This window comes from Ectopseudomonas oleovorans (genome assembly GCF_029845265.1).
Lineage (GTDB): Bacteria > Pseudomonadota > Gammaproteobacteria > Pseudomonadales > Pseudomonadaceae > Aquipseudomonas > Aquipseudomonas oleovorans.
Genome location: NZ_JAOCLK010000034.1, coordinates 1 through 54,437, shown reverse-complemented (window position 1 = coordinate 54,437; position 54,437 = coordinate 1). Strand labels below are relative to the sequence as shown.

The 54,437-nt window shown below is 63.3% G+C and carries 44 protein-coding genes and 1 CRISPR repeat array; of the genes, 23 read left to right on the top strand and 21 right to left on the bottom strand.

Going from position 1 to position 54,437, the window contains the following annotated elements:
- The first annotated feature begins 255 nt into the window (after positions 1–255).
- Positions 256–597, top strand: a complete 342-nt coding sequence (locus N5J71_RS16490; protein ID WP_004425370.1) for a helix-turn-helix transcriptional regulator — start codon at positions 256–258, stop codon at positions 595–597.
- Positions 597–1,862 (top strand): type II toxin-antitoxin system HipA family toxin, encoded by a 1,266-nt coding sequence (locus N5J71_RS16485; protein WP_279917243.1) that lies wholly within the window; start codon positions 597–599, stop codon positions 1,860–1,862. The genes N5J71_RS16490 and N5J71_RS16485 overlap by 1 nt, the downstream gene beginning before the upstream one ends.
- A 131-nt stretch (positions 1,863–1,993) precedes the next feature.
- Here the strand turns inward: N5J71_RS16485 and cas3f are convergent, their stop codons facing one another.
- The gene (gene cas3f / locus N5J71_RS16480) at positions 1,994–5,344 is read right to left on the bottom strand and encodes a type I-F CRISPR-associated helicase Cas3f (RefSeq protein WP_279917242.1); all 3,351 of its coding nucleotides are present in this window, start codon (positions 5,342–5,344) and stop codon (positions 1,994–1,996) included.
- Positions 5,341–6,309, bottom strand: coding sequence for a type I-F CRISPR-associated endonuclease Cas1f (gene cas1f, locus N5J71_RS16475; protein WP_004425364.1), 969 nt, complete (start codon positions 6,307–6,309; stop codon positions 5,341–5,343). Before cas1f ends, cas3f begins: the two co-directional genes overlap by 4 nt.
- A gap of 114 nt (positions 6,310–6,423) precedes the next feature.
- A CRISPR array of direct repeats spans positions 6,424–6,873; the repeat unit is 28 nt; unit sequence TTTCTGAGCTGCCTATTCGGCAGTGAGG.
- Between the two features lie 263 nt (positions 6,874–7,136).
- Here cas1f and N5J71_RS16470 point away from each other — a divergent pair.
- Positions 7,137–8,099 carry a hypothetical protein gene (locus N5J71_RS16470; RefSeq protein ID WP_074855824.1) on the top strand — a complete coding sequence of 321 codons (963 nt, stop codon included), beginning with the start codon at positions 7,137–7,139 and terminating at the stop codon, positions 8,097–8,099.
- A 65-nt stretch (positions 8,100–8,164) separates the two neighbouring features.
- Complete coding sequence (locus N5J71_RS16465; RefSeq protein ID WP_004425362.1) at positions 8,165–8,812, top strand: HAD family hydrolase; 648 nt, start codon at positions 8,165–8,167, stop codon at positions 8,810–8,812.
- A gap of 74 nt (positions 8,813–8,886) precedes the next feature.
- Here the strand turns inward: N5J71_RS16465 and N5J71_RS16460 are convergent, their stop codons facing one another.
- Together N5J71_RS16460 and N5J71_RS16455 are read right to left on the bottom strand one after the other, a co-directional pair.
- Positions 8,887–9,117, bottom strand: a complete 231-nt coding sequence (locus N5J71_RS16460; protein WP_013717841.1) for a DUF1161 domain-containing protein — start codon at positions 9,115–9,117, stop codon at positions 8,887–8,889.
- 63 nt (positions 9,118–9,180) lie between these two features.
- Entirely contained in the window at positions 9,181–10,242 is a 1,062-nt protein-coding gene (locus tag N5J71_RS16455) for an aminopeptidase (RefSeq protein WP_279917241.1), read from the bottom strand.
- A 124-nt stretch (positions 10,243–10,366) separates the two neighbouring features.
- Between N5J71_RS16455 and N5J71_RS16450 the strand changes: the two genes are divergently transcribed.
- Positions 10,367–10,789 carry a PA0061/PA0062 family lipoprotein gene (locus tag N5J71_RS16450; RefSeq protein WP_004425353.1) on the top strand — a complete coding sequence of 141 codons (423 nt, stop codon included), beginning with the start codon at positions 10,367–10,369 and terminating at the stop codon, positions 10,787–10,789.
- A 262-nt stretch (positions 10,790–11,051) separates the two neighbouring features.
- On the opposite strand, the gene N5J71_RS16445 is transcribed toward N5J71_RS16450, so the two are convergent.
- The 6 genes from N5J71_RS16445 to N5J71_RS16420 form a co-directional block, all read right to left on the bottom strand.
- A complete protein-coding gene (locus tag N5J71_RS16445; RefSeq protein ID WP_074855831.1) occupies positions 11,052–12,053 on the bottom strand; it encodes an LLM class flavin-dependent oxidoreductase in 1,002 nt (333 codons plus the stop codon).
- 135 nt (positions 12,054–12,188) lie between these two features.
- Positions 12,189–13,784, bottom strand: coding sequence for a methyl-accepting chemotaxis protein (locus N5J71_RS16440; protein ID WP_279917240.1), 1,596 nt, complete (start codon positions 13,782–13,784; stop codon positions 12,189–12,191).
- Complete coding sequence (locus N5J71_RS16435) at positions 13,781–16,033, bottom strand: putative bifunctional diguanylate cyclase/phosphodiesterase (RefSeq protein ID WP_279917239.1); 2,253 nt, start codon at positions 16,031–16,033, stop codon at positions 13,781–13,783. Before N5J71_RS16435 ends, N5J71_RS16440 begins: the two co-directional genes overlap by 4 nt.
- 158 nt (positions 16,034–16,191) lie before the next feature.
- Positions 16,192–16,497 (bottom strand): hypothetical protein, encoded by a 306-nt coding sequence (locus N5J71_RS16430; RefSeq protein ID WP_039965426.1) that lies wholly within the window; start codon positions 16,495–16,497, stop codon positions 16,192–16,194.
- 70 nt (positions 16,498–16,567) lie between these two features.
- Positions 16,568–16,846: an antibiotic biosynthesis monooxygenase family protein gene (locus tag N5J71_RS16425; RefSeq protein ID WP_242408798.1), complete on the bottom strand. Its 279-nt coding sequence runs from the start codon at positions 16,844–16,846 to the stop codon at positions 16,568–16,570.
- Between the two features lie 293 nt (positions 16,847–17,139).
- Complete coding sequence (locus N5J71_RS16420; RefSeq protein ID WP_255312126.1) at positions 17,140–17,265, bottom strand: hypothetical protein; 126 nt, start codon at positions 17,263–17,265, stop codon at positions 17,140–17,142.
- Between the two features lie 395 nt (positions 17,266–17,660).
- On the opposite strand from N5J71_RS16420, the gene N5J71_RS16415 reads away from it, so the two are divergent.
- From N5J71_RS16415 to N5J71_RS16405, 3 genes are all read left to right on the top strand, one after another.
- Positions 17,661–18,632 (top strand): TAXI family TRAP transporter solute-binding subunit, encoded by a 972-nt coding sequence (locus N5J71_RS16415; protein ID WP_279917238.1) that lies wholly within the window; start codon positions 17,661–17,663, stop codon positions 18,630–18,632.
- 147 nt (positions 18,633–18,779) lie between these two features.
- Complete coding sequence (locus N5J71_RS16410) at positions 18,780–21,338, top strand: TRAP transporter permease (protein WP_125874191.1); 2,559 nt, start codon at positions 18,780–18,782, stop codon at positions 21,336–21,338.
- A gap of 266 nt (positions 21,339–21,604) precedes the next feature.
- Positions 21,605–23,113 (top strand): NCS2 family permease, encoded by a 1,509-nt coding sequence (locus N5J71_RS16405; protein WP_279917237.1) that lies wholly within the window; start codon positions 21,605–21,607, stop codon positions 23,111–23,113.
- A gap of 22 nt (positions 23,114–23,135) precedes the next feature.
- On the opposite strand, the gene N5J71_RS16400 is transcribed toward N5J71_RS16405, so the two are convergent.
- Positions 23,136–24,266 carry a PilT/PilU family type 4a pilus ATPase gene (locus N5J71_RS16400; RefSeq protein WP_074855839.1) on the bottom strand — a complete coding sequence of 377 codons (1,131 nt, stop codon included), beginning with the start codon at positions 24,264–24,266 and terminating at the stop codon, positions 23,136–23,138.
- A gap of 279 nt (positions 24,267–24,545) precedes the next feature.
- On the opposite strand from N5J71_RS16400, the gene N5J71_RS16395 reads away from it, so the two are divergent.
- Positions 24,546–25,196 (top strand): substrate-binding periplasmic protein, encoded by a 651-nt coding sequence (locus N5J71_RS16395; protein ID WP_279917236.1) that lies wholly within the window; start codon positions 24,546–24,548, stop codon positions 25,194–25,196.
- Positions 25,197–25,212: 16 nt separating this feature from the next.
- On the opposite strand, the gene N5J71_RS16390 is transcribed toward N5J71_RS16395, so the two are convergent.
- Complete coding sequence (locus N5J71_RS16390) at positions 25,213–26,118, bottom strand: AEC family transporter (RefSeq protein ID WP_004425318.1); 906 nt, start codon at positions 26,116–26,118, stop codon at positions 25,213–25,215.
- Positions 26,119–26,186: 68 nt separating this feature from the next.
- Here N5J71_RS16390 and N5J71_RS16385 point away from each other — a divergent pair, with 68 nt between their 5' ends.
- The 12 genes from N5J71_RS16385 (at position 26,187) to N5J71_RS16330 (ending at position 43,512) form a co-directional block, all read left to right on the top strand.
- Positions 26,187–26,591, top strand: a complete 405-nt coding sequence (locus tag N5J71_RS16385; protein WP_004425315.1) for a GFA family protein — start codon at positions 26,187–26,189, stop codon at positions 26,589–26,591.
- Between the two features lie 236 nt (positions 26,592–26,827).
- Entirely contained in the window at positions 26,828–28,168 is a 1,341-nt protein-coding gene (locus tag N5J71_RS16380; protein WP_075750787.1) for an SrfA family protein, read from the top strand.
- A 69-nt stretch (positions 28,169–28,237) separates the two neighbouring features.
- Positions 28,238–31,219: a virulence factor SrfB gene (locus N5J71_RS16375; RefSeq protein WP_075750786.1), complete on the top strand. Its 2,982-nt coding sequence runs from the start codon at positions 28,238–28,240 to the stop codon at positions 31,217–31,219.
- Positions 31,216–33,930 (top strand): putative virulence factor, encoded by a 2,715-nt coding sequence (locus tag N5J71_RS16370; RefSeq protein ID WP_279917235.1) that lies wholly within the window; start codon positions 31,216–31,218, stop codon positions 33,928–33,930. The genes N5J71_RS16375 and N5J71_RS16370 overlap by 4 nt, the downstream gene beginning before the upstream one ends.
- A 3-nt stretch (positions 33,931–33,933) precedes the next feature.
- Positions 33,934–34,953: a hypothetical protein gene (locus tag N5J71_RS16365; protein WP_004425302.1), complete on the top strand. Its 1,020-nt coding sequence runs from the start codon at positions 33,934–33,936 to the stop codon at positions 34,951–34,953.
- Complete coding sequence (locus N5J71_RS16360; RefSeq protein WP_112211100.1) at positions 34,950–36,938, top strand: vWA domain-containing protein; 1,989 nt, start codon at positions 34,950–34,952, stop codon at positions 36,936–36,938. Before N5J71_RS16365 ends, N5J71_RS16360 begins: the two co-directional genes overlap by 4 nt.
- 10 nt (positions 36,939–36,948) lie before the next feature.
- Positions 36,949–37,662, top strand: a complete 714-nt coding sequence (locus tag N5J71_RS16355) for an ABC transporter ATP-binding protein (protein ID WP_075750776.1) — start codon at positions 36,949–36,951, stop codon at positions 37,660–37,662.
- The gene (locus tag N5J71_RS16350; protein WP_039965414.1) at positions 37,649–38,875 is read left to right on the top strand and encodes an ABC transporter permease; all 1,227 of its coding nucleotides are present in this window, start codon (positions 37,649–37,651) and stop codon (positions 38,873–38,875) included. The genes N5J71_RS16355 and N5J71_RS16350 overlap by 14 nt, the downstream gene beginning before the upstream one ends.
- Entirely contained in the window at positions 38,865–40,421 is a 1,557-nt protein-coding gene (locus tag N5J71_RS16345) for a formylglycine-generating enzyme family protein (RefSeq protein WP_017676116.1), read from the top strand. The genes N5J71_RS16350 and N5J71_RS16345 overlap by 11 nt, the downstream gene beginning before the upstream one ends.
- A gap of 45 nt (positions 40,422–40,466) precedes the next feature.
- Entirely contained in the window at positions 40,467–41,159 is a 693-nt protein-coding gene (locus N5J71_RS16340) for an OmpA family protein (RefSeq protein WP_017676115.1), read from the top strand.
- Positions 41,160–41,304: 145 nt separating this feature from the next.
- On the top strand, positions 41,305–41,796 hold the full coding sequence (locus N5J71_RS16335) for a hypothetical protein (protein ID WP_004425286.1): 492 nt from the start codon (positions 41,305–41,307) through the stop codon (positions 41,794–41,796).
- Between the two features lie 78 nt (positions 41,797–41,874).
- Positions 41,875–43,512 (top strand): VWA domain-containing protein, encoded by a 1,638-nt coding sequence (locus N5J71_RS16330; RefSeq protein ID WP_279917234.1) that lies wholly within the window; start codon positions 41,875–41,877, stop codon positions 43,510–43,512.
- Positions 43,513–43,614: 102 nt separating this feature from the next.
- On the opposite strand, the gene N5J71_RS16325 is transcribed toward N5J71_RS16330, so the two are convergent.
- The 9 genes from N5J71_RS16325 to N5J71_RS16285 form a co-directional block, all read right to left on the bottom strand.
- Positions 43,615–45,570: a DUF7844 domain-containing protein gene (locus N5J71_RS16325; RefSeq protein ID WP_279917233.1), complete on the bottom strand. Its 1,956-nt coding sequence runs from the start codon at positions 45,568–45,570 to the stop codon at positions 43,615–43,617.
- The gene (locus N5J71_RS16320; RefSeq protein ID WP_143509523.1) at positions 45,567–45,887 is read right to left on the bottom strand and encodes a DUF2388 domain-containing protein; all 321 of its coding nucleotides are present in this window, start codon (positions 45,885–45,887) and stop codon (positions 45,567–45,569) included. Before N5J71_RS16320 ends, N5J71_RS16325 begins: the two co-directional genes overlap by 4 nt.
- A gap of 142 nt (positions 45,888–46,029) precedes the next feature.
- Positions 46,030–46,353, bottom strand: coding sequence for a DUF2388 domain-containing protein (locus N5J71_RS16315; RefSeq protein WP_003464664.1), 324 nt, complete (start codon positions 46,351–46,353; stop codon positions 46,030–46,032).
- An 83-nt stretch (positions 46,354–46,436) separates the two neighbouring features.
- Positions 46,437–46,640: a DUF1127 domain-containing protein gene (locus N5J71_RS16310; RefSeq protein ID WP_143509522.1), complete on the bottom strand. Its 204-nt coding sequence runs from the start codon at positions 46,638–46,640 to the stop codon at positions 46,437–46,439.
- Between the two features lie 224 nt (positions 46,641–46,864).
- Complete coding sequence (locus N5J71_RS16305; protein WP_003464662.1) at positions 46,865–47,080, bottom strand: DUF1127 domain-containing protein; 216 nt, start codon at positions 47,078–47,080, stop codon at positions 46,865–46,867.
- 355 nt (positions 47,081–47,435) lie between these two features.
- Positions 47,436–48,872, bottom strand: a complete 1,437-nt coding sequence (locus tag N5J71_RS16300) for an NAD(P)(+) transhydrogenase (Re/Si-specific) subunit beta (RefSeq protein ID WP_003464661.1) — start codon at positions 48,870–48,872, stop codon at positions 47,436–47,438.
- Between the two features lie 2 nt (positions 48,873–48,874).
- Positions 48,875–49,189, bottom strand: a complete 315-nt coding sequence (locus N5J71_RS16295; RefSeq protein ID WP_084341631.1) for an NAD(P) transhydrogenase subunit alpha part 2 — start codon at positions 49,187–49,189, stop codon at positions 48,875–48,877.
- Positions 49,190–49,200: 11 nt separating this feature from the next.
- Positions 49,201–50,322 carry a Re/Si-specific NAD(P)(+) transhydrogenase subunit alpha gene (locus N5J71_RS16290; RefSeq protein WP_279917232.1) on the bottom strand — a complete coding sequence of 374 codons (1,122 nt, stop codon included), beginning with the start codon at positions 50,320–50,322 and terminating at the stop codon, positions 49,201–49,203.
- Between the two features lie 467 nt (positions 50,323–50,789).
- Complete coding sequence (locus N5J71_RS16285) at positions 50,790–51,686, bottom strand: LysR family transcriptional regulator (protein ID WP_003464658.1); 897 nt, start codon at positions 51,684–51,686, stop codon at positions 50,790–50,792.
- Between the two features lie 179 nt (positions 51,687–51,865).
- Between N5J71_RS16285 and N5J71_RS16280 the strand changes: the two genes are divergently transcribed.
- On the top strand, positions 51,866–53,044 hold the full coding sequence (locus N5J71_RS16280) for an acyl-CoA dehydrogenase (protein WP_003464657.1): 1,179 nt from the start codon (positions 51,866–51,868) through the stop codon (positions 53,042–53,044).
- Between the two features lie 56 nt (positions 53,045–53,100).
- Positions 53,101–54,324, top strand: a complete 1,224-nt coding sequence (locus N5J71_RS16275) for a CaiB/BaiF CoA transferase family protein (protein WP_279917231.1) — start codon at positions 53,101–53,103, stop codon at positions 54,322–54,324.
- Positions 54,325–54,437 lie beyond the last annotated feature (113 nt).

Below are 54,437 nucleotides of genomic sequence, written 5' to 3'. Positions count from 1 at the left end.
AAACGGAAATCACTATTTTGCCATCACTCCCGTTTCTCTCAGCTCAAGCCTAGCCATTTGCGCAAAGAAGCTTTTATGCTTCAATCATTCGCATCTGAAGTATTAATGCTGCAAATTAAATTTTATGAGTCTTATAAGCTTCATTTTTAAGTGAAGCATATAAGATTCTTCTGGTTGATTTTGAAGCTTTTAAGGCTCTTCATATCCAATAGAGCCTTATCTGCTGCACTCTGGATAGAGCGAGTGAGGTAGCCCATGCGCAGTACAGTGCTGACCCAGATCAAACGTCGACGCCTGCAGCTTGGCCTGAAAGGTACGGATATGCCGTTGCGGGTGGGGTTGAATCGCCAGCAGTACGGCAAGATCGAGAAAGACGGTAACCCCAGCCTGGCTACCCTGGACAAGATCGCCGAAGGCCTGGACGCCACGCTGATGCTGATCCCCAAGGAGCTGGCACGTCAGGTCGAGCAACTGCTGGAGGCCGGCCCCGCCAGGGCGCAACAGAACTACGCCGTGGATCGCTCGCCATCGTCTGCGCCTGGTGCGGGCGTCAAGGAAACTATCGAAGACCCCTGGCAAGACCTGGGTGACGACTGATGGCCGGCGAGCAGGTTTCGGCACTCAGGTTGACGCTGCATGGGCAGTTGGTGGGTTACGTGGCCGGCTATGCACATAACCGCACGGTGTTGTCGCTGGCGCCGTCGTTTGTTGAGGATGCCAACCGCCCCGCGCTGACCCTGTCACTGGCCAACCCGGCCACTTTCGCGACCCGTGCTGGCAAGAGTTTCCCGGTGGTGACCAATATGCAGTTGCACCCGCTGCTGAGCAACCTGCTGCCCGAAGGCGCGCTGCGCCAACTGCTGGCCCAGCGCTTGAAGGTCCATGAGCACAACGAGTTCCCGCTGTTGGTACACCTGGGCGGCGACCTGCCCGGTGCGCTAATCGCCGAGCCGGTTGCTGCCGAGGCTATCCCGGATGCGGCCTTCGGTGACCGTGGGCGGCTCGACCGAGTGGCGGTGGCTACCGTGGACCGGGTGGCGCATTTTTCCCTGGCCGGGGTGCAGATGAAGTTTTCCATGCACCAGCGCGATGGCCGTTACCAATTGGGGGATACGGCGGCGCCCGGTGACTGGATCATCAAGACGCCCTCCACGGTGCATGATCATGTACCGCTCAACGAATATACCTGCATGCACCTTGCGGCACTGGCCGGCGTGGATATACCGGAAATCCGTCTGGTAGAACTCGACAAGCTCGAGCGTCTGCCGCAGATCAAGCTGCCGGATGAAGGCTATGCCTATGGCATCCGCCGCTTCGACCGGGCCGAGGGCAAGCGCGTGCATGCCGAGGACTTCGCCCAGGTGCTGTTCGCCTATGCGGCGGACAAGTACCAGAGGGCCAGTTACGAACAGATCGCCCGGCTGATCTATCAGAACACCTACAGCGGCCAGCGTGACGTGGTGCAGATGGCTGTGCGCTTGCAGGTCAACATCCTGTTGGGCAACGGCGATGCGCATCTGAAGAACTGGAGCATTCTCTATCCCGATGGCGTGAACCCGGTGCTGTCGCCGGCCTACGACATCCTCTTCACCAAGGCCTATATCCCTGCCGAGCAGCACTACGCGCTGAACATGGCGCAGACCAAGCAGTGGTATGAGGTATCGCTCGAGCACTTCCGGCGCTGGGCCAGGCGCGCGGATCTGCCGGAGTCGCCGATTCTCTACAACCTCAAGGCCGCCATCGATAAGGCTCGCGCGCTATGGCCGGCAGCCCTGCGCGATAGCCCCATGCATGAGGCGCACAAGGCCGTATTGCGTGAGCACTGGCGGGCGCTGCATGGGGATTTTCGGATTGATAGTTAGCTGCTGACATCACGGTTCCTACCCAACGGAGTCGCGGCTAAAGCCCCTCCCACAGGTCTTCAATGCTGTGGGAGGGGCTTTAGCCGCGATGCTGTAGCCCTGCTACACGCCGCGCAGGGTGTAGGGGAATCTCACCTGCGTTTGGCAAAGCCCAGCGCGGGGTGAAAGCGCCAGCCGCGCTCGCTCTCGGGCAGACTGACGGTGCCGAGGCGCTTGGCGCAGCCCTCCAGACTCATGTCCAGCTCCTGTGCCAGTTCAGACAAGGCCTGGAGGTAGTCGGTAGCACCCCAGGGGCTGATGCGCGGTCCGGCCAGTTCGCTGTCGGCGATGCGCTGGTGCAGGCTGTTTTCCACCGGCACGTAGATTTGCTCGTAGCGGCGCTGGCCGGGGTCGATGCGGTGTAGCTGGTAATCCTCATCGTCTTCGTCCGGCAGCAAGATCAGCTCGACCTTTGGCTGGGTGTCGAGGCGAAAGGGTTGCTGCTGTTGAGCAATGGCAGTGAGGTGTAGCAGCGGCTGGCTCCAGCCGTCATGGGCATTCATTTCACCCGATGCGCTGCTTTGTCGCCGCAGGGCGCGGGGTGACAGCGTGGCCGCTTGTGGTTCGGCCTTGTGCAGCATCCAGTCCTGCAGGCGGGCGTGTTCCAGGTCGACCAGATTGTTCTTAGCATCGAGGGGCGCGGGGCGTTCGAGAATGCGCGGGCGGGCGTCGATCCGTTGGTATTGCTCGGCTTCCAGCAGCCTGTCCAGACGATGGCTGTTCAGCCGCCAGGGGTGTTCCGTCTCGAAACCGGGTTTGCAGAAAGCTGGCTGGTCGCGCCGTTCGGCATGGCGCAGGTTGCTGTCGAATATCTGCACATTGGTTGTGCTCCAGGGCTCGGGGCGATGGCGCCGCACGCGCCCGGCCAACTGGATCAGCGAGCGCATGGAGGAGGGTTCGACCAGTGCCCAGTCGTAATCATGGTCGCGGCCCACTTCGGTGACCGGCGAGCCGAGCACGATAAACAGCTGCTCCGGCTCGTCGAAGCGCTCCAGGCGTTGGCGAATCTCCGGCAGTGCGAATACCGCATCGGGCTGCTCACGTTTGAGGGTGGCATCCAGCCGACTCTCGATGGCCGAGCGCAGCAGCAAAGGAAATTGCGAGTGGTAGACGCACAGGTGAATCCGCGTGCCGGCGGCCGCACCCAGACGGAACAACGCCAGGGCCACATCGAACAGGGGCTCGATATTGGCCATGCGTACCATGCCGAAGCTTACGCGCTTGCCGCTGTGCGGGTCGGTTGTGGCGTTGGTGTCGTGCAGGCTGCGGGCGGCGGTCAGTATCTGCTCGGCGAAAGCCTGGCGAATCTCCTCCGGGCGCTGGCTGGCAAAGCGCAGCGGCAGCAGTTGCGCCTGGCGGCGCGTGGGCTGCGTCGCGAGCCAGGCGTGGCGGCGTTGGGCGAAGTCCAGGTGGGCGGCGCTGAAACTGGCGCTGTCGCTACAGTCCAGGCGGCTTTGTCGCTGTTCATCGACCCAGGCACAGGCGATGGCCGACAGCTCGCCAGGGCGTTCGCCACGATGATGCTGATACTCGACACGCCCGGCGCGATAGGCCTCGAACAAACCCTGGATCAGGGCAGGCGGCAGGGTGGCCGAGGACAGTAGCACGCGGCTGCCCAGCAGCCCGGCCCAATGCACCAGGCGCGCCAGGGCCGGCAGGTCGGCGATATCGAAATCGTCCGGCTCGTCGAGCACCAGGTCGCCGCTCATCAGGCGCAACATGGGCGCTATCTGTCGCCCGCCGCGCTGACTCTCGGTGGCAGGGGTCAGGTGGTCGATGGTGCAGACCAGTACCGGCGCGATCAGCAGGGCGCGCACCTGGGGTTCGTGGATCACCTTGTTGAGCAGCGGATGGGCGTCCACATTGCCGTCGAAGCGTACATGACCATCGTCTTCGAACAGTGCCTGGCTGGAGGCCGAGCCGCTGCGTTCGGCGAGCGCCTGCTGGTGCTCGAACAAGGTACTGTTGGCCGCGCCACCGACGCGAATGGCCAGGTCATCCTCGTCCAGTCGAAGGCGTTGGCGGAAGGCGCGCCCGGTTTGCAGGGTCAGGCTGCGCAGGCCAAGGGCGAAGGCACAGCGCATGCCGCGCTCGGGGTCGCTCAGGGCATACATGATGCGTGCATTGCCCAGGGTCTTGCCGCAACCGGTGGAGGCCATATTGACGATGAACGCACCGTGCCGAGCAGCCTGTTCGCGCATGCCGGCGGCCAGGTCGAAGGCCTTGTCCTGCCAACGAAAGCGTTCGTTGCCGCTGCGCTTCTTCAAGCCCTTGTGCCGGCTCAGGCGTGGCAGGCTGCGCTCGAAGTCGGTCAGGCGATGGCCGATCAGCCCGGCATTGGCCTCGACCCCCAGCAGATGTTCGTCGAGGCCCTGGTTGAACTTGCCGCTTTTGCGCTCGGTATTGGCCCACAGCGGATAGTTCGCCTCGCCCTGCACCCGGCCTGGGCCGGTGAGACTGGAATAGTGGTGGTCGGCGAGCATCAGGTTCAGGCGTGCCAGGTGCATCAGGTAGGGGCTGCCTAGCCAGTCGCGCTGTGGGCGGCGTGGCAGTAGGGCGAGCAGACGTTGGGCCTGCTTGCTGGCCCGTTTGCGCCAGCGCTCGGTGGTCACGGGCAGGCCGTGGGGGAAGTGCCAGTAAGGTTCGATCTGCGCCCTGTCCTGGGTGGTGCAGTGCTCGTTCCAGCTGGCGTCGATATCTCCTGGCAGGTTCTTCAGCATGCCCAGCTGGAAGTGGCGGATCTTGCTGCCCAGGCGCGTGTCCTCGCTGGGCATCAGGGGCAGGCGGTGATGGGTCAGTACCAGCCAGGCCAGGGCGGCGGCCAGGGGCGGTAGGTGGCGAAAGGGCTTGTCGCAGTCGGGGTCGAGGCCGTCGCGTTGCAGGCGGCTCAACCAGCTGGCGTCATCCTGCTCGCTGGGGTTGGCCAGGCGCGCCAGCCAGGTCGGGTCGTCGTCGTTGCCGACGAAGGCCTGGAACAGACGCAGCGATGTCCATTCGTGGCGATACAGGTTGCGCTCCATGGGCGCGCCAGGTTTGAGGCGATTCTGGAAGGCCAGGCTGGCTTTGCCCAGATCATGCAGTAGCGCGGCCAGGGTGCTGAGCAGGTGAAGATCCTCGGCGCTGTGCCAGTCGTTCTCGTCATCCTTGCGCAATACGTCGCGGCGGGTGCTGTTGGTCGGCACCGCGCCCTGAGCGTTGAAGCGGCTGGCATCGCCGACTATCCACAGCAGTTCGCTGTGATCCTTGCCGCGGATCCAGTGGCAGGCCACGGCGGTATTGCGCCTGGCGCTCTTCTTCAACAGCTTGCGCAGGGTATCCAGCCCGGCCTGGGTGATCGGCGTTTGCCAGGTGCGCTCGCCGCGGCGCTCGGCGAACTGGTCGAGGATGCGCCGGCTCTCCACCAGGGCGCGTTTGTCGCACTGGGCGATCAGCAGCACATTCATGCGCCAACCTGCTCGGCCACGGCCTTGAGGGTGTCGATCATGAAGTCCAGTGACTCGCCACGGGTGAGGTTTTCGATGCAGGCCTGGCGAAACTCCTGTTCCTCGTCGCCGCGCACGGCGCTGACGAAAGCTTGCGGCAGGATGGTCGCGTCCTTGACCAGGTCGGCCACGTCGAACACCAGGCCGCCGCGCCGCGTCTTGCCGTGCAGCACGGCCAGGCCATGAGGGATGCCGAGCACCCAGGTGGCGCTGGCGGCCAGGCCGTAGGCCAGGTAATTACCGTGGTCGAGAAAACGGTTGGCCGGGTCGCCGCCGGAGCCGTGCTTGGCGCGGGTGAAGTCGCCATAGCTGACGGCACGGGCGGCGAGGGCGAACAGTTGCTTGCTCAGGCGGGCCTCTTCAGTAAGCAGGAAGGTGTTATCCGGTGCCGCCATGATGGCGCGCTGCGAGGCATCGAGGGCATTTTCCAGGGCAGTGGCGTCGACCTGGAAGCCGGCATCCTTCAAGGGCCGGCTATGCAGCCAGCCCTGGCGGATACGTTGCAGGCGCGCCAGTTGAAAGGCTTTGGCCGCCTCCAGGCGCTTGCCGTCATCGAACCAGAACCCTACCCACTTCTGCAGGTACTCGGTGGGGCGGTACTCGCTCTGCGGCGAGAACCAGGCGACCTCCACGTCCATCTCGTTGGCCGAGAACAGCGGTGTGCCGCCACCGCCACAGAAACCCACCAGCACGCCGGCCTTGGCCAGCTCACGCATCGCCGCCTGGGTGATCGAGGTGCCGGTGCCGAGGAGGATAGTGGTGGTGTTGGCGATGGGGATATTCCAGTACAGCGACTGCTTGCCTGCGTCGGTCACGTACTCCACCCGCCCACCGTTGACCAGCACCCGGCAGTGCTGCAGGTAGTAGAGGTTGGCGCGTTTGGAATGGAGGATGGTCTTGAGGTCGGAGGGGCTGATGTCGTCCATGAGGGGCTCCTGAAACAATGCTGGCAGTTAAGCCCTTTTGCTTGTGGCTGCCAAGTGGCGGGCTGCCTATACGGCAGTGAAGCTCAGTCCGCAGCGACTCGGCCTCTGCGTGCATTTCTGAGCTGCCTACACGGCAGTGAAGTTGATGGTGGCCGACGGGCGTTTGGCCGTGATCTTTCTGAGCTGCCTACTCGGCAGTGAAGGAGAAGATCAAGCCACGCGCCGCGCACATGAATTTCTGAGCTGCCTACTCGGCAGTGAAGGGGCGGGGCGTAGAGCTGGGCGGATTCGACCATTTCTGAGCTGCCTACTCGGCAGTGAAGGAAAACCCAGCTGGTGATGAAAGCGTGGGACGTTTTCTGAGCTGCCTATTCGGCAGTGAGGATGCTGTTCGCCTTTGATGACGGAGTTGGTCATTTCTGAGCTGCCTATTCGGCAGTGAGGTGTCGTAGGCTCGTCGAAGCCTGGTTGGAACTTTTCTGAGCTGCCTATTCGGCAGTGAGGCTTGGCGATAACCTGCATCGCCGTCTGGCTCTTTTCTGAGCTGCCTATTCGGCAGTGAGGTAGGCGCGATAGCCGGCAAACTTGCATCGCTCAAGGTATGGCGGGATTCGGTGGTGGTTGACCATTTTTTCTCGTCATCCGGCAACTCATTGATTTTTAAAAGACGATTTGTCCGTCGTAGAAAAATGGGTATGGGCATGCCTTGTAGGTGCTGACCGTTGTCTGGCCATACCGCACAGTTCTGCCATCTCGAGCTATTGCCCTGCTGGGAGGGGCGGTACTCTCGCGTTTCGATGGATTCAGACCTCGACAGGGAGTACCTCATGAGCCAAGCCAATCCCTTCGAACCTTTGCCGGCTGCGGCAGTGAATTCCAGTCCGGGCGAGTGGCCGGCATTGCCGCGCCACGTGGCTTGGGTTGCCTTGGCGGTCGGGGTGATCGGCATTGTCATCACATTGATTACCTGGGGTCGGATCGATGAGGTCGACTACGTCAGTTTGTTGCGTCAATCGGTGTCGTTCTGGCTGAGTCACCTGCTGCTGTCGGCGTTGGCCGCTTACTGGTTGACGTTGGTCTATCTGGAGCGCAACGGCCTGGCGGACTACCCGCAATCCGCGTCGCTTATGCTGGCCTATGGCGTGGCCTGGTTCCTGGTGTCCTGGGCGCTGGGGTATGCCCTGAGCTACCTGCACATGGGGCTTTACGAGCATTTCGATCATTACGGCGCTGGCGGCCTGCTCAGTGTTGGGTTGTGGTGGCTGGTCGGTCTGTTGCGTTTTACCGTCGAGGCGTTGTTGACGTTGTGGCTGGTGCTGCATCTGTTTCGCCACCAGGCCAGGCCGGCAGAGGCTGCCTTGCCGGTGTCGGCGACCACGCTGGCCTGGTGTTTTGCGTTGGGCATGGTGGTGGTCAACCTACAGTTGAATGCACTGGTGACACGCCTGTCGATGGGCGGTATGGCAAATGAGGTGCTCGACGGCTGGGCGGGGTTGAGCGGGCTGGTCAGCGCCGGCTTGTCCCTGCTGGTCGCCTTCTTCGCCGCACGTTCGGTGTTGCCGTCGCAGATGCTGGGGTTCAAGGGTGGTCGGCTGGCGCTGGCCTGTCTGATTACCTTTGCCTTGTGGTTCTGCAGCGGGATGCTGGGCATGATCCTGGTGCTGGCAGCGCTTTGGTTCGGTTTCGCGGGTAGCCTCGTGTTGCTGGGGCTGTTCGCTTTGCTGCAGCTGGCGCTGCTCTGGCCGTTCACTCGGCTGGGGCTGCGCTGGGGTTATCGGGTGCATGCCTGAGCGTGAAGTGGGCGCTGAAGGCGGGTATCCTTCGCGGCCGTTCCGATTGCGAATAGGCGCCCGCCATGCATCACTCCACCATTCTCTTCGACCTCGACGGCACCCTGACCGACCCGCGTGAGGGCATCACCCGTTCGGTGCAGTACGCCCTGACCAAGCTGGGCATCGATGAGCCGGACCTGGCCGCGCTGGAGCATTTCATCGGCCCGCCCCTGTTGCAGTGCTTCATGGCCACCTACGCGCTGGATGAGGCCACCGGCTGGCAGGCGGTCAATCACTACCGCGAGCGCTTCCGAGTGACCGGGCTGTACGAAAATCGTGTATTCGACGGCGTGGAAACTCTGCTCGAGGCGCTGGTGGCGCAGGGCCGAACGCTCTATATCGCGACCAGCAAGCCGACGGTGTTCGCCGAGGAAATCGCCCGGCACTTCGGCTTCGACCGCTACTTCAAGCGCATCTACGGCAGTGAACTGGATGGCACCCGCACCAACAAGGTGGAGCTGTTGGCGCATCTGCTGGACTCGGAACGACTGGCGCCCGGCTCGGCACTGATGATCGGCGACCGCAAGCATGACCTGATCGGCGCACGCAGCAATGGTTTGCAGGCGGTGGCGGTCGGTTACGGCTTCGGTAGTCGTGAGGAATTGCTCGGCGAGACGCCGGACTTTCATTTCGAGACGCTGGAGGAAATGCGCCGGGCATTCATCTGCTGAAAACTGTAGGAGCGAGCTCTGCTCGCGAATGAAATCGAAAGCTTCATGAGCAAGCTCGCTCCTACAGGGGTGTATCAGCCGTTGCGCTGATAGACGATCTTCTTGGTGCCGCCGTCGCAGCTGCCGACAACCATGCTCTGATCCTGAACTTCGTCGTTGGGCACGATTTCCAGGGTGTAGCTGGGCACGTTGTTGGCCTGAATCTTCACTTCGATTTCCTGCTTGAGTTCTTCGCAGGGCTTGGGCGCGGCCAGCGCGCCGCCAGCAAGGAGCATCAGGGCCAGGGCGGGAATCAGTCGTTGCATCGCTTGTACCTCCGGTGTTGGGCGAAACCTGAGTAGGTTAGACTGGCAATTTGCCCCGCAGTTCTAGTCGTTTTGCATCAGGCTTTCCAACGCGGCCCGACGATCCGCTTCCGGCAGCCGACCGAGCGCGGCCACGGCGGCGTAGAACGCTCGCCAATCCCGGCCCTCGCGCGTGAACAGTGCCGCGAAAGCCGGCACCCATTGGTCGTAGAGGCCGAAGGGCAGCAGCTTGGCGTTGTTCAGCGGGCTTTCGATCCAGGCGTCATAACGACCCTGGCCGCCCCATTCGCGCTGGCGCAAGGCGCGGTAGTCGCGGCGCAGGCGCTCGAACTCGGTTTGCTTGGCGGCGCGCATGGCTTCTTCTGACAGATTGCTGGCATAGAGCTGACGCAAACGCTCGCGGCTGGCCAGCACCAGTTCGATGAACTGCTGGCGCTGGCGCTCGTCGCTGGCCGGCGGCGTTTCACCACGGGCCGCGTGCCACTGACGCAGCCCCTCGCGTTCGACGAAGGTGGCGAAGGACTCGTTGAAGGCGGTATCGCCGGGCAGGTAGTACTGCTGGTGCGCCAGCTCGTGGAAGATCACCGCGATGAAACGCTCGTCGCTCCAGCGCAGCATGGTGTTGAGCAGCGGGTCGTCGAACCAGCCCAGGGTGGAATAGGCCTCGACACCGCCGATGTAGGTGTCCAGGCCCTGCTGACGCAGCAGCGCGGCAGCACCGCGGGCTCGGCCCTGTTGATAGTAGCCGCGGTAGGCGACGCAACCGGCGATGGGAAAACAGTGCAGCTCGGGGTCTAGCGAGAACTCCGGCGTGGCGAACACATTCCACACCACGAAGGGACGCTCCAGGTCGGCGTACAGGCGATAGCTGCGGTTCTCTGGCAACTGCAGGCTGGCGCTGGCAAAGTCCCGCGCCTGTTGGCTCAGCGTCAGGCGCCTGGCCAGGTCGGGGTCTGTCGCAGGGTTGCTTAGCAGCCGTTCGACTGGCTGGCGCGCCTGCAGCAATTGCCATTGGCCCTGGCCAAGATGGGCGTAGTAATCGAGGGTCGAGCAGCCGCCCAGCAGCAGGGCGAGCAGGGGAACCGCGTAGCGGCGCAGCAGGTCTTTAGGGAAGGCGTTGGGCATGTCGTCACGCTAGCTGATCGCAGGGGTTGTCTCCAGCCCCACTGGTTCGAATACGCCCGTTGCGCCTCGGTTTTGCCTGCCTCCCGATGTAGGCTGGTGTCTGAACCCTGCCGTGGAGGTCGCCATGCGCGCCCTGTTTCTCGCTCCCGCCCTGATGATGCTCGGGGCCTGTGCTTCCCCCCTGCCCAAGCCCGACCCGCAGCAGGCCTGGGTCGAGTTGTATTCCAGCGCCGATACCTTGCTGATGGCCGACCGCCTGGACGGCAAGCGCTGGCCGGATGGCCGCTACTTTCAGGTGACGCCCGGCCGGCACGAGCTGCAAACGCGCTTTCAGTTCGAGGTGCGCGGCGGCGGGGGGCTGGGCATGATGAGCGAGCCGTTGCGCATGACCTGCGAGATTCGTCTGCGTTATGACGACTTCGCGGCGGGACAGCGTTATCGCATCGAGGCGCGCCAGCAACTGATGAAGGCGCAGGCCTGGCTATATGACGAGCAACGCAACGTGTTGGCGCGTGGCGAGGTGCTGCGTTGCGGGACGGCCATCTAGGGTCTGTTGCCGTTTCGCGCACGGCTCGCGTCGAAACGGCAACAGACCCTAGGCCAGGGCTGATCCGCACGGCGCACCCCGCTGATCAATGGGTGCGCCGCGGGTGCAAGGTCAGGCTTCGAGTGTGCCTTCCAGGGTGATCGTGGCGTTCAGTCCCTTGGATACCGGGCAGCCGGTCTTGGCCGCTTCCACCGTATGAACGGGGCCACCGATCTGGCGGCCTGTTCTGATTCAGAGGGCAGTCACGCGTACAAGTTCGCACTTAGCCGTGTTGCAGCTCGGCGAGGATGTCGAAGGCGTGCAGGCGGTCGGCGAAGTCGTACATGTCGCAGGTGAAGATCAGTTCGTCCGCTTCGGTTTGCTCCAGCAACTGTTCCAGGCGTTGGCGCACGGTCTGCGGCCCGCCGATGGCGGCCAGGCCGAAGAACTCGCCCACGGCCTGACGCTCGTGCGGCAGCCACAGGCCGTCCATGCTCGGTACGGGCTTGCGCTGCACCAGGCTCTGGCCGCGGATCAACGCAAGGATGCGTTGGAACGCGGAGGTGGCCAGGTATTGCGCCTGCTCGTCGCTGTCGGCTGCCAGCAGCGGTACGCCAAGCATCACATAAGGCTTGTCCAGCACCGCCGAGGGGCGGAAGTGGTTGCGGTAGATGCGGATCGCCTCGTGCATGTAGCGCGGTGCGAAGTGCGAGGCGAACGCATAAGGCAAACCTTTCATGCCGGCCAGCTGGGCGCTGAACAGGCTGGAACCGAGCAGCCAGATCGGCACATTGGTCCCCGCCCCGGGCATGGCGATCACCCGCTGGCCTTCCTGGCGCGGGCCGAGGTAGGCCTGCAGTTCTTCGACATCATTGGGGAAGTCGTCGGCGCTGCCATCGCGGCTGCGGCGCAGGGCATGGGCGGTGTACTGATCGGCGCCGGGCGCGCGGCCCAGGCCCAGATCGATACGACCGGGATAGAGCGTGGCGAGGGTGCCGAACTGTTCGGCAATCACCAGCGGCGCATGGTTGGGCAGCATCACGCCGCCAGCGCCCAGGCGGATTTTCGAGGTGCCGGCGGCCAGATAGCCAATCAGCACGGAGGTGGCGGAGCTGGCGATGCCGTCCATGTTGTGGTGCTCGGCCACCCAGAATCTCTCGAAGCCGAGGCTCTCGACATGTCGGGCCAGCGCCAGCGAATTGTGCAGGGCCTGAGCGGCATCGCCATCGTCGCGAATCGGCGCTAGGTCGAGGGTGGAGAGTTTGATGGAGGCCAGTCGGCTCATTGGGGAATTCTCCTCGTTGCATGGCCGGTCACTCTAACCCCTCGGATCCAGGTAGCGCACGCCAGGCACAGGCATAGTCATCATCGACGTGGGTGATGCGCTGACACTTGCGCGCGCAGATGGCCGTGTAGGTGTTCACCCCGGTCGGCTCTGGCGCTGGCTCCAGAACTGCTCCGCCAGCAATTGCAGGCGCCCGGCCAGGCCGGCCAACTGCTCGGCGCTGCAGTGGCTGCGGGCGCTGGCTTCGGCGGTGCCCTCGCAGGCCTGGCGGATGCCCTGCAGGTTACGCTGGATATCGTCGCCGACGGCGCTCTGCTGTTCCACCGCGCTGGCGATCTGGATGCTCATGTCGCTGATCTGGCTGACGCGCTCGGCGATGCCGGTCAGCGCCTGGGCCGCCTGGTGCGCCTGGGCGGCGATGGCCTGGGCGCGCCGCTGGCTGTCGCCCATGGCCGCCACGCTGCTGGCCACCGTGTCCTGCAGGCCGGCGATGAGGGCGTCGATCTCGCCGGTCGAGGCCTGGGTGCGCTGGGCCAGGGCGCGCACCTCATCGGCTACCACGGCGAAGCCGCGGCCCGTTTCGCCGGCGCGCGCGGCTTCGATGGCGGCATTGAGCGCCAGCAGGTTGGTGCGCTCGGCGATGTCGCCGATCACTGTGAGCACCCGGCCGATATCGCGGCTGCTGTCGGCCAGCTGTTGCACCAGAACGTGGCCGGCCTGCAGCTCTTCGGCCAGGGCGGCGATATGTTGCCGGGTGCTTTCGACCAACTGGCGGCCGTCGCTGCTTTCCTGGTCGGCGGCGCTGGCCGCGCTGGCGCTGAGTTGAGCGTTGCGTGCCACCTCCTGGACGCTGACCGCCATCTGCCCCATGGCGCTGGCGACCTGCTCGGTCTCCTGGCGTTGTTGCAGGGTGGCGCTGTTGTGATGTTCCACCGCGTTGGCCAGTTGCCCAGCCTCGCCGCTGAGCTGGCGCGCCGAGTCGGCGATACGCCCGACCACGGCGCCGGCTTCGGCCTGCAGGCTGTGCAGGGCGAAGGCGATGGTGCCGAAGGCGTCGCGGCGACCGGTGTATAGCCACTGGCTGAGCGGGTTGTCGGCCTGCTGGCGAGCCTGGGTCGCCAGGCGCTCCAGCGGACGCAGGGCCAGATGGTTGATCAGCCCTAGCAGCAGGCCAAGCGCACCGGCACCTGCCAGCAGCGGCAACGGCGGCAGACCCAGGCTGGCGCTCAGCAGCAGCGCGGCCGCTGGCGGCAGGACGATGGCGCTGAGCACCAGGCGCAGACTCAGGCTCAGGCGTGGCCGGCGCAGTGCCCGCGGTGTGCGGCCGGCGCGCAGCTCGGCATAGAGCGCCTCGGCGGCGGCGATCTGCGCCTCGCTGGCGGCGGTGCGCACCGACTGGTATTCGACGATGCGCCCGTCCTGGCGCATGGGCGTGACGTAAGCGCTGACCCAGTAATGGTCGCCGTTCTTGCAGCGGTTCTTCACCAGCCCCATCCACGAGCGCCCCGCCTTCAGGGTCTGCCACAGGTGGGCGAAGGCGGCCGGCGGCATGTCCGGGTGGCGCACCAGGTTGTGATTGCGGCCGATCAGTTCGTCCTCGGCGAAGCCGCTGATGTCGATGAACTCCGGGTTGACGTAGGTCAGCGCGCCCTTGAGGTCGGTGGTGGAGAGGATGTTGGTCTGCGCCTGCACCGGCACCTGGCGTCCGCTGACGGGCAGGTTGAGCTTCATGGCTGTACCTCCCGGGCCTCGGTCTGGCTGTCTAGTGGGCAGCAGAGGCCGTCGAAGCGGTCCTCGCCACTGAGCAGGCGCTGCAGTTCTTGTGGTGCGCGTGGTGGACTGAACCAGTAGCCCTGGGCGTAGCGGCAACCTTCCCGGGCGAGGAACTCGAGCTGCTGCACCTGTTCGACGCCCTCGGCCACCACGGTCAGCCCCAGGCTATCGCCGAGGCCGATGATCGCCCGGCTGATGGCCAGCGCCTCGGCGTCCTGCGGGGTGCCGGCGATGAAGCTCTTGTCCACCTTGATGATGTGCAGGGGGAAGCGCTTGAGGTAGCCCAGTGAGGAGTAGCCGGTGCCGAAGTCGTCGAGGGCCAGTTGCACGCCGAAGCTGGCCAGTTCGCGCAGGCAGGCGAGGTTCTGCGCGCTGTCCTGCATCAGCTGGCTCTCGGTGATCTCCAGCACCAGGCTCGCCGGCCCCAGGCCGGTTTCGCGCAGCACGTCGGCGACCCGGGCGGCGAAATCGCCTTGCTGCAGCTGGCGGCTGGACAGGTTTACCGAGCAGCGCAGCTGTGTCTGCCCGGCCAATTGCCAGGCGCGCACCTGACTGCAGGCCTGACGCAACACCCAGTCGCCGACGGCGAGAATCTCGCCGGATTCCTCCAGACAGGGAATGAACTCCAGCGGCGACACCTCGCGTCCGTCGTGTCGCCAGCGCAACAGGGCCTCCACGCCCATCAGGCCCACCTGGCCCTGATCGAGCTCGCAGATCGGCTGGTAGACCAGGCGCAGTTCGTCGCGAACCAGCGCCTGGGCCAGGGCGTTCTGCAGTTCCAGCTGGCGCTGCGCCTGCTGCTGCAACTCGGCGCAGTAGCGGGCGAACTGCGCCTTGCCCGCGCTCTTGGCACGGTACAGGGCCAGGTCGGCGGCCTGCAGCGGGTCGAGCGTCTGGTCGCGTTCTTGTAGCGCGGCGATGCCGATGCTGGCGCTGACCGCCAGGGTCTGCTCCTGCAGCTGCAGCGGCGGGTGCAGGCTGTCCAGCATGCGCTGGGCGACCCGCTCGGCGTCGCCCATGCAGGCCAGGTCATCGAGCAGGGCGACGAACTCGTCGCCGCCGAAGCGGGCCAGGTGGTCGCCGGGACGCAGGCAGTGGGCGAAGCGTTCGGCGACCTCCACCAGCACGCGGTCGCCGACCTGATGGCCGAGGCTGTCGTTGATCAGCTTGAAGCGGTCTAGGTCGATGAACAGCAGGGCGGCCTCGCGCGCCCCGGGGCGCTGGTGGCGCTGCACGGCCTGTTGCAGCAGCTCGCCGAGGCGGGCGCGATTGGCCAGCCCGGTCAGCGGGTCGTGGCGGGCGGCGTGGTGCAGCTGTTCCTGGGCGGCGCGGCGCTGGCTGATATCGCTCTGCGAGCCGGCGATACGGCGCAGACCGCGGCTGCAGGTGTTCGCCACGCCGCGTACCAGCACCCACAGGTAGCTGCCGTCGCGGCGGCGGATGCGGTATTCGTGGTGCAGGCTGGGGCTGAGGCCACGCAGGTGATTGTCGATGGCCTGGCGCAGGCCGGGCAGGTCGTCGCCATGCACGCGGCCGAACCAGCTCTGGCTGGTGGGCGCCAGGCTGTCGCGATCGAGGCCGAGCATGCTCGTCCAGCGTTCGGAGAGGTACAGCTGGTCCTGTTCCAGCTGCCATTCCCACAGGCCGTCGTTGGCCCCGCGCATGGCCCGCGCGTAGCGCGCCTCGCTGTCCTGCAGGGCCTTGCGCTGGGCCGCTCCATAGCTTTCCAGGGCCAGGTCGATATCGAGGAAGACCTTCTTGACCAGGCTGGCGAAGCAGTCGGCGGCCGGCGAGGCGCCGAGCAGTTCGCCGAGCACTCGGTCCAGGTACAGGCGGTAGGCGCCCAGGTACCATTTGAGGTCGACGCCGACACGCTGGTGCACCCAACCGATGCGCAGGCGTTCGAGCACGTAGTCCTGGTCCGGGCGGCCCTGCCACAGGCGTCGGTAGTAGTCGGCCTGGCTGTGCTTGAGACGCGCCGTGGTGGCAGGGTTGCCGAGGATGGCCGCCGGGGCGGGATAGTCGGCGAGCCGTTCGTAGAGTTCGTCGATAAAGGCCTGGGTGATGGGTTCCACGCGCTGGGTGTGGCGCGCCAGGCGCTCGTTGTCGGCCTGGCCCCAGTCGAGAAAGCGCAGGCGCTGGAGCAGTTCCTCGGGATCCGGGGCGATGTGTTGGAGCAGTTCTAGGAATTCCTGTTCGTTACCCATGTCAGCCTCCTGCGTTTCTTCGGCGCAAAAAAAAGCGCCGTAGGCCGCCCTCGTTCGAAGATGGCGGCCTACGGCGCTCTGTCTTGCAGGTCCTGTGTCCTGCCCGGCAAAGCCGGTCTCCGCTCGGGGAGCGGAACCTACTGCGGCTAGGTTCTACCTTAATTGTCGGGCTCGGACAACTCCTCCAGCAGGCGGCTCAGTTGTTTGCGCAGCTCGGCCAGTTGCGCGGACTTGAAGGCATGGCGGCTGCGTTCCAGCACAAGCACGGCCTCGTCCAGGCGCGCCTGCACTTCGCCCAGGCTGTGCGCCGGCAAACACTGCAACCAGCGGCACAGGGGGCGATGACGACAATCATCGAGGCTGTCGATGATCTGGCAGTGCGGAGCCTGGCTGCGCAGCAGATGCGTTACCCGTTGGCACGATTCCGTATCCGGCAGGCTGAGCAGCAGATGGGTCTGAGGCATGGCGATGGCCGTTATATAGCGAATGGCCATTAATGCTAGTGCGCGCACACCGCGAAAATATTGATCAGTGTCAGTCCATGCCGTAGTCGCGTTCGACTTTGGCGATGCGCAGGCGAAAGCCGCCGCACCAGCGCTCGTGGCCCAGGCGCTGGGCTTCGCGGTGTTCGGCGTTGGCCTTCCAGGCGGCGATGGCGTGCAGGTTGCGCCAGTAGGACACGGTGATGCCGAGGCCGTCGCGGGGCGCTTCGAGACCGAGAAAGCCGGGCTGCTCGGCGGCCAGTTCGACCATGCGCGCGGCGATGGCGGCGTAGCCCCGATCATCGGCGTTCAGCGTCGAGGTGAAGATCACCTCGTAGTAGGCGGGGCGGCCATGGCGGCGAAGGGGGCCATGCCGGGCTCTCGGACTCAGGTGGCGGGGCCGCCGTGTGCCAGTTGCTCGCCGAGCAGGCCGATGACCCGCGCACTGAGGCTGACACTGGTAGGCGGGCGAGCAGGGTTTCGGCATGCTGGCGCAGCAGTTGCTGCAGCGGCGGGTTGGCCTGGATCAGGGGCGCCTGACCCAGGGTCCGGGGCAGGGCTTTGGCGTAGGGTCTGTTGCCGTTTCGCGCAGCAACGCGGCTCGCGTCGAAACGGCAACAGACCCTAGTCGTCGCTGGCGAACTGCAGTGGGCAGGCGAACACGTTCTGACAGGGCGCAAGGCCGGCTGGTGCAGCGTGACGAAATTGTGCGCCGAGCAGGCGGAAGTCGTCGAGCAGCGGCATGGTCATCTGCACCCAGCAGGCCGGGTTCCGGGTGCTGCAGGCGCGAGTCCAGCACGTGCCAGAGGGTCTGCTGGACGCTGAAGGGGGGCAGCCAGTTGCTGGTCAGTCAGGTTACAGACGCTGAGCAGTGCCTGACGGTCGAGGCCGAGGAGACTGGCTGCGTGCAGCACAGCCTGGGTCAGACTGGCGCTGACCGAGGCCTGCGATGATTCATGAAGGGCGTTCGACATTGGCCGATTCTGCCCAATGCCGGGGTTGGACGATAGCCTGTGCTCCAACACAATGAGATACGACCGGTTGGTCAACAAGGCGTACATATTCGTCGCAAGCGGTTAGACTTCCCTCCCTGACGCCGCTCACAAGGCGCGTTCGCTCACAATAACAGAGAAAGGAGATATCCCATGAAAGGCAAATCCTTGGCATGGGTCCTGTCTGCCGCGCTTGCGGGTGCTGCCCTGAGTGGCACAGCACAGGCCGAAGAAAAGTTCGTCACCATCGGTACCGGCGGTCAGACCGGCGTGTATTACGTGGCTGGTCAGTCCATCTGCCGTTTCCTCAACCGTGGCTCGGCTGAGCACGGCATCAAGTGCAACGCCCCGGCCAGTGGCGGCGGCGTGGCCAATGTGAACGGCATTCGCAGTGGCGAATTCAACTTCGGCATCATGCAGTCCGACCACCAGTACAAGGCGCTGAATGGCGCTGCACCGTTCGCCGCTGAAGGTGCAATGAGCGATCTGCGCGCGGTGTTCTCGCTGCAGAGCGAAGTGTTCACCATCCTCGCTCGTCGCGATGCCAACATCGCCAGCTTCGATGACCTCAAGGGCAAGCGCGTCAATATCGGCAACCCGGGTTCCGGCCAGCGTGACACCCTGGAAGAGATCATGGCCGTCAAAGGCTGGGATCGTTCCGCCTTCGCCCTGGCTGCCGAGCTGAAGCCGGCCGAGCAGGCCAGCGCGCTGGGCGACAACAACATCGATGCCATGACCTACTTCGTTGGTCACCCCAATGGCGCGATCCAGGAAGCCACCACCACCACTGACGCGGTGCTGGTGCCGGTGACCGGCGCCGAGATCGACAAGCTGCTGGCCGAGAAGACCTACTACACCAAGGCAGATATCCCGGGTGGCCTGTACAAGGGCAACGATCAGCCGACGCCGTCCATCGGTGGCAAGGCCGTGCTGTCCACCAGCGCCCAGGCGGATCCGGAAGTGGTCTACCAACTGGTCAAGTCGGTATTCGAGAATATCGACCGCTTCAAGCGTCTGCACCCGGCCTTCGCTGACCTGAAGGAAGCCGACATGATCAAGGCCGGTCTGACTGCCCCGCTGCACGAGGGCGCCGAGCGTTACTACAAGGAACGCGGCTGGCTGTAAGCCTTCGGCCCTGTCGATCCCGTCGCAGGGCTTATGGGTGGTGCGCAGCGAGCGCATTGCCCGATTCGCCTCTAGTGTTAAGCAAACCCGTAGGCTGCGGCCTACGGGTTTTGCCGTTTTTCGTTTACTCAAATGCAGGTTCGCCCCATGCATGACAAGCAACTGTCCACCGAAGAACTGATTGCCCAGGACGTCGGCGCGCGTTCGCCCGTCGGTCTGATGGCCCAGGTGATTACTGGCCTGGCGCTGCTCTGGTCGCTGTTCCAGCTGTGGATCGCTTCGCCGCTGCCATTCATTTTCGGCGTTGGTGTGTTCAACGATACCCAGACCCGCGCCATTCACCTGGCCTTTGCCCTGCTGCTGGCGTTCCTCGCCTATCCGGCGTTCAAGCGCTCACCGCGTGATCGTGTGCCGCTGCTGGATATCGCTCTGGGCCTGGTCGCCGCGGCCAGTGCCGCCTACCTGTTCATCTTCTATCAGCAGTTGGCCCTGCGCCCTGGCAGCCTGACCACGGGTGACCTGGTCACCGCCTGCATCGGTATTCCCCTGTTGCTGGAGGCCACGCGCCGTGCGCTTGGCCCACCTCTGGCGATCATCGCCCTGGTGTTTCTTCTCTACAGCCTGGCAGGCCCTTATATGCCGGGCCTGCTGGCGCATCGCGGGGTCAGCTTCAATGCCCTGGCCAACCACCAGTGGATCACCACCGAAGGCGTATTCGGCATCGCCCTGGGGGTGTCCACCAGCTTCGTGTTCCTCTTCGTGTTGTTCGGCGCGTTGCTCGAGCGCGCCGGTGCCGGGCATTACTTCATCCAACTGGCGTTCAGCCTGCTCGGCCACTTCCGTGGTGGCCCGGCCAAGGCGGCGGTGCTGGCGTCGGGCCTGACCGGGATGATTTCCGGTTCGTCGATCGCCAACGTGGTGACCACCGGTACCTTCACTATTCCGATGATGAAACGCACCGGCTTCTCTTCGGAGAAGGCTGGTGCGGTGGAGGTGGCCTCCTCGGTCAACGGCCAGATCATGCCGCCGGTGATGGGGGCTGCAGCCTTCCTGATGGTCGAATACATCGGCATGCCGTATGTGGAGATCATCAAGCATGCCTTCCTACCGGCGACGATTTCCTATATCGCGCTGCTCTATATCGTTCACCTCGAGGCGCTCAAGCTCGGCTTGCAGCCTATCGGCAGCGCCCAGCCCAAGCCCTGGCTGCGCCGCCTGACCGGCTTCGCCTTCGGTGCGGCGCTGATCAGTGGTCTGTCGCTGGCGGTTTACTACGGCCTCGGCTGGCTCAAGCCGGCACTTGGCGAATATGCCTTGCCGGTCATCGGTGTTCTGCTCGCGGTGGTCTACCTGGCGCTGCTGAAAGTCGCCGCCAGCGTACCGGTACTGCCGCCGGAAGACCCCAATGCGCCGCTGGAAGAACTGCCGCAGACCCGCGCGGTGCTGCTCTCGGGCCTGCACTTCCTGCTGCCGGTGGTGGTGCTGGTCTGGTGCCTGATGATCGAGCGCCTGTCTCCCGGCCTGTCGGCTTTCTGGGGCAGCGTGATGCTGATCATTATCCTGCTCACCCAGCGCCCGCTGCTGAGCTGGATGCGTCGCGATGGCAGCCATGACCATGGCCGTTTCATCGATGGCGTGATCGACCTGCGTGAAGGCCTGATCGCCGGTGCGCGCAACATGATCGGCATCGGTATCGCCACGGCGGCGGCCGGCATCATCGTCGGTGCGGTGTCGCAGACCGGCGTCGGTCTGGTGCTGGCGGATCTGGTCGAACTGCTGTCGATGGGCAACCTGCTGCTGATGCTGATCCTGGTGGCAGTGTTCAGCCTGATCCTCGGCATGGGCCTGCCGACCACCGCCAACTACATCGTGGTGTCCAGCCTGCTGGCGCCGGTGGTGGTGGCGCTGGGGCAGCAGAACGGCTTGATCGTGCCGCTGATCGCGGTGCACCTGTTCGTCTTCTACTTCGGCATCATGGCCGACGTGACCCCGCCGGTGGGGTTGGCCTCGTTCGCTGCGGCCGCGGTGTCCAAGGGCGATCCGATCAAGACCGGTATCGTGGCCTTCTTCTACAGCCTGCGCACCGCTGCGCTGCCGTTCCTGTTCATCTTCAACACCGACCTGCTGTTGATCGACGTCGACTTCTGGCACGGCGTGATCATCTTCATCGTGGCGACCATCGCCATGCTGATCTTCGCCGCCGGCACCCAGGGCTTCTTCCTGGTGCGCAGCCGCTGGTACGAAAGCGTTTTGCTGCTGCTGGTGGCCTTCACTCTGTTCCGCCCCGGCTTCTGGATGGACATGCTGCACGACCCCTACCAGGAGGTGCCGCCGGCCGAGCTGGCGCAAGCGCTCGATGGGGTCGAGGACGGCAGCTCGCTGCGTCTACGTATTCTCGGCGAGAACGCCGTGGGCGATCCGCGCGAGTTTACCGTGCTGCTGCCGGTGCCTGATGGTGCCAGCGGAGAGGAGCGTTTGCAGAAGCTCGGCCTGGCCCTCTACGAAGAGGGTGACAAGGTGCTGGTGGACAACGTCACCTTCGGCAGCCTGGCCGCCGATGCCGGTCTGGAGTTCGACCAGCAGATCCTCAACGTGCGGGCACCGACCGACCGCTGGATGAAGGAGTTGATGTGGATTCCGGGCTTCCTGCTGTTCGGTCTCGTGGTGTTGCTGCAGCGCCGTCGCAAGCTGGCGCAGACCGCATAGCTGGTTTGGCACTGACGACAAGGCAGCTTCAGCTGCCTTGTTCGTTTATTGATCATGCCCCCATTTGCGTAGGCGCGGCGCCCCGCCGCGAACCAGGGCGACGCAGACTCAAAAGCTTCGCCCCGGGGCGGGGCTCCTACGCAAGAGGGGATTTGCGAAGCCTATATGACAGGCGTTGAGCTTCGGCTGCCTTGTGCGTTTATGCTCGCCTGCCAGGTTGCTAGACTCGCCGCCCTGACCACTCAGACAACAAGGACGCAGCCAGCATGTCGACGCCGCGCGTGCATTACCCCTGGTACAAGAAGGAAGACACCGACGCGTTCTTCGCCCTGTTCCAGAACAACATCGCCAACTTCGTGATCATCGCCATCAGCATGCTGGGCATGGGCTTTCCCGCCGAAATCGTGTTCGGTCAGGTACTGCCGGGGGCGGCGGTGGCGGTGATGGCCGGCAACTTCTACTACGCCTGGAGCGCCGCGCGTCTGGCGCGCAAGGAGAACCGCGCCGACGTCACCGCGCTGTCCTACGGCATCAGCACGCCGGTGATGTTCGTCTTTCTGTTCGGGGTGCTGCTGCCGGCCAAGACCCTCACCGGTGACGCCGAGATGGCCTGGAAGGTGGCGGTGGCGGCCTGTTTCGTCAGCGGCCTGATCGAAGCCGCCTGTGGCCTGGTCGGTGGCTGGATGCAGCGTCACCTGCCGCGCCCGGCGCTGCTCGGTGCCGTCGCGGGCGTGGCGCTGACTTTCATCGCCGGCGAGATGCTGTTCAAGACCCTGGAAATTCCGGTGATCGGCCTGCTGGTGCTGGCCATCACCATCGTCGGCCTGGTGGCGCGGGTGAGCATGCCGTTCCGCCTCCCTGCCTCGCTGTTCGCCATCGTCGTCGGCACCGCGCTGGCCTACCTGATCGGCGCGGCTGACGGCGGCAAGTTCAGCGATGCCTTCACCCACCTGGGTTTCTACCCGCTGCTGCCCAACCTGGCCTGGTACGAAGGCCTGGGCCTGCTGTTCACCACTCTGCTGGCGCTGATGACGGTAATTTTACCGATCACCCTGTACAACGCCATCGAGACCATGAACAACGTCGAGGCCATGAGCGCCGCCGGTGACAGCTACAGCGTGCGCGAGTGTCAGGCGGTAGACGGACTCGGCACCTCGCTCGGGGCGCTGTTCGGCGGCGTGTTCCCGACCACCGTGTACATCGCCACCGTGGGTTCGAAGTGGATGGGCGCCGGGCGTGGTTACAGCCTGCTCAATGGCGCGGTGTACGGCTTGGCGACCATGTTCGGTCTGATCGCCTTTATCGCCGCGCTGATTCCGGTGTCGGTGGTGGCGCCGATCCTGGTATTCGTCGGCATGTCGATGATCGCCACCGCGTTCAACAGCAACCACGCCCGTTACTACCCAGCAGTGGCGTTGGCGATGCTGCCGTATTTCGCCAACTACCTGATGACCCGCTTCAATCGGGGCGCGCCTGAGGTGGTCGAGGGCATTTCCAGCGCCATCGGCGCGCTGGGGCAGGGCGCCATGTTCAGCGCCATCCTGCTCGGCGCCATGTGCGTGGCGGTGATCGATCGTCAGTTCCGCCAGGCCACGGTGTTTGCCCTGATCGCTGCGGGCATGGCCTTCGTCGGCCTGATGCATGCACCGAAACTGGCCTGGTATGCCGCGCCGGACTTCGTTCACGGCTACCTGCTGATGGCCCTGTTCTTCGCCTGGTATGCCTGGCGCGGGGTGGAGCCGGCCGCGCCGGAGCGGGTGAGCAGCGGCGACTGAAGGCGCTGACCGTCGGTGCTGCTCAGCCGTCGCGCAGCACCTTGAGCTCGGCGTCGTCGGCGGAGAAGCCGCGTTCGAGTTTGAACTTGAGGCTCAGGTCGGTGCGCGAGTCGGCGAACTTGAGTGCTTCGGCCAGGCTGATGCGCCCGGTTTCGAGCAGGGCGAACAGGTGCTGGTCGAAGGTCTGCAGACCTTGTTCGGCCGCTCGCGCCGTGGCCTCGCGCAACTCCTCCAGCTCGTCGCGCTGGATCAGGTCGCGGATATAGGGCGTACCGAGCATCAGCTCCACGGCCGCCACGCGCTTCTGGGCGATACCCGGCACCAGACGTTGGCCAATGACCGCCAGCAGGTTGTGCGCCACATCGGCCAGCACCTGCTTGCGTGCATCGTCGGGGAAGAAGCGGGCGATCCGCTCGATGGCGTGGCTGCTGCTGGTGGCGTGCAGCGTGGCGACGCACAGGTGGCCGGTTTCGGCGTAGTGCAGGGCATGCTGCATGGTGGCGGCGTCGCGGATTTCGCCAAGCATGATCACGTCCGGCGCCTCACGCAGCACGTTGCGCAGGGCATCAGCGAAGCTGTGGGTATCCAGGCCGACTTCACGCTGGTCGATGATCGAGCGCTGGTGGCTGTGGAGGAACTCGATGGGGTCTTCGATGCAGACGATATGCCCGCTCTTGTGGCGGTTGCGAAAATCCAGCATCGCCGCCAGGGTGGTGGACTTGCCCGAGCCGGCCGCGCCGGTGACCAGGATCAGCCCGCGGTCCTGCATGGCCAGTTTCTCCAGCAGCCCGGGCAGGCCAAGTGCCTCGAAGCTGGGGATCTCGCTCTTGATCAGGCGCACCACCATGGCCACTTCGCCGCGCTGGTAATAGACGTTGACCCGATAACGCCCGGCGCCCTGCAGGCTGACGGCCAGGTTCATCTCCAGGTCGCGTTCGAACTCGGCGATCTGCTTCTGCGTCATCAGTTGATAGGCCAGCTGCTGCACCTCACCGGCCTTCATGATGCGCTGGCCGACGGGCTGGCTATGCCCTTCGACCTTCATGTGCGGCGGCGCGCCGACGCTGAAGAACAGGTCCGAGCCGGCATGTTGATGCATCAGCTGCAGGTAGGGGAAAACATCGGGCTGGTCGTTGGCGCTGGTATCGTTCATCGGCGTGTCGCAGTCGGTTCGTGGTGCAGCAAGGATAGTCGTAGTCTTGCAATGCCTCTTGTTCCGTATCAAGAGAACCTGATGAATTGTCGCTCTATAACCGGGTTGCACTGGACAGCCTGGCTTGCGACAGCGAGAGTCAATGATCAGGGTTAGTAAGGCGCATGCACGCCAGTTATTGGAGATTGATGGTGGAATTCTGGGGGGCGGCTCTGCTTGGCCTGCTGTTGTGCACATCGGTGCGAGCGGAGGTGCTGCACCTGGCTACGGGCGATGACTATGCGCCGTTCACTGGCAAGGCATTGGCCTGGTCAGGGCATGCTCACCCAGGTGGTGCGGGCTGCGCTGGCCGAGCAGGGGGCGGCAATCACACTCGACTGGCTGCCCTGGAACCGCGGTTACCTGAAAGCCAAGCGCGTTGAGTACGACGCCACCTTTCCCTACATCCGTTCTGCCGAGCGCGAGGCGGAGTTTTTCTACTCGGCGCCCATTTATGTGGCCGAACCATACATCTTCAGCCGGGCCGGTGATCACATCGAGCTCGATGATCTGCCCGCCATGATCGGCCGGCGACTCTGCTATCCGCTGGGCTGGCAGCCACCGGCGGCGATCCAGCAAATGGTCGAGCAGGGTGTGCTGCGCCGTCATTCTCCACTGGGTCTGCAGGAATGCGCACGGCTGCTGCTGCTCGAACGTGACGACCTGTTCATTGCCGACCGTAACCTGGGGGGCAGTGCTTTGCACAGCGCTGGCGCTGATCTGGCGCAGTTTCACCGGTCACGGGTGCCGTTTCAGAGCAGTACGCTGCACTTCATCGTCTCGCGGCAGCATCCGCGTGCTACCGAGTTGATCGAGCGCTTCAATCGCGGGCTCGAGGCGCTCAAGGCACGCGGTGAATATCAGCGGCTGATCGAGAGCTACGTGGAGTAGCGCCCGTGCTGGTCAATCAGGCCAAGAACATCATGATCGCCACCAGGCTGCCGGCCGCCAACAGCGTCTGCAGGGTAATGATGCCGGCCATTAGCTGGCTATCGCCGCCGAGCTGGCGGGTCAGCACGTAGGCGGTCGGTGCGGTGGGCAGGGCGAAGAACAGCACCAGCACGGCGCTCTCCATGGCCGGCAGGGCCAGCGCCCAGGCCACGCCCCAGGCCAGCAGCGGCATCGCCAGCAGACGCAGCGCACTGTTCCAGGTCAGTGCAGGGATTTCACCGCCAAGCTGTGCCGGCTTGAGCGCCGCGCCAACGCAGAGCAGGCCCAGCGGCAGGCTGGCTGCAGCGAGCAGGCTGAGCAGGCGATCCGTGCCGCCCGGCAGGCCGATGCCCGTGAGGTTGAACAGCGCGCCGCCGACACAGGCGAGGATCAGCGGGTTCTTGATGATCGGCAGCAGCAGGCTGCGCGCGCTGACGCCACGTTCGGCGGTCAGCGACCACACCGACAGCACGTTCACCGTCGGCACCATGAGGGCCAGCATCAGCGCGGCGAGGGTCAGGCCCTCCTGACCGAACAGGCTGCCGACCGCGGCCAGGCCCAGGTAGGTGTTGAAGCGCAGGATGCCCTGAGTGAAGGCGCCAAAACGCCCCGCCGGCCAGCCACGCAGGCGCCGCACCAGCAGCAGCGCCAGCCAGGCGATGCCCAGGCCGAGCAGCACCGCCAATGCCAGACGCGGCAAGGCCGGATTGTTCAGCGGCGCACGGGCCAGGCTGGAGAACAGCAGGGCAGGGAACAGAATGAAGTAATTGAGGCGCTCGGCACCCGGCCAGAAAGCCTCGCTGGGGAACTCGCGCAGGCGCAGCCAGTAGCCGGCGACTATCATGGCGAACAGCGGCCACAAGGCCAGCAACAGGTCTATCACGGGAACCCCCGGTGGTGGTGAGCGCCCATCTTGGTCAGCGGCGCGGGGCAATGCAAGGCGGAGGCAAGATGAAGGTCGAACATCAGGGCGGCTGCCAGTGTGGTGCACTGCGCTATCGGATCAATGCGCCGCTGACGGATATCGCGCACTGCCATTGCTCGGTCTGCCGGCGCAGCAGTGGCGGCATTCTCACTACCTGGGCCACGGTACCGCGCCAGGCATTTCACTGGCTGCGCGGCACGCCGAAGGCGTTCGCCTCATCAGCCAGCTGTACACGCTATTTCTGTGCGGACTGCGGTGCACATCTGGCGCTGCTCACTTCGCTCAGCCCGGATACGCTGGATGTAACCGTCGCCACGCTGGACAAGCCGGAGCAAGCCCCGGCGGATCGGCATATCTGGGTGAGCAGCCGGCTGTCCTGGTTGACGGTCGATCCGCAATTGCCGGAAGAGTGGCAAGAAGAGATAGATTAGGTAGCTCAACATAAACGCATAAGGGATCGATTCAGAGTTAATCGCAGATTGATTTTTGCGCCGAAAAGCATTCCCATGAAGCGATGTCTATGTCACATTTCGAAAAATTAAGTACAGCTAACGTTTGAATACAAAAGGCTTTTTAGCCTTGCTGACTGACGCGATCTTCCAACGTCATTTGGAATGATTGTGCCGTAATTTCTATTTTCAGATGGCCAGGGAAAGGATGACCGCACATGTCAGGCGCATTGCTCCGCACGGGTAACCTTCAGGAATTCAAGGCGCTGGGTGTCGATGGTCAGCCGGTGTACAGCGCCGCGCTGCAACTGCGCGAGGCCATTCGCCTGAAGATGGGGCGCGAAGCCTCCAGTTGCCTAGCCATTCCGCAGCCCAACGAAACCGGTGACCGCATCGATTGGTACGCGCCTGCAGAGGGCGACGTGATCCCCTGGTCGGCGGCCACGGTTGAGGAGCGCGCGAATGCCTATGCTCAGCTTGAGGTGATGCACGCCAAACTGGGTGCTACCAGCGAAAGCATGCGTGCTGACGCGCAGAACCGGGAAAAGCAGATATTCGGTCGCCTGCTGGAAAAAACCATTCACTTTCCCGACAGCGACCATGTCTACCTGGTCGATGGCAAGCCCGTCATCACCTTCTGGGGGTTCACCGATCACGCGGGAACCTATGATCACGACCCGCTGTTGTGTCTGCGTCCGCCTGTGCCCAGCGCTGCGCCAGTAGCACCGCTCGCGCCGCCCCCGCTGGCCGCCGCCGTGCCGGTTGAGGTGGTGAAGAAGTCGCGTTGGTGGCGCTGGCTGTGGCTGTTGCTCCTGCCACTGCTCCTGCTGTTGCTGTTGTTCTTGCTGCGCGCCTGTGCGCCAACGGTCGAGTTGCCACTCGGCCTCGATCGCATCGATCTGCCGGGATTGCCGGTGCATGAGCGTGATATCGGCGTGTTCGGTCGTGGTGGGTCGGTCGATGGCGCCGGGTCGGGTGCTGCTATCGATGGTCAACTGCCGGACGGACAAGAGTCTCCCGCTGCCGAGCAGGAGGAGGGCGCTGCTGCACACGACGAGCTCGATGCACCGGGCGAAGAACCGCCGCCGTCCGCGCCTGAAGATGCAGCCGCTGAGGAGCCACCAGCCGACCCGCCACAGGAGCAGCAGGAACCTCGCAAGCAACCGCCGGGTCGGGACGTACCACAAGACCTGAGCATTCCCCCGCAGGCACTGGAAACCGGCTCCACTGAGTTCCTCAACGGTAACTGGAAAGCGGGTGCCGGTATTCAGGATGCGCAGACCGGCAAGCCCATGCAACTCGACTATGACTTCAAGGATGGCAAGGGGCAGGTCAAGGTGCGACGTGGTGATGGTGTCGAGTGCTCTGGTGCGGTGAATGCCGCGATGCAGGGCGGCAAGCTGGCGATCAACAACCAGGGGCAGGCTGCCTGCAACGATGGCAGCAGCTACAAGCTGCCGGAAGTCGTGTGCAGCCCGGATAGCCGTAGCGCTGCTGACTGCACGGGTAGTTATGAGAACAAGCAATTCCCCATGTCCATGAGGCAGGGCGTCGAGTAACAGGCCCTTGAAATTCCAGGCAGTTCCAACGGCCTGCCACGACCCGAGAACAGGGCGGAAAAACGCATCATGTTTCCAGAAAAGACCGACTACGAAGATAAGATCACCCTGATCATGGGCAGCGGTGTCCAGTTCCTGGATTTCGCCGTGACCCTTGAACTGCGCCGCGAACTACCTGGCGAGTTCGTGCGCCAGCGCAACGATGGCCCGTTGGCGCGGCTGATGTTCGATGAACGCAGCAACAGCTTTTTCCATCCGGCAGCCCCGGGCAGTCCTGTGAGCCCGGCCTACAGCGTAGCGGTCGACCAGTCGGTGCGTCTGCTCAAAGGGCTCTGGCTACCCTTGCCATTCTTTCGCTTCAGCCCACCTCGGCGTTTCGACGATGGCCCGTCGAACTGGGCGCGTATGCGTATCATCGAGCTCAAGGAGGGTGAGGATCCAGATGGTCATACTCACCGGGTGACCCTGGCCTTCGATACCAAAGTATTCGCCAGCCGCAGCGATACCGCCTATCTGGCGCCGACCAGTGACGATGTGCGAGCCGGCGCGGCATTTGCCCTGGCACATCAGGCCGACGAGATGGGCTGGTTCCTCGACCTGGCCTGGGTCGATGGCTGGCTACGCGAAGTGTTCACCGAGCAGGCGCAACTGCCGCCGATACGCATGCAGTTCGATGACATCGAGCACGAGTGTCAGGAGCTCTATCACCAGGCGCACTACCTCAACTTGCTGCACCTGCTCGGTACGGCGTTGCTGGTGCCGGAGCTCAAGGTGGTGTCCAACCGCGACAGCGACCTGCACAAGGCGATTCCGGTGGACATGGTGCTCGATGTCGGCAACTCGCGCACCTGCGGCATCCTGATCGAGGATCACCCGCAGGAGAATGATGGCCTGAGCAAGCGCTATGAGCTGGAACTGCGTGACCTGACCCAGCCCGAGCACGTTTATCCAGAACCTTTCGAAAGCCGTATCGAGTTCGCTCAGGCGGTATTCGGCAAGGATCACTTTTCGGTGCAAAGTGGCCGTCGCGAGGCCTTCCAGTGGCCGACCATCGCCCGCATTGGTCGCGAGGCCGGACGTCTGGCCAGTCGCCGGCGTGGAACCGAAGGCTCGACCGGCCTGTCCAGCCCGAAGCGTTACCTGTGGGACGAGGACAACTACGAGCCGGGCTGGCGCTTCAACTGCGCCTACGTCAAATCCGAAAGCGAGCCGCACGCCACTGCTGCGCCAGTCGCCGGGTTGATCAACGAGAAAGGTCAGGCGCTCTACAGCCTGCCCTTCGACGAACGCATGCCGGTGTTCCACCCGCACTATTCGCGCAGCTCGTTGATGACCTTCATGCTCTGCGAAGTGCTCGGCCAGGCATTGATGCAGATAAACAGCCCGTCGCAGCGTCTGCGCATGAGCCATTCGCGCGTGCCGCGCCACTTGCGCTCGATCATCCTCACCGTGCCGCCGTCGATGCCCAAGCCCGAGCGCGAAATCTTCGCCAAGTGCATGGAGCAGGCCATCGGCCTGGTGTGGAAGAGCCTTGGCTGGCACCCTGAGGACGATCCGATCAACATCAAGGACGCCAAGAGCCGCGAGACCGCTTGGCCATTCCTGCCGGAAGTGCATGTGCAGTGGGACGAGGCCACCTGCGGCCAGGTCGTCTACCTGTTCAACGAAACGCAGAATAACTTCGCCGGTCGTCCGGAGGAGTTCTTTGCCACCATGGCGCGTCCGGATCAGCCGCACAAGGATCGTCTGACCATCGCTTCGATCGATATCGGTGGTGGCACCACCGACCTGGTGATCACCGAATATCGGCTCGATGATGGCGTGGGCAGCAACGTCTATATCACCCCCTCGCAGCGTTTTCGCGATGGTTTCAAGGTCGCCGGTGACGACATCCTGCTCGACGTGATCCGCCAGTTCGTCCTACCGGCATTGGGCTCGGCGCTGCGTGATGCGGGTGTCGACAACCCTGATGCGCTGCTGTCCAAGCTGATTGGCAGCGAGCCGCTGGCCGTGCAGGACGCCGTGCTGCGCCAGCAACTGACTCTGCAACTGTTCAGCCCTATCGGTCTGCGCCTGCTCAAGGCCTACGAACAATATGACCCGCTGGATGCCGGCACCCTGGTCAGAGGCACTTTCGGTGAACTGCTTGGCGACGAGCGTCCCACCGACGATGTGCTTGACTATTTCAGCAGTGCCGTACGCCGCCAACTGGGTAACGGCAGCGAGCCGTTCGACCTGCTGGCGACAACGCTCAACGTCAGTCTGCGGCGCATTCACGAGGCGTTCATCGGCGATCGCATGAACATCGGCAAGACCATTCAGGCGCTGTGCGAAGTTGTCCACAGCTACCCCTGCGATGTGCTTCTGCTCACTGGGCGTCCGTCGCGTCTGCCCGGTGTGCAGGCGCTGTTTCGCAAGCTGCTGCCGTTGCCGCCGGGACGCATCCTGCCACTCAACCAGTACCGCACCGGTGGCTGGTACCCGTTCAACAAGCTCGACCGTATCGAGGACCCGAAGACCACGGCCGCAGTCGGCGCCATGCTTTGTCTGCTCAGCCGCAGCCTGCGGCTGCCCAACTTCTTCTTCCGTTCGGCGGCGTTCAAACCCTACTCGACGTTGAAGTTCCTCGGTCTGATCGACAACAACAACGTGATCAAGGACGGTAACGTCTACTTCCGCGATATCGATCTCGACGACCCCGAGTACGAGCTGCCCGAGTTGACCTTCGATATGCGCGGCACCATGCGCCTGGGCTTCCGCCAACTGGCCAACGAACGCTGGTCTGCAGCGCCGCTGTACATCCTCAGCATCGAGAACCAGAAGCTGCGCGAGCAGGTCGCTTCCCAGGGGCTGGTGCTCAAGGTGCGCCTGGGCATCAAGCCTTCGCGCAATCCGGCTGAAGGCAGCGAGAGCTTCGAATTTCTTGGTGCCGAATCCAACAGTGGTTCGGTCAGCCGCTCGCACATTCGCCTGCGCCTCAACACCCTGTCCGACGCCGGGCTGGGTGAATCCCAATATTGGCTCGACAGCGGGAGCGTGTTTCGCAAATGAGTAACTCGCCTGAGCAACTGACCCGACACTGGGCCGCCATTCATACCGGTGCCGGCGAGGCGATCCGCTGGATCGGCGACGTGCGCCGCAGCGCGCCACGCCTGGATAACGAAGCGGACGACCTGATCCTCAGCCTGCGTCGCGTGCGCAATACCGCCCGACGCCTGGGCGGCGTTTCCGGCCTGCCGATGACCGTGGGTTTCTTCGGTCTGTCCCAGGCCGGCAAGTCGTACCTGATCTCGACCCTGGCTGCCGGTGCCAACGGCAAGCTGGAGACTGATTTCGGTGGCAGTCGTCTGGACTTCCTCACCCATGTCAATCCGCCGGGTGGAGGCAAAGAGGCCACCGGCCTGGTCACCCGTTTCAGCCGTACTGCGCGCCCCGGCCCGGACGATTTCCCGCTGGAGCTGAAGCTGTTCGGCGAAGTGGAAGTGGCCAAGGTGCTGGCCAACTCCTTTTTCAACGACTTCAACACCGAGAAGGTGTCCTATCGCTTCGACGAAGCGGCCATCCGCCAACTGCTCAAGGAACTCGGCCAGCGCCGCCAGCTCAAGCCGGTGCCCGGAGTCAGCGAGGACGACGTGGTGGCCCTGTGGGACTACCTGCAAGGCAGTTTCCCGGCGTCGCTGAGTGGTCTGGCTGGGTACTACTGGCCCGTGGCCGTGGAGCTGGCGCCCTGGCTGGCGGTGGAGGATCGCACCCGGCTGTTCTCGATCTTCTGGGGTGAGATCAACGAGTTGAGCGAGGCCTACCAGAGCTTCGCCAGAACCCTGAGCAGCTTGGGTAACGCTGATCGCGTATTCGCTCCGCTCGATGCCCTGGTGCGGCAGACCGACAAGGGCCTGTCGCAGGCCGACAGCATCATGAACGTCGACATGCTCGAGCGCTTGGGCAAGGACAGCGACAAGCGCATCGGCGTGCGCCCATTCATTGACGGCGAGCTGCGTGCGTCGGTCGAGCTGTCCCTGGCGCAACTGGCCGCACTCACCGTCGAGTTGGTGTTCCCGTTGGTTGAGCCTACTAGCGAGCCGCTGTTCGAGCAGGTCGACCTGCTCGATTTTCCCGGCTATCGCGGCCGCTTGTCGGTCGAGTCGCTGGACGACGTGCGTCGCGCGGTGAGCAGCGACGAAGCCAGCCCGGTGGCGCAACTGATCCTGCGCGGCAAGGTTGCCTATTTGTTCGAGCGCTACACCGACAGCCAGGAAATGAACGTGCTGATCGTCTGTACGCCATCGAACAAGCAGTCCGACGTCACCGCTGTCGGTCCGGTACTGACCCGCTGGATCGACAAGACCCAGGGCGCCAAGCCTGAAGAGCGTGCTCTGCGTAAGCCGGGCCTGCTGTGGGCCATCACCATGTTCGACATGCGCATTGGTAGCGACTTGGACAAGGGCGAAGACCTACTGCGCCTCGGTTGGGGTAGCGGCGGCATGATGAAGATGACCATGCTCGAACGCTTCGGCCAGTACACCTGGCTGCAGGAGTGGACGGCCGGTCAGTCCTTCGATAACACCTTCCTGGTGCGCAAACCGCGCATGAAGGTGACCTTCCTCGACGTGCAGGCTGGTGAAGAGATCGGTATCAACGCCGCTGCCCAGGATTCGTTGGGGCTGATGCGCAGTACCTTCGTCGAAGACGAAACTGTACAGCGCCACGTCAACCAGCCGCAGCAGGCCTGGGACGCGATGCTGGAGCTGAACGATGGCGGCATGGGCCGTATCAGCCAGTACCTGCGTGGCGTGGCGCTGCGCGAGGTCAAGCTGGGGCGTATTCGTGAACAGCTCGATGATGTACTGCATCTGCTGGAAAACCGGCTTGGCCACTGGTATCAGGCAGAAGGCGCCGGCGAGCTGGAGAAGAAGCGCAAGATCGCCAAGCAGATCTTCGACGCGGTCTGGCCGCGGCGCATTCTGCTGGGTGAACTGTTGCAGAGAATGCAATTGCCTGACGATCTGGTTCGGGGTCTGTACCTGCGCGCCGATGACGAAGAACCTACTGCTCTGGTGAGCGATAGTGCGAGCAGCGGTGTTGTGAGCGGGGGGGCGCTCAACCTGGGTGATGACCTGGGACACGACGATGGTTTTGATCTGTTCGGCGACAGCGAGTCGGCGCCTCGCTCGTCGAGCAATGCCTTACCGCTGCGCTCCAGCGGTAGCGATGCACGTTTCGCCCAGGCCGTACTGCGTGAGTGGATAAGCCACCTGCGCCACCTGCCTGAAGACATGCGTCTGATGACCTATCTGGGCTTCTCCAAGCCAGCGGTCGAGGCTCTGGTTGATGAGCTCATCACCGGCGCTAGTCGCCTCGACCTACAAACACGCCTGCTGCAGGCCATCGTCAGTACCGAGCAGATTGGCACCAAACGCGAGCAGCTGGCCGGACGTCAGGTGCTCACCGCGAAAACCGTGCTGGGTGATTTCATCGGCTGGCTAGGGTTCATCGAGTCACCGCTGGAGCAGCGTCCCGACAGCCGCATCGAGCGTGGCGCCAAGCTGTTCCAGGCGCCGCCGGTTATCGTCCCGGGCAAGCTGCCGCAACTGCCGGCGCAACCCTTGGAACACACGCGCAACTATGTGGGCGACTGGCTGGTGGCGCTGGCCAAGATCGCTGAAGACAACGCCGGTCACAGTGCCGGCCGAGAAATCACACCGGAGCAGAACGAGACGCTGGGCAAGGTGCTCGCCACCCTGCATGCGGATCGGACGGAATAAGTCATGTTGAGAATCGAACTGAAGGCAGCGCAGAGCGGCCAACCTGGTCATGGAGAGCTGACCGTACATGGTTGGCAGGAGGGCAGTGACGCCCTCGAACTGACCGTGCAGCGCAATCAGGATGGCCGCTACCTCGGTGAAAACGGCGAATGGGATACGAGCCCATCCTGGCATACGCTCGATGGCTTGAACCTGGTTGATGAAAAACTCAGTGGCGAGGTCGGCCCCTGGCTGATCGACCCGTTGATGCTTGATCCTCAGATGGCCTACATGCTGCAACTGCGTAACGAGGACGGCAGCGACAAGGGTGTGCTGCGCATCCTTGGCAGCATTCTGTCCTCCAAGGCAGCAGGTAACTCGACGCATGACGAGAAGAAGGTTGAGCGCAAGGCCGAGCCGGTCATCGTGCCGGTTTTGCCAGAAGTACTGCCCGAGCCGCCTGCGCCTGAGCCCGAGGTGATTTCAGTACCCGTGCCTGAGCCGGTAGTTGTCGAAGCGCCGCCTGCTCCATCACCTCAGACCCCGGTGGCAAAGAAAGGCAGCAAGCTGCCGCTGATCCTGATCACCATACTGCTCATCCTGGCCCTGGCGGTTGCGGCCTGGTGGTTCCTGCTGCGCACGCCGTCGACCGATATCGCGCCAAGCGACACGCCGGCTTCAGTGGTAGGGGCGATGGCCGCGTGCAGTTCGCAAGCCCTATCTGATGCCAGGGAGGATCTGTCTTTCATCCAGGCCTGCCTGAAGTCCAATCCGTCCAGCGAACAGGTGCTGGAGGTGATCGCCGTTGCCAAGGATGCCAAGCGCTGTGGCGTGGTGCAGCGTCTGTATGCGCACAAGGCGCAGTCGGGCGATGCCGCCATTGCCTATGCCTATGCCCGCGAGTACGACCCGGCGCATTATGCCAGCGGTGGTTGCATCGAAGCGGCTGACGCTGAGACTGCGATGTATTGGTACGAGATTGCCGTGAACAACGACCCGGACAATCAGGACGCCAGCCAGCGGCTGGAGGAGCTGAAGAAATGACCGTGCGCACCGCCCCGGGCGTCAAACTGTTGTTTGCCGGCCTGCTGCTGAGCGCAGCAGCGCCACTGATGGCGGCAGACAAACCGCTGCTGCAGGAAGGCAAGAAGACCCTCTACCAGCGCGTGCTGACCACGCCGACCTGCCAGCTTGGCGATAGCGCTGGCGCTAGTGGCGGTAAAGCGCAGCCAGCATTCACCCGCTTTTACGTGTACCAGCGTGAGCAGGCAGGCAACGCCGAGTGGCTGAAGGTCGGCCCTGACAGCTATGGCAAGACCGTCGGCTGGATTAAGGGCGACTGCGCCGTACCGTGGAAGATGCAGATGACCCTGGCCCTGACCAACCCGGCCGGCCGTGATCCGCTGCTGTTCTTCCGCAACAAGGACAGCCTCGAACAGCTCTTTGCCAAGGACGACCCGGCGCCACTGCTCAAGCCGATCCTGGCCAACATGAAGGCCAATGGCCGTGATCCGGCGGTGGCTGCCCGCGAGCCGGATTACGCGGTGGATCTGACGAAGAATTTCTACCTGTTGCCGGTGCTGGAAGCCGAGGAAACCTTCACCGAGAAGGGTTTCCAGGTGCGCCTGCTCAACGTCGCTTCGGTGAGTGCGGCGGAGTCGGCCGACAAGCAGGGCGCGGACAAGAACGCCACGGCCGATGCCAACACCCTCAAGGGGTTCAGCGCCGCCGTGGTGTTCGTCATCGACTCGACCATTTCCATGGGGCCGTACATCGACCGTACCCGTGAGGCGGTCAAGCGTATCTACGACCACGTCGAGCAGGAAAAGCTGCTGGATCAGGTCAAGTTCGGTCTAGTCGCCTACCGCTCCAGCACCAAGGAAGTGCCCAAGCTTGAATACGTCAGCAAGATGTACGTCGACCCGAGCACGGTCAAGGACGGTAAAGACTTCCTGGCCAAGGTCGCCGAGCTCAAACCGGCAACTGCGTCCAGCAGCAGTTACGACGAAGACACCTACGCCGGCGTGATGCAGGCGCTGGATCAGGTCAAGTGGAATGAGTTCGGTGCACGCTACATCGTACTGGTTACCGATGCGGGCGCAGTCGATGGTGACAGCAAGCTGTCGTCCACTGGCCTCAACGCCGAGCAGGTGCGCCTGGAGGCCAAGTACCGTGGCGTGGCGATCTACAGCCTGCACCTGAAGACCCCGAGCGGTTCGAAGAACCATGCCTCGGCCGAGGCGCAGTACACGGATTTGTCGACCAACGCTTTCCTCAATAAGCCGCTGTACTACCCGGTGGATGCCGGCAACGTCGAGAGCTTCGGCAAGATGGTCGACAGCCTTGGCGATGCCATCACTGCACAGGTCAAGGCGGCCTATCGCGGCGACATGGCGGCCGGTAGCGCGCTGGGGGCCGATGCGGAGTACGCCAAGGCGAAATCCGGCAAAGGTGGCGATACCGCCCTGGCCGAGGATGCCGAGCTGCTCGGACACGCCATGCGCCTGGCCTACCTCGGCGAAAAGACCGGTGCCAGTGCGCCGCCGGTGTTTCAGGCGTGGATCAGTGACCGTGACTTCGTGCGTCAGGATGTACCCACTACCGACGTGCGTGTGCTGATGACCAAGAGTCAGCTCAGCGACCTTAGCGATGTGGTCAAGCAGATCGCCGATGCTGCTAACGAAGGCCTGATCTCGCCCAGCGACATGTTCGAGCGCCTGCGTTCGGTGGCCGCGACCATGGGCAAGGATCCCAACCAGCTCAAGGACAAGACCATCAAGGTCGCCGACATGGGCCTGATGGCTGAATACCTTGATGGCCTGCCTTATCTCAGCGAGGTGCTCAGCCTCGACGAGGAAACCTGGAAAGGCATGGAAGGGCTTGAGCAGGAGAAATTCATTCGGCGCCTGAACACCAAGCTCAAGTACTACCAACGCTACAACGCCGATGCCGACCGCTGGGTATCCCTGGCGCCGGGCAGTGACCCACGCGAGCACGTTTACCCGGTGCCGCTGGAGGCTTTGCCTTAGGACTTGGGTCATGTTGCATATCGAGGACATGCGCATTCGCCGGGGTAGCGACTACCAGATCGTCTTGCCGCGCCTGATTCTTGGCCGTGGCGAGGTGGCGGCAATCACCGGCGCCAGCGGTTGTGGCAAGAGCACGCTGCTGGAAATGATTGGTCTGATCCTGCGTCCCGATGGGCTCGGCCAGTTCCGTCTGGGAGATGCCGATGGGCTGGATGTTGCCGCGCTGCTGCGCGATGACCGCCAGGCGCAATTGGCTGATATTCGCGCTCAGCGTTTGGGCTTCGTGTTGCAGAGTGGCGGTCTGCTGCCGTTTCTCAGTGTGCGGCAGAATATCGAGTTGCCCCGGCGCATGCTCGGTCTACCTGGCAAGAGCGAGTTGGTCGACGAGGCCATCTCTCGTCTGTGCCTGCAACCCTTGCTGGGCAAGCTGCCGGCGCAACTGTCGATCGGCGAGCGCCAGCGCGTATCTTTCGTCCGCGCGATCGCCCATGAGCCCGACCTGCTGCTGGCCGACGAGCCGACCGCAGCGCTCGATCCTCTGCAGGCGCAACGCTTGTTCGAGCTGATCATCGAAATCGTCCAGCGTTTCCAGATCGCCGCGTTGTTGGTTACCCACGACTGGGATCTGGTGCGCGATTGTGCGATCCGCAACATCGTCGGCACGCTGCAGGGTAGCGCCGTCGATGCCAGCGCCGACGGCACGGTGTTCCATGACGCGGCCTGAGACTCGCCCCCGTCTGCGTTTGCTGATCGAATTGGCAGCGCGTGACCTGTGGCACGACCGCAAGGTGTCGCTGTGCATCGTCGCCTCGCTGGTGGCGGTGATCGCGCCCCTGCTGCTGTTGTTTGGCCTCAAGCATGGCGTGGTCTCGCAGCTCAATGATGAGCTGCTCAGCGACCCGCGCAACCTCGAAGTGCGCATGCTCGGCAACTATGACTTGGCCGGCGGCTGGTTCGAGCGTTTGCGTGCCCAGCCCGGCGTAGGCTTCGTCATCCCGCTGACCCGTTCGCTGAACACCCAGGCCGACCTGCAGCGCGACAGTCAGCATTTTGTCGCTAATGCCGAAGTCATCCCGACAGCCAGTGGCGATCCGTTGATCGCCGCTTTGCCGTCGCCCGCGACGTTGGAGCAGGTACTGCTCAGCGCCAGTGCGGCGAGCCGACTCGGCGTGCAGGTCGGCGATACGTTGCGTCTGCTGGTGCTGCGCAAGCTCGATGGCAGTAACGAGCGTGGCGAACTGACGGTGACCGTGGGTGGGGTGCTGGAGAACAGCGCCTTTACCCGGCCGGCGGTGCTGGTGCACCTTGATCTGCTGGTGGCGATGGAAAATTTTCGCGATGGTTATGCCGTGCCGATGTTCGGCTTCCTCACCGGCGAGGTGGCGCCGGTGCGCGAGCGCTATGCCCGTGCGCGCATCTACGCCCGGGGCCTGGATGATGTGGCCAGCATTGCCAGTTGGCTTGATGGCGAGCGCATAGAGAGCAGCACGCGGGCGCGTGAGATCGAGTCGGTCAAGGCCATCAGCCATGTGCTCGGCCTGATTTTCGCGGTGATCGCCTGGACCGCGGTGATCGGTTGCGTGGCCTCGCTGGCCGGGGCCTTTCTCGCCAATATCGACCGCAAGCGCAAGGATCTGGCGCTGTTGCGTCTGCTTGGTTTTCAGCGTTCGGCTGCTGGCGCCTACGTGATGGTTCAGGCGGCGCTGCTCACCTGTTTGGCTTTTGCTTTGGGCTACGCTGCCTACCTGGTCGGCAGCCATGTATTCAATACGGCGCTGGGCGCCAACCTGGCCGACGACGGCTTCGTCTGCAAGTTGGAAAACATTCATATTTTGCTGGCCTTCGCCAGTGCATTGCTGATCGCCATCGTCGTGGCGGCTGTAGGAGGGTTTCGTGCGATCCATATTCAACCGGCTGAAAGCCTGCGTGACCTCTGAGCAGGCCTTGCTGGCAGCGGCGACGTTGCTGGCGCTGGGCAGTCTGCCGGCCCAGGCTGCTTGGGAGGAGAAGTACTACAACCCCAAACCGCTGGCCGATGACGTGATCCTGCCGATGCCGTGCGAGGGTTCGTTGGTGCTGCGTAAGGTACAGGTTCCAGTCGCCAGCCCGATGGGTGACTATGGCGTGACCCTCGGTCAGGACAGCGACGAGTGGGGCTACATCGAGCAGGCCCGCCCCAGCTATATCGCCGGTAGTTTCACGGTGCAGAAACCGGAACCGGGGCGCTATTACCTGCTGGCCAAGTACGAGTTGAGCGAGCTGCAATACCAGGCCGTGATGAACGATACCTGCCCGACGCCTTCGACCAAGCTGCGCCTGCCGCAGGTCGGCGTCAGCTGGTTCGACGCCACTGCCTTTGCCGACAAATACAGCCTGTGGCTACGTAAGAATGCCGCTGCCAAGCTGCCCAAGGAGGATGGCGCAGCGGGCTTCCTGCGCCTGCCGACCGAGGCCGAGTGGGAGTTTGCCGCACGTGGCGGCATGGCCGTTTCCCAGTCCGAGTTTCGCGATATTCGTTTCCCCACGCCGGATGGTGGGCTCGGTGCTTATGCGTGGTTCGCTGGTGCGCAGTCGGCCAATGGCAAGCTGCAACTGACCGGTTTGCTCAAGCCAAATCCGCTGGGCCTGCATGATGTTCTGGGCAACGTCGATGAGATGCTCTTCGAACCCTTCCGCCTGAACAAGCTCGATCGCCAGCACGGCCAGGCTGGCGGCTATATCGTGCGTGGCGGTAACTACCTGACGCCGCAGGCTGAGCTGCGCACCGCATTGCGTCAGGAACAGCCTTACTACGCCAGCGCTGGCGAGCAGAACAAGCTCAAGACCGGCGGTGTGCGCCTGGCCCTGGTGGCGCCGGTGTTGACCTCGCGCGAGCGCATCAAGCAGGTCGAGCAGGACTGGAAGAAACTCGGTACTCCGGCAGCGAGCAAGGCCACAGGCAGCAAGGACAACAAGGATCCGGTCGCGGAAATCGCCAGCATCGCCAGCGGCGTGCAGGATGACGCGCTCAAGCAGCAACTGGAAAAGCTGCGTGGCGATCTGCGTGCCAACACCCAGGCACGTGACGAGCAACGCGACCAGGCGATCCGCTCCGAACTGCAATTGGGTGCTTTCCTCTGCACCAAGCTCAAGGACGACGGCATGTTCCTCGATACTCTGGAAGGCAACTACAAGCGTAGTTGTGGAGCAGGTGAAGATGACCAGATGAGCCGCTGCGATGCACGCAAAGAGCAGCTCGAAGGTCATCGCAAGGTGCTCGACTTCATGCTCAACTACTATGCCGACACGGTGGTCAGTGGTGCGCTCAACTACACCTCGGCCACCGTCGAGCCGCAAGTCAGTGTGGTGGCTCAACAAATGGCGGCGCGCAGCAAAAGCAACCTGCGCAGTTACCTCGACACCCACTGGAAGAATCTGAATAGCTACATGAAAAGCGGCAAAGTGGCGCGCAGTCAGTGGCTGGAATCCTGTAAATCCATTTAAGCGAAGGGCATGGACATGAAAGCAGTAGCGTTGTTGGATCAGCGGATGAAATGGGTCGTTCTGGGTCTCGCTCTCGTATTGACTGGCTGTCAGACCACCGGCACGACGCCGGCTGCCAATCAGGCGCCGGTCGACCCACGGCTGGCCAACAGCAGTTCGGCGCAGTTCTTCAGCAAGTCGGGTTGGCAAGCCTGTGCCGGTGGCGCGGTGGTCGGCATGCTCGCCTGCCAGCTGGGTAACCCGAGCAAGAAGGCTCAGTGCATGGTCGCTGCCGGTCTGGCTGGCTGTGGCGTGGGCATGGGCGCCAACTACTATCTGGATAACCAGCGCAGCCAGTATGCCAACGCGGAAGACCGTCTGGATGCGACCATCGCCGACGTGCGCAAGGACAACCAGGAGCTGCAGATGCTCAGCGATACCGCGCGTAGCGTGATCGCCGATGACAAGCGCAAGATCGAGCAGATCAAGCAAGACATCGCCGCCAACAAGGTGCAGAGCGCCCAGGCGCAGAAGCAGCTCGCCGAGATCGATGCCAACACCGCCTACCTGAAGAAATCCCTGGCCGACGTACGCTCCAAGCAGCAGGAGTGGACCAAGGTTGCCGCCGCCGAGCGCAACAATGGTGCCCGTACCGATACCTTGGATGCGGAGATCGGCAAGATGCAGAAGCAGATCGCGCAACTGGAGTCGGAAATCGACCAGCTGTACCAGCAGCGTTCTTCGATCCGGCTCGGTTAAGAGTCTGTTCGCGACCTGAACAGACTCCGGGAAACTCTCGGTCAACATGACAGGTAGGGTGCGCTATGCGCACCTTTACCGATCTTTTCGGTGTGCGCGGCACACTCTGTAGCGACAGCCTAATCAGGCTCCAAGGAATACGTCCATGCATCCACTTCGTTCTTTTGTCCTACTGGCTGGCGTCGCCATGCTCGCCGGTTGTGCCGTCAGTTCGCAGGAATGCGACCCACGTAATGCCGATGCCGGGTTCGCCACCAAATTCGGTTGCAAGACCCAGGGCGTCTACGCCCAGCGTGTCGAGGAGAAGGAAAAGATCCTGCTCGACGAGCAGAAAACCAACCAGTTGTTCCGTGATGTCTATGCCGCTATCGAGCAGGAGAAAGCGTCGGTCGGCAAGGATCTGGCGACCCAGCAGGCGCAGTACGCCTCCTTGAACAAGTCGCTGAACGCCCTGCTTGGTGAACTCAAGAATAAGGCCAAGGGCAACCGGCGCATCGAGGCAGAAATTGCTGCGCTGGAGAACGACCTGAAAAATATCAACCAGCAGGAGAATCCGGCCGTGCTGCAGAAACAGGTTGAGCTGCAGAAGCTGCGTAGCAAGGTTTCCAGCCTGGAAAGCGATCTTGGCCTGCGTTGATCATTGCCGTTACACCTGCATGCCGGTCGTTCCGCCAGCAGGCTTTTCCCTGACTACCTAAGCAGGAAGCTGACCGCCATGAAGCGAATCTCCCGCCTGTCCTCCCAAACCCGTAGCGCGGCAGATGCCCTGGCCGGTCATGGCGAACTCACGCAGATCCTGCGCCGGCACCTGCCGCCGAGCACGGCGACCCTGTACGCCAAGCCGAAGCAGGCCGAGGGTGATATCGTCGAATGGTATTCGGATCTTGGCGGCCAGCCGGTACCGTTCAGCCAGTTGGATGAGAAGGAGGCGGCGCAGGTGCGCCACCTGCTCGACGAGCGACTGGCTTCTATCGAACAACTGGCCAGCCAGCTCGATGCGCAGGGTGGCGATGGTGTACGCCAGGCGGCTCTGTTGCGTGAAGCGGCCCGTTATCCCGACACCTCGACCCTGTATTCGCTCAATGGCCAGCCGCTGGTGACCTTCTGGGGCGGTGGCCAACCCCCAGCGCCACCGATCACGCCTGTTACCGCGCAAGCTGGTGCGTTACCGCCAGGTGCAGCAGCCTTGGTCAGCGAGGTGCCACGCAAGCGGCGCTGGTGGTTGTGGCTGCTGCTTGCCCTGCTGTTGCTGGCCCTACTGGCGGCGCTCTGGTGGTGGCTGTTCTGTCGTGAGCCGGAAACCCCGCCTGTGCCGGTCGAGTCTCCGGTGGCCGAAGAGCCGGCCGTGCCTGAGGAGGTTCCATCCGAGCAGGAGCCAGTGGAAGAGGATCCGCTGGTCGAGGAGCCCGAACCCGAGCCGGAAATTCCGCTGCCACCGCCGATTCCCGAGCCCAAGCCTGAACCAAAACCCGAGCCCAAGCCGGACCCTGCCGAGCTGCTGAAAAAACGTATCGATGGCATCGCCCGAGACTGTTCGGCCTTGCAGAAGATGCAGCGCGAAGAGCCGTTGCTCAAGGACAACGCCGCCCTGCGCGAGCAGGTCGAGCAGAACTTGGCGAAGAACTGCAAGGAGCAGTTGATCACTAATGCCAAGAACCTTTGCCCCGATGAGCGTCCGAAGGAGTTGGCGCCGGAGATGGTCATTGTCTTTGATGCTTCCGGTTCGATGGATATCAGCATGCTGGCCACACCCAAGGAAATCGAACAGGCAACGATGGTGCAAGGGGTTGCCAATATCGCCACGCAGCTGCTGCTTGGAACCAATGCCCCGAACACGATGGGCCATGTATTCCGTGAACCCAAGCGCATCACCACGGCGCGCGAGGCGACTATTGGCGTGGTGCAACAGTTGCCCAGTGATGCCAACGCCGGACTGGTGCTGGTGGAGAGCTGTCCGGGCGCCCGCAGCGTCGGCTATTTCGGTCCTGACCAACGAGCAGATCTGCTGTCACGCCTGCGCACCGTGACACCGGTACAAGGCACGCCTCTGGCCGATGGCATCGCCAAGGCCGGACAGATGCTCGATGGGGTCAACCGCGAGTCGGTGATGCTGGTGGTGTCCGATGGCGAGGAGAGTTGCAACCAGAATCCCTGTGCGATAGCCCAGGCCTTGGCGCGCAGCAAACCGCACTTGAAGATCAACGTGGTCGATATTCTCGGCACCGGTGCCGGGAATTGCCTGGCGGCGGCGACCGGGGGCAAGGTGTTCACCGCGCGCAACGTCAATGAGCTGCAGATCATGACCAATCAGGCAGCGCAGGACGTGCTGCCGCCAGCACACTGCAAGCGCTAAGAACCAGGGCGGGCGTAAAGGGAGAGCGAGGCCAGGCTTTTATAGCGACGAGCCTGCTCATTCTCGCGCTACGGTCAATTCCGGTCTGCGCCAGCATGTGCCTTACGGCAGCTCCAGCCCGCCACTGGCCTTGTGCAGGGCGCGCAGGTGTTCGCCCAGCGTCACCAGATTGGCCTCGTTGGCTTCCAGTTCAGCCAGGCGCTCGGGTTGTAGCAGGTTGCGCACTTCGCCGTCGAGCTCGTCGCTGAGCTGGCGCAGTTGCTGCTGACGCTCACGGCTGCTGATTTCGAGGCGCTCCCACTCCTGCTGTTGCGGCAAGCCGTAGCCACCTTCGAGCAGTTCGGCCGGGCGGCTGAGGAAGCCACTGTTGGCGAGAATTTGCTCCAGCGCGGCACCGGCCTTGTTCAGGCTCGGATCGCCAGCGGCGCGGCCGGTGAGGTAGCGGCGCTTGAGTTCGTCCTGAGCCAGCAGCAGTTGCCTGCGCAGCGCGGCTTGCTCCAGCAACAGCAGGGCGGCGCTGGCGCGCAGGTCGGCCTTGGCGAACCAGTTGCGCCGCGTTTCGGCAGGTTGCTCCAACCAGGTTTCGACGTTGTCCTGAGTGATCGGCAGGCGTTCGCGCAGGACGCGGAACATGGCCTGGTAACGTTCGCGGAAGGAGTCGAAGCGATAGCCCAGGCGCAGGGCCTCGCGCGGGTCGTCGAGCACTGTGGTGTCGGCCAGCCCGCGTGCATCCATCAGTTCCAGCAGGCCGTTGGGCAGGATGCTGTCGAGGGCATGCAGGCGCGGATTTCCGGTACCGCTGCGTAGCAGCTTGAGGGTTTCCACCGCACAGTTGTTGGAGACGAAGTAGTAGTCGCCGTCATAGCTCCAGTGCTGTTCGGCGGCGCGTACCACTAGTTGCTCGACCTCGTCGCGCGACAGGCGCAGCGGTACCGAGGCCAGGCTGCGCAGCTCGACCTTGGTGTATTCATCAATCACCTGCTCCAGCGGCAGCACGAACAGGCGTGAGGGGTAGACGCCGGTCAGGCCATCCCAGCTCGACAGTTGCAGGTCGCCGACGAAGGCACGGTAGGACAGCACCAGGTGGTGGTCGAGATCCAGGCGGCAGTCCGGGCCACGTGGCCGGCCCGGTGCGCAGACCACCAGGCGCAGCATGCTGTGGCCCCAGCGGCTCATCCAGGCATCGTTGGCTTCAGCGAGCAGGTAGTCGACTTCATACACGCGCTCAGGATCGAGGCGCCCCAGTGGCTGCAGGGCGAAGTCGCGCCCGGCATTGAGGTAGGGGTAGTCGTTGGTGCAGTTCTCGCTGGGCGGCGTCCAGTCGAAGTGCTCGCGCAAGTAGCGCGCCAGCGAAGGCCGGCGGCAGGCATAGCTGGGGTCGAGCAGAAAGTATTCGAGGTTGACCGCGACGAACTCCAGCGGATTGGTCAGTTCGTAGCTATCCGGGCTACGCGCAACCTGACCGTTGTCCAGATCGCGCGCACCGCGCTGTCCGACGCGTTGCTGCCAGCCGGCCAGGTCGAGTAGACGTGGATCGTCACTTAGGGTGAAGCGTCGCTCGCTCTGGCCGCGGCAATCTTCAGGCAACCCGACCAGGCCCATCGAGCTGACGCGTTGTCGGCATTGGCTGATGTGGCGGCGCTCGGCCGCAGGCCAGAGGCGGGCGCGGTCGTAAAGGTGGGTCAGTTCATGCAGCAGGGTGGCCAGCAGTTCCTGGCGCTGGGTGCCGTGCGGTCGCCCGGTGCGATTTTCTGCCGCCGAGCCATCGACCAGCTTCGGCAGTAGCTCGGCGTTGAGCTCGATGCCGCTGAAGCGACCGACCTGGCCGTAGACCTCCGAGGGCAGTCCGGCACGCCAGCTGACCCTGACTTCACGGTCCAGTTGCTCGATGAAGCGTGGCGGCAAGGCAGCCATCGCCTCGTCCAGCAGGGCCTGGCTCGCCTGGCGTTCGGCTGCGCCTAGAGCGCTGTCGTCCAGCGTCAGACGCAACTGCGCCTGGGCGAAGCCTGCGGCCAGCGCCAGCAGCGCGCCGCAGCACCAGGCGGCGAGGTGGGTCACAGAGCGAGAATGGCTTCGGCCAGTTGCAGATCGCTGGCAGCCTGCGCTTGCGGCAACTGCTGGCGGATGGTCTGCAGCGCAGCTTCCAGTTGCGCGCCGCGAATCTCACCGGCGCTGGCGACGAAGCTGGCGGCGTCGTCGCGGGCCTGTACCACGGCTTTCATGTCGCGAATCGAGGTGGTGGTGTCGGAGGTAAAGTTGATGCTGCGATCCAGGGCGCGCACCACGATGTTGCTGGTGGCGACCACGGTTTGCGCCTGAGCGATACCGCTGAACAGGGCGCAGGCGGCGACGGCGATGACGAATGAACGACGCATGATAAGGAGCTCCGAGAACTGCAGAACGGACGATTTGACGCGGACAGGCCGGCGCGGTTCCCCGCGACCAGGCAAGTAGGCGAAGTTTACGGGGCCATGCAGCGTCGGTCAGCAGCGAGCTTATCGGACGTGTGCAAAGTTTTCACAGGCTGAGGATGGCCTGAGCCAGGGCCAGGTCATCCGCTGTCGCCAGCGCGGCGTCATGACGGCGAATGTGCGCCAGGGCCGCTTCGAGTCGTACGCTGCGAATCGCGCCGTCGCTGGCGACGAAGCTGGCGGCATCGTCGCGGGCCGCGCGCAGCTGTTTCATGTCGCGCAACGAGCTGGTCGCGTCCGAGGTGACCTCGACGGTGCCGGCCAGGGCGCCGCCCAGAGTGTCGGTGGTCGCGACCAGGCTGCTGGCGCAGGCGGTGCCAGCCAGCCCTAATGAAAGAAGCGCTGCAATCAGGGATTTCTTCAGGTGCATATGGGGTAACTCCGGTAGGGCGGGACGCTGTTCTACCCGCATCCGCAGCTTAGCCCAACGGCATTCCCAGCTCCATCGCTGGCTCAGTGCCAGAAGGGCTTGGCCAGTTCCTGCTCACGCTGAGCTGTGCTGATGCCGGCGTCAGCCAGTTGTTGCTCATTGAGCAAGGCAAGCTGCCGACGAGTGCGGCTGTTGCGTTGCCAGTGACGCAGCGTCGAGTAGAGGCCGAGCCAGTGCAGGGACTTGTCGTGTGCAAGTTGCGAGAGCGGTTCGTGAGTGCGGTCCATGGCGTTCTCCTGTCGAGAGACAAGGGTGGAAGCTCATGTTCTCGCAAGCGCTCGTGGGCGAGCAGATACAACCGGTTGGAATTGTGCGGGGGCCGTGGCGGTTTTATGGCAACTGTACTACTCGCTCGGGCGATGACTGTTGCAGATAAAACGAAAGCCCCACCGCAGCAGAGACGGTGGAGCTCTCAGAAGATCCCAACTTGGGGATGGAGCAAAGCAGGGGGTCAGCGCCAGAACGGCTTCTGCAGTTCGGCGTAACGCTGATTTTCGCTAATGCCAGCGTCAGCGAGCAGGCGGGCATCCAGTCGAGCCAGTTGACGACGGCTGACGATGCGGCGCTGCCACAGGCTGAGGGTAGCGATAACGCGGAGCAGCCAGGCCGATTTGTCGCTGGCAACGCTGTGAGTTTGAAGCGGGGCGGAACTGAGGGTACGTTCCATGGTGGTCATCCTTCCGCTTGTGGCGGGGTATGTGTGCTATCGATGGGCAAATTATCCCGAGCGCAGTCGGGGCCCAGTAGTCACAGCTGGATGAAATTGTTGTGCTATTAGATAGGTTGCTTTGTAACTGTTCGGTCAGGAATCGATGAAACTGTATTGGTCATAAGTGAAAAGACTGGGTGCAACCTTGATTTGCGAGATTTTCAACTGGGTGCAACCCGTTAATTCTGGTCTTTCAAGCAGTACAGTTTCCAATTGATCTGGTGTGCTTGTTGATCTGAGTATCAACTTTTTCCTGGCGCCGGAAATGAGAAACCCGGCACATGGCCGGGTTTCCTGTCTGACCGGTCAGGGCTTATTCGACGGCCTTGACCATGTCTTCGATGACCTTCTTGGCATCGCCGAAGACCATCATGGTCTTGTCCATGTAGAACAGTTCGTTATCCAGGCCGGCGTAGCCGCTAGCCATCGAGCGCTTGTTGACGATCACGGTCTTGGCTTTGTAAGCCTCGAGGATCGGCATGCCGGCGATCGGCGACTTCGGATCATTCTTCGCCGCCGGGTTGACCACGTCGTTGGCACCCAGCACCAGCACCACGTCTGTCTGACCGAACTCGGAGTTGATGTCCTCCATCTCGAACACCTGTTCGTACGGCACCTCGGCCTCGGCCAGCAGTACGTTCATGTGGCCAGGCATACGCCCGGCGACCGGATGGATCGCATACTTCACGGTCACGCCACGGTGGGTCAGCTTCTCAGCCAGTTCCATCAGTGCATGCTGGGCACGCGCCACGGCCAGGCCGTAACCGGGCACTATGACCACGGTGTCGGCGTTGGTCAGCAGGAAGGCGGCGTCGTCGCTTGATCCCGACTTCACGCTGCGCTGTTCCTGGCTGCCTGCGGCGGCACCGGCGTCGGCATCGGCGCCGAAGCCGCCGAGGATGACGTTGAAGAACGAGCGGTTCATCGCCTTGCACATGATGTACGAGAGGATGGCGCCAGAAGAGCCGACCAGCGAACCGGCGACGATCAGCATCGAGTTGTTCAGCGAGAAGCCGATACCGGCGGCCGCCCAGCCCGAGTAGCTGTTGAGCATCGACACCACCACCGGCATGTCGGCGCCGCCGATGGGGATGATGATCAGCACGCCAATGACGAAGGCAAGGGCCACCAGCACAGCGAAGGCGGTGATGTCGCCGGTGAAGGTGTAATACAGGCCCAGGCCGAGAATCGCCAGACCGATCACCAGGTTGACCAGGTGTTGCCCCTTGAAAACGACAGGCGCGCCCTGGAATAGGCGGAACTTGTACTTGCCGGACAGCTTGCCAAAGGCGATCACCGAACCGGAGAAGGTGATGGCACCGATGGCGGCGCCGAGGAACAGCTCCAGGCGGTTGCCGGCCGGGATGGCGTCGCCCAGCGCGGCGACGATGCCCAGCGACTGCGGCTCGACCACGGCGGCAATGGCGATGAACACGGCGGCCAGGCCGATCATGCTGTGCATGAAGGCGACCAGCTCCGGCATCTTGGTCATCTCGACGCGCTTGGCCATGAGGGTGCCAACGCTGCCGCCGACCAGCAGGCCGACGATGACGAAGCCCAGGCCTTGTACGGCCAGCTCACTGCCGAGCTTGTAGATCAGGCCGACGGTGGTCAGTACGGCGATGGCCATGCCGATCATGCCGAACAGGTTGCCGCGTCGCGACGTGGTCGGGTGCGACAGGCCCTTGAGCGCCTGGATGAAGCACACCGAGGCGACGAGGTAGAGAACAGTGATCAGGTTCATGCTCATGGTCAGTGTTTCTCCACCTGGGCTTTCGGTGCTTTTTTCTTGAACATTTCCAGCATGCGTCGGGTGACCAGGAAGCCGCCGAACACGTTGACCGCAGCCAGGGCCACGGCCAGGGTGCCCATGGTCTTGCCCAGCGGAGTGACGGTAAGCGCGGCAGCCAGCATGGCGCCGACGATCACGATCGCCGAGATGGCGTTGGTCACGGCCATCAGCGGGGTATGCAGGGCCGGGGTGACGTTCCACACCACGTGGTAGCCGATATAGATGGCCAGCACGAAGATGATCAGGTTGTAGATGCCGTCGGAAATCAGATCCATGTCCCTACTCCTTAGCCGTTCTTGCGCACGACTTCGCCGGCATTGCACATCAGGCAGGCCGCGACGATGTCGTCTTCGAGGTTGAGCTGGAACTGGCCTTCCTTGTCGATCACGAGCTTGAGGAAGTCCAGCAGGTTGCGTGCATACAGTGCGGAAGCATCCGCCGGCACCAGTGCCGCCAGGTTGGTGTGGCCGACCAGTGTCACTCCGTGCTTGACCACCACCTTGTCGGTCTCGGTCAGCGGGCAGTTGCCGCCTTGCGCAGCGGCCAGGTCGATGACCACGGAGCCCGGCTTCATCTGCTGCACAGTCGCTTCGTGCAGCAGCGTCGGCGCCTTGCGGCCCGGAATCAGGGCGGTGGTGATGACGATATCGGCCTGCTTGGCCTTCTCATGCACTGCCTTGGCCTGGCGCTCCATCCAGGACTGCGGCATCGGCCGGGCATAACCGCCCACGCCTTGCGCGCACTCACGTTCCTCGTCGGTCTCGAAGGGGACGTCGACGAACTTGGCGCCGAGCGACTCGATCTGCTCTTTGACTGCAGGACGCACATCGGAGGCCTCGATCACCGCGCCCAGGCGCTTGGCCGTGGCGATGGCCTGCAGACCGGCAACACCGGCACCGAGAATCAAAATACGCGCGGCCTTAACGGTGCCGGCAGCAGTCATCAGCATCGGCATGAAGCGTGGATAGTGATGGGCTGCCAGCAGCACGGCCTTGTAGCCGGCGATATTGGCCTGCGAACTCAGTACGTCCAGGCTCTGCGCACGAGAGGTGCGCGGTGCGGCCTCCAGGGCGAAGGCGGTGACGCCGCGAGCGTTCATGCGTGCGATGGTCTCGTTGCAGAACGGGTTGAGCATGCCAACCAACACTGCACCGGCTCTCATATGAGCGAGCTCGGCGTCGGTTGGTGCGACCACCTTCAGCACCAGGTCGGCGCCAAACGCGGCCGAGTCGTTGCCAATGGTGGCTCCAGCGGCTTCAAAGGCGCTGTCCGGGATGCTGGCACTGATGCCTGCACCTGCCTGGACGGTCACCTGATGGCCCTGGCCAACCAGTTTCTTGACGGTCTCGGGCGTCGCGGCAACCCGCGTCTCCCCAGCATGGGTTTCGAGAGGAACACCGATGTGCACTTCTAATCTCCTGCGTGATCTTTTGAGTGAACCTGCGCACTACGCTGGCACGCCGGTGATTGGGGATCAGCACATAACCCGCCGGAAGGTGGCGAGCGCGGCGATTGTGCAATCGAACGCAGACCCTTACAAGAAGTTATGGAGTAAAAAAAATGGATTACTACAAGTAATGGGTCTATGAGGGATTTTTATACTGCGCACAGCCCGCGTGGATTCTGGGGAAAGGCAGGTAAGACGTAGCCTAGAACGTTGCTCAGGCATTCGCGGCGAGAATGACCACTGGTCGACTAGTAGCGGGTGTGGAAGGTAATGCACAGGGTGTTCGAAATAGTGCTATAGCCCGAAAGTAGTGGCTTTGGCGTACTTTTCGCTAATCGGTCATGTAGCGTGACTAATTTCATGCTACCAGTCCCTATATGCTCTTTTGGGTTTGTTGGGTGTTGGTGGTGGCGACGGCTGCGCGTCGGTCATCGTTGCTGGTAAGCGTGCGCCTCGCCCAGTAGCCAGTCACGAAAGGCTTTTAGCGCTGCAGACTCGGACTTGCGTTCCGGCACCATCAGGTAATAGGCGCGGTCACTGTTCGGCACGGTGCGGTCGAGGGCGATCACCAGGCTACCCTCTTCCAGTTCGCGCTGGATCAGGAAGGGTGGGATCAGCGCGATGCCCATTTCATGTTGAGCGGCCTGCGCCAGCATGGAAAACAGTTCAAGTCGCGGGCCGGTCATATCGCGGGCCACATTCATGCCTTGGGCGGCGAACCACTGGCGCCAGGCATAGGGGCGTGTGGTCTGCTGCAGCAGCGGCAAGTTGGCGATGCGTTCGGCGTCGACTGGGGCATCGCCCAGCAGCGCCGGGCTGCATACCGGCAGCAGGTGCTCATGCATCAGGAAATGGGCTTCGGTGCCCGACCATTCGGCGTCGCCGTAATAAATGGCGGCATCGAAGCGAGTGTCGGCGAACAGGAAGGGGCGTGTGCGGTTGGTCAGGTGCACCGTCACCTCGGGGTGCAGTTGCTGAAAGGCACGCAAGCGTGGCAACAGCCACTGGGTGCCAAAGGTCGGTACCACCGCCAGCTCGATGCTGGTGGTGCCCTGGTTGCCCATCAGCGCCAGGGTGTCGCGTTCCACTGCATCGAGCTGCGCAGCCACCTTGCGGCTGTAGGCGACGCCCGCTTCGGTCAGAACTACGCCGCGCCGGGAGCGGCGAAACAGTTCGACATTGAGAAAGCTCTCCAGTCCGCCGATCTGCCGGCAGATCGCGCTCTGCGTCAGGTTCAGCTCGTCGGCGGCCTTGGTGAAGCTTTGGTGGCGAGCGGCGGATTCGAAGGCGACCAAGGCTGCGGTGCTGGGTATCTTGCGACGCATGTATGCAAAAGCCTCACTCGTAAGCGACAGATCTACATGAATAAACTATCTCGGAGTGAGAAAAATGCATAGGTCTGTGCAAATTCTGCGTTTGTCCTCTGCTCGAAGCCGGCCTAGGATCAAAACCATTCGGGTTGGCTGGACCGACCGCTCACATCACCGCTTCGAGGTTTCTCGCAATGGCCAAGGCAAGCTTCAACTGGATCGACCCGCTGTTACTCGATCAGCAACTGACCGAAGAAGAGCGCATGGTGCGTGATAGCGCCCAGCAGTTCGCTGACGACAAGCTGGCGCCCCGCGTGCTGGAAGCCTTCCGTCATGAGCAGACCGATCCGAAGATCTTCCGCGAAATGGGCGAAACCGGCTTGTTGGGTGCGACCATTCCTGAGGCCTATGGTGGCAGTGGCCTGAACTACGTGTGCTATGGCCTGATCGCCCGTGAAGTGGAGCGTATCGACTCCGGCTACCGCTCGATGATGAGCGTACAGTCCTCGCTGGTGATGGTGCCGATCAACGAGTTCGGTAATGAAGCGACCAAGCAGAAGTATCTGCCCAAGCTCGCAAGTGGCGAGTATATCGGTTGCTTCGGTCTGACCGAGCCGAACCACGGCTCCGATCCCGGCTCCATGGTCACGCGCGCCAAGAAGGTCGACGGCGGCTACCGCCTGAGCGGTAGCAAGATGTGGATCACCAACAGCCCGATTGCCGATGTCTTCGTGGTCTGGGCCAAGGACGATGCCGGCGAGATCCGTGGCTTTGTCCTGGAAAAGGGCTGGGAAGGCCTCTCCGCTCCGACGATTCACGGCAAGGTGGGCCTGCGCGCGTCGATCACCGGCGAGATCGTCATGGACAACGTGTTCTGCCCCGAAGAGAACGCCTTCCCGGATGTACGCGGCCTGCGCGGCCCGTTCACCTGCCTGAACTCCGCCCGTTACGGCATCAGCTGGGGCGCACTGGGCGCCGCCGAGTTCTGCTGGCACACCGCGCGCCAGTACGTGCTCGATCGCCACCAGTTCGGCCGGCCGCTGGCGGCTAATCAGCTGATCCAGAAGAAGCTGGCCGACATGCAGACCGAAATCACCTTGGCTCTACAAGGCTGCCTGCGCCTCGGACGAATGAAGGACGAAGGCACTGCAGCGGTGGAAATCACCTCGATCATGAAGCGCAACAGCTGCGGCAAGGCGCTGGATATCGCCCGCATGGCGCGCGACATGCTCGGTGGTAACGGCATCAGCGACGAGTTCGGCATTGCCCGTCACCTGGTCAACCTTGAAGTGGTCAATACCTACGAGGGCACCCATGACGTGCATGCGCTGATCCTCGGTCGCGCGCAGACCGGCATCCAGGCGTTCTTTTGAAGGCTCGCGCCTCTCACTGATCCATGGTGCGCGTGGCGCACCCTACGGAGAAGCTCATGTCCGGTGCACTGTCTCATATCCGCGTGCTTGATCTATCTCGCGTGCTAGCTGGCCCTTGGGCCGGACAAATATTCGGTGACCTCGGTGCTGAGGTGATCAAAGTCGAGCGTCCGGGCTCGGGCGACGACACCCGGCACTGGGGGCCTCCTTATATAAAGGATGCCGAGGGTAATGACTCGCGTGAGGCAGCCTACTTTCAAAGTGCCAACCGCAACAAGCAGTCGCTGACCCTGGATTTCACCCAGCCCGAAGGCCAGCGCCTGGTGCGTGAGTTGGTCGCGCAGTGCGATGTGCTGCTGGAGAACTTCAAGGTTGGTGGCCTGGCGGCCTATGGCCTGGATTACGAGTCGCTGAAGGCGATCAACCCGCGTCTGATCTACTGCTCCATCACCGGCTTCGGTCAGAGCGGCCCCTATGCCAAGCGTGCCGGCTATGACTTCATGATCCAGGGTCTCGGGGGGCTGATGAGTCTGACTGGGCGCCCGGAAGGTGAGGAGGGTGCCGGCCCGATGAAGGTCGGCGTGGCGCTGACCGATATCCTCACTGGTCTCTACGCGACTGTGGGTGTGCTGGCCGCGCTGAATCAGCGTGAGCAATCCGGTGTGGGTCAGTATATAGATGTGGCCTTGCTTGATGTGCAGGTCGCCTGCCTGGCCAATCAGGCCATGAACTACCTGGCGACAGGTGTATCACCCAAGCGCCTGGGCAATGCCCATCCCAATATCGTGCCCTACCAGGATTTCCCCAGTGCCGATGGCAACTTCATCCTTGCGGTGGGTAACGATGGGCAGTTCCGTAAGTTCTGCGAAGTGGCGGGTATTGCGAGCCTTGCCGATGACCCGCGCTTTGTCACTAACAGGGCCCGGGTTGCCCATCGTGCCGAGCTGATCCCGCTGTTGCGCCAGGCCACGGTATTCAAAACCACCGCGCAGTGGATCGAGCAGCTGGAAAAGGCCGGCGTGCCCTGTGGGCCGATCAATGATCTGCAGCAGGTGTTCGCCGACCCTCAGGTACAGGCGCGAGGTTTGCGTCTCGACCTGCCTAATGCCCTGGGCAGCAGTACGCCGCAGGTCGCCAGTCCGCTGCGCCTGTCTGCGACGCCAGTGGCCTATCGTTCGGCTCCGCCACTGCTGGGCCAGCACACCGAAGCCCTGCTGCAGAGATTGCTGGGCATGAGTGAAACGCAGATTGCCGAGTTGCGCGAGGCAGGGGTGATCTGAGCCTCTATATATAGAGGTGGGGGGATTGATCCGATTTACGCAATTATTTGCATGTCAGGGGTTTACAGCTCGCCGTGCTGATGTAGAATGCGCGCCACTTCAGCGATGAAGTA

Bases quoted from the DNA above. Each gene is read 5' to 3' on its own strand.
- N5J71_RS16490 (WP_004425370.1), top strand. From the start codon at position 256: ATGCGCAGTACAGTGCTGACCCAGATCAAACGTCGACGCCTGCAGCTT.
- N5J71_RS16485 (WP_279917243.1), top strand. From the start codon at position 597: ATGGCCGGCGAGCAGGTTTCGGCACTCAGGTTGACGCTGCATGGGCAG.
- cas3f (WP_279917242.1), bottom strand. From the start codon at position 5,344: ATGAATGTGCTGCTGATCGCCCAGTGCGACAAACGCGCCCTGGTGGAG.
- cas1f (WP_004425364.1), bottom strand. From the start codon at position 6,309: ATGGACGACATCAGCCCCTCCGACCTCAAGACCATCCTCCATTCCAAA.
- N5J71_RS16470 (WP_074855824.1), top strand. From the start codon at position 7,137: ATGAGCCAAGCCAATCCCTTCGAACCTTTGCCGGCTGCGGCAGTGAAT.
- N5J71_RS16465 (WP_004425362.1), top strand. From the start codon at position 8,165: ATGCATCACTCCACCATTCTCTTCGACCTCGACGGCACCCTGACCGAC.
- N5J71_RS16460 (WP_013717841.1), bottom strand. From the start codon at position 9,117: ATGCAACGACTGATTCCCGCCCTGGCCCTGATGCTCCTTGCTGGCGGC.
- N5J71_RS16455 (WP_279917241.1), bottom strand. From the start codon at position 10,242: ATGCCCAACGCCTTCCCTAAAGACCTGCTGCGCCGCTACGCGGTTCCC.
- N5J71_RS16450 (WP_004425353.1), top strand. From the start codon at position 10,367: ATGCGCGCCCTGTTTCTCGCTCCCGCCCTGATGATGCTCGGGGCCTGT.
- N5J71_RS16445 (WP_074855831.1), bottom strand. From the start codon at position 12,053: ATGAGCCGACTGGCCTCCATCAAACTCTCCACCCTCGACCTAGCGCCG.
- N5J71_RS16440 (WP_279917240.1), bottom strand. From the start codon at position 13,784: ATGAAGCTCAACCTGCCCGTCAGCGGACGCCAGGTGCCGGTGCAGGCG.
- N5J71_RS16435 (WP_279917239.1), bottom strand. From the start codon at position 16,033: ATGGGTAACGAACAGGAATTCCTAGAACTGCTCCAACACATCGCCCCG.
- N5J71_RS16430 (WP_039965426.1), bottom strand. From the start codon at position 16,497: ATGCCTCAGACCCATCTGCTGCTCAGCCTGCCGGATACGGAATCGTGC.
- N5J71_RS16420 (WP_255312126.1), bottom strand. From the start codon at position 17,265: ATGACCATGCCGCTGCTCGACGACTTCCGCCTGCTCGGCGCACAATTT.
- N5J71_RS16415 (WP_279917238.1), top strand. From the start codon at position 17,661: ATGAAAGGCAAATCCTTGGCATGGGTCCTGTCTGCCGCGCTTGCGGGT.
- N5J71_RS16410 (WP_125874191.1), top strand. From the start codon at position 18,780: ATGCATGACAAGCAACTGTCCACCGAAGAACTGATTGCCCAGGACGTC.
- N5J71_RS16405 (WP_279917237.1), top strand. From the start codon at position 21,605: ATGTCGACGCCGCGCGTGCATTACCCCTGGTACAAGAAGGAAGACACC.
- N5J71_RS16400 (WP_074855839.1), bottom strand. From the start codon at position 24,266: ATGAACGATACCAGCGCCAACGACCAGCCCGATGTTTTCCCCTACCTG.
- N5J71_RS16395 (WP_279917236.1), top strand. From the start codon at position 24,546: ATGCGCCGTTCACTGGCAAGGCATTGGCCTGGTCAGGGCATGCTCACC.
- N5J71_RS16385 (WP_004425315.1), top strand. From the start codon at position 26,187: ATGAAGGTCGAACATCAGGGCGGCTGCCAGTGTGGTGCACTGCGCTAT.
- N5J71_RS16380 (WP_075750787.1), top strand. From the start codon at position 26,828: ATGTCAGGCGCATTGCTCCGCACGGGTAACCTTCAGGAATTCAAGGCG.
- N5J71_RS16375 (WP_075750786.1), top strand. From the start codon at position 28,238: ATGTTTCCAGAAAAGACCGACTACGAAGATAAGATCACCCTGATCATG.
- N5J71_RS16370 (WP_279917235.1), top strand. From the start codon at position 31,216: ATGAGTAACTCGCCTGAGCAACTGACCCGACACTGGGCCGCCATTCAT.
- N5J71_RS16365 (WP_004425302.1), top strand. From the start codon at position 33,934: ATGTTGAGAATCGAACTGAAGGCAGCGCAGAGCGGCCAACCTGGTCAT.
- N5J71_RS16360 (WP_112211100.1), top strand. From the start codon at position 34,950: ATGACCGTGCGCACCGCCCCGGGCGTCAAACTGTTGTTTGCCGGCCTG.
- N5J71_RS16355 (WP_075750776.1), top strand. From the start codon at position 36,949: ATGTTGCATATCGAGGACATGCGCATTCGCCGGGGTAGCGACTACCAG.
- N5J71_RS16350 (WP_039965414.1), top strand. From the start codon at position 37,649: ATGACGCGGCCTGAGACTCGCCCCCGTCTGCGTTTGCTGATCGAATTG.
- N5J71_RS16340 (WP_017676115.1), top strand. From the start codon at position 40,467: ATGAAATGGGTCGTTCTGGGTCTCGCTCTCGTATTGACTGGCTGTCAG.
- N5J71_RS16335 (WP_004425286.1), top strand. From the start codon at position 41,305: ATGCATCCACTTCGTTCTTTTGTCCTACTGGCTGGCGTCGCCATGCTC.
- N5J71_RS16330 (WP_279917234.1), top strand. From the start codon at position 41,875: ATGAAGCGAATCTCCCGCCTGTCCTCCCAAACCCGTAGCGCGGCAGAT.
- N5J71_RS16320 (WP_143509523.1), bottom strand. From the start codon at position 45,887: ATGCGTCGTTCATTCGTCATCGCCGTCGCCGCCTGCGCCCTGTTCAGC.
- N5J71_RS16315 (WP_003464664.1), bottom strand. From the start codon at position 46,353: ATGCACCTGAAGAAATCCCTGATTGCAGCGCTTCTTTCATTAGGGCTG.
- N5J71_RS16310 (WP_143509522.1), bottom strand. From the start codon at position 46,640: ATGGACCGCACTCACGAACCGCTCTCGCAACTTGCACACGACAAGTCC.
- N5J71_RS16305 (WP_003464662.1), bottom strand. From the start codon at position 47,080: ATGGAACGTACCCTCAGTTCCGCCCCGCTTCAAACTCACAGCGTTGCC.
- N5J71_RS16300 (WP_003464661.1), bottom strand. From the start codon at position 48,872: ATGAGCATGAACCTGATCACTGTTCTCTACCTCGTCGCCTCGGTGTGC.
- N5J71_RS16295 (WP_084341631.1), bottom strand. From the start codon at position 49,189: ATGGATCTGATTTCCGACGGCATCTACAACCTGATCATCTTCGTGCTG.
- N5J71_RS16285 (WP_003464658.1), bottom strand. From the start codon at position 51,686: ATGCGTCGCAAGATACCCAGCACCGCAGCCTTGGTCGCCTTCGAATCC.
- N5J71_RS16280 (WP_003464657.1), top strand. From the start codon at position 51,866: ATGGCCAAGGCAAGCTTCAACTGGATCGACCCGCTGTTACTCGATCAG.
- N5J71_RS16275 (WP_279917231.1), top strand. From the start codon at position 53,101: ATGTCCGGTGCACTGTCTCATATCCGCGTGCTTGATCTATCTCGCGTG.